This window comes from Variovorax sp. OV700, from assembly GCF_900099805.1.
In the GTDB taxonomy this organism is placed as follows: Bacteria; Pseudomonadota; Gammaproteobacteria; order Burkholderiales; family Burkholderiaceae_C; genus Variovorax.
Genome location: NZ_FNDR01000010.1, coordinates 111,620 through 169,290, shown reverse-complemented (window position 1 = coordinate 169,290; position 57,671 = coordinate 111,620). Strand labels below are relative to the sequence as shown.

General features: G+C 68.1%; 44 protein-coding genes (2 of these 44 running past the window's edge). 10 read left to right on the top strand and 34 right to left on the bottom strand.

The features are described 5' to 3' along the window. Positions 1–297, top strand: partial view of a type VI secretion system protein gene (locus BLR24_RS22325; RefSeq protein ID WP_093020926.1) — the final stretch only. It extends 822 nt beyond the left edge of the window; the window shows 297 of its 1,119 coding nt (coding positions 823–1,119); its start codon lies off the left edge, out of view; it ends in the stop codon at positions 295–297. Between the two features lie 14 nt (positions 298–311). Here the strand turns inward: BLR24_RS22325 and tssJ are convergent, their stop codons facing one another. Further along, entirely contained in the window at positions 312–824 is a 513-nt protein-coding gene (gene tssJ, locus BLR24_RS22320) for a type VI secretion system lipoprotein TssJ (RefSeq protein ID WP_093020924.1), read from the bottom strand. A 71-nt stretch (positions 825–895) separates the two neighbouring features. Here tssJ and tssA point away from each other — a divergent pair, with 71 nt between their 5' ends. The 5 genes from tssA to BLR24_RS22295 all read left to right on the top strand — a co-directional run bounded on the left by tssA (position 896) and on the right by BLR24_RS22295 (position 5,288). Continuing rightward, complete coding sequence (gene tssA / locus BLR24_RS22315; protein WP_093020922.1) at positions 896–1,930, top strand: type VI secretion system protein TssA; 1,035 nt, start codon at positions 896–898, stop codon at positions 1,928–1,930. Positions 1,931–1,997: 67 nt separating this feature from the next. Beyond that, the gene (gene tssB / locus BLR24_RS22310) at positions 1,998–2,513 is read left to right on the top strand and encodes a type VI secretion system contractile sheath small subunit (protein ID WP_093020920.1); all 516 of its coding nucleotides are present in this window, start codon (positions 1,998–2,000) and stop codon (positions 2,511–2,513) included. A 32-nt stretch (positions 2,514–2,545) separates the two neighbouring features. Next, positions 2,546–4,042: a type VI secretion system contractile sheath large subunit gene (tssC, locus tag BLR24_RS22305; RefSeq protein WP_093020918.1), complete on the top strand. Its 1,497-nt coding sequence runs from the start codon at positions 2,546–2,548 to the stop codon at positions 4,040–4,042. Between the two features lie 138 nt (positions 4,043–4,180). Then, the gene (locus tag BLR24_RS22300; protein WP_093020916.1) at positions 4,181–4,663 is read left to right on the top strand and encodes an Hcp family type VI secretion system effector; all 483 of its coding nucleotides are present in this window, start codon (positions 4,181–4,183) and stop codon (positions 4,661–4,663) included. A 64-nt stretch (positions 4,664–4,727) separates the two neighbouring features. After that, entirely contained in the window at positions 4,728–5,288 is a 561-nt protein-coding gene (locus BLR24_RS22295; protein ID WP_093020914.1) for a hypothetical protein, read from the top strand. Between the two features lie 44 nt (positions 5,289–5,332). On the opposite strand, the gene BLR24_RS22290 is transcribed toward BLR24_RS22295, so the two are convergent. The 32 genes from BLR24_RS22290 to phnD (BLR24_RS22135) form a co-directional block, all read right to left on the bottom strand. Then, positions 5,333–6,157 (bottom strand): PP2C family protein-serine/threonine phosphatase, encoded by an 825-nt coding sequence (locus BLR24_RS22290; RefSeq protein WP_093020912.1) that lies wholly within the window; start codon positions 6,155–6,157, stop codon positions 5,333–5,335. Between the two features lie 32 nt (positions 6,158–6,189). Next, complete coding sequence (gene tagH, locus BLR24_RS22285; RefSeq protein ID WP_093020910.1) at positions 6,190–7,941, bottom strand: type VI secretion system-associated FHA domain protein TagH; 1,752 nt, start codon at positions 7,939–7,941, stop codon at positions 6,190–6,192. A 113-nt stretch (positions 7,942–8,054) separates the two neighbouring features. Continuing rightward, on the bottom strand, positions 8,055–8,222 hold the full coding sequence (locus BLR24_RS30785; protein ID WP_175543330.1) for a hypothetical protein: 168 nt from the start codon (positions 8,220–8,222) through the stop codon (positions 8,055–8,057). 4 nt (positions 8,223–8,226) lie between these two features. After that, entirely contained in the window at positions 8,227–10,590 is a 2,364-nt protein-coding gene (locus tag BLR24_RS22280) for a TIGR02270 family protein (RefSeq protein ID WP_175543329.1), read from the bottom strand. A 16-nt stretch (positions 10,591–10,606) separates the two neighbouring features. After that, complete coding sequence (locus tag BLR24_RS22275) at positions 10,607–11,686, bottom strand: DUF2169 family type VI secretion system accessory protein (protein WP_093020906.1); 1,080 nt, start codon at positions 11,684–11,686, stop codon at positions 10,607–10,609. Between the two features lie 16 nt (positions 11,687–11,702). Continuing rightward, complete coding sequence (locus tag BLR24_RS22270; protein WP_093020904.1) at positions 11,703–12,197, bottom strand: hypothetical protein; 495 nt, start codon at positions 12,195–12,197, stop codon at positions 11,703–11,705. 41 nt (positions 12,198–12,238) lie between these two features. Continuing rightward, on the bottom strand, positions 12,239–12,721 hold the full coding sequence (locus BLR24_RS22265; RefSeq protein WP_139188788.1) for a hypothetical protein: 483 nt from the start codon (positions 12,719–12,721) through the stop codon (positions 12,239–12,241). 38 nt (positions 12,722–12,759) lie between these two features. After that, on the bottom strand, positions 12,760–13,521 hold the full coding sequence (locus BLR24_RS22260; protein ID WP_093020900.1) for a DUF4150 domain-containing protein: 762 nt from the start codon (positions 13,519–13,521) through the stop codon (positions 12,760–12,762). Positions 13,522–13,551: 30 nt separating this feature from the next. Next, the gene (locus tag BLR24_RS22255) at positions 13,552–14,019 is read right to left on the bottom strand and encodes a DUF6484 domain-containing protein (RefSeq protein ID WP_093020898.1); all 468 of its coding nucleotides are present in this window, start codon (positions 14,017–14,019) and stop codon (positions 13,552–13,554) included. Between the two features lie 10 nt (positions 14,020–14,029). After that, entirely contained in the window at positions 14,030–16,432 is a 2,403-nt protein-coding gene (locus tag BLR24_RS22250; RefSeq protein ID WP_093020896.1) for a type VI secretion system Vgr family protein, read from the bottom strand. Between the two features lie 64 nt (positions 16,433–16,496). Next, positions 16,497–16,892, bottom strand: coding sequence for a DUF4150 domain-containing protein (locus BLR24_RS22245; protein ID WP_093020894.1), 396 nt, complete (start codon positions 16,890–16,892; stop codon positions 16,497–16,499). 26 nt (positions 16,893–16,918) lie between these two features. Beyond that, positions 16,919–17,554, bottom strand: a complete 636-nt coding sequence (locus BLR24_RS22240) for a DUF3540 domain-containing protein (RefSeq protein WP_093020892.1) — start codon at positions 17,552–17,554, stop codon at positions 16,919–16,921. Between the two features lie 33 nt (positions 17,555–17,587). Further along, entirely contained in the window at positions 17,588–18,655 is a 1,068-nt protein-coding gene (locus BLR24_RS22235; RefSeq protein WP_093020890.1) for a pentapeptide repeat-containing protein, read from the bottom strand. 20 nt (positions 18,656–18,675) lie between these two features. After that, positions 18,676–21,315 (bottom strand): DUF2169 family type VI secretion system accessory protein, encoded by a 2,640-nt coding sequence (locus BLR24_RS22230; RefSeq protein WP_093020888.1) that lies wholly within the window; start codon positions 21,313–21,315, stop codon positions 18,676–18,678. A gap of 19 nt (positions 21,316–21,334) precedes the next feature. Further along, entirely contained in the window at positions 21,335–23,707 is a 2,373-nt protein-coding gene (locus BLR24_RS22225) for a type VI secretion system Vgr family protein (RefSeq protein WP_093020886.1), read from the bottom strand. Positions 23,708–23,730: 23 nt separating this feature from the next. Then, positions 23,731–26,457 carry a type VI secretion system ATPase TssH gene (gene tssH, locus BLR24_RS22220; protein WP_093020884.1) on the bottom strand — a complete coding sequence of 909 codons (2,727 nt, stop codon included), beginning with the start codon at positions 26,455–26,457 and terminating at the stop codon, positions 23,731–23,733. A gap of 40 nt (positions 26,458–26,497) precedes the next feature. Then, on the bottom strand, positions 26,498–27,571 hold the full coding sequence (tssG, locus tag BLR24_RS22215) for a type VI secretion system baseplate subunit TssG (protein WP_254787509.1): 1,074 nt from the start codon (positions 27,569–27,571) through the stop codon (positions 26,498–26,500). Beyond that, a complete protein-coding gene (tssF, locus tag BLR24_RS22210; RefSeq protein ID WP_093020880.1) occupies positions 27,547–29,439 on the bottom strand; it encodes a type VI secretion system baseplate subunit TssF in 1,893 nt (630 codons plus the stop codon). Before tssF ends, tssG begins: the two co-directional genes overlap by 25 nt. Positions 29,440–29,466: 27 nt before the next feature. Continuing rightward, complete coding sequence (gene tssE / locus BLR24_RS22205; protein WP_093020878.1) at positions 29,467–29,979, bottom strand: type VI secretion system baseplate subunit TssE; 513 nt, start codon at positions 29,977–29,979, stop codon at positions 29,467–29,469. Further along, complete coding sequence (locus tag BLR24_RS22200; protein ID WP_093020876.1) at positions 29,972–30,814, bottom strand: type VI secretion system accessory protein TagJ; 843 nt, start codon at positions 30,812–30,814, stop codon at positions 29,972–29,974. The genes tssE and BLR24_RS22200 overlap by 8 nt, the downstream gene beginning before the upstream one ends. Positions 30,815–30,836: 22 nt before the next feature. Further along, positions 30,837–31,394 (bottom strand): type VI secretion system tube protein Hcp, encoded by a 558-nt coding sequence (locus tag BLR24_RS22195; RefSeq protein ID WP_093020874.1) that lies wholly within the window; start codon positions 31,392–31,394, stop codon positions 30,837–30,839. Positions 31,395–31,419: 25 nt separating this feature from the next. After that, entirely contained in the window at positions 31,420–33,456 is a 2,037-nt protein-coding gene (locus tag BLR24_RS22190) for a caspase family protein (RefSeq protein ID WP_093020872.1), read from the bottom strand. A 125-nt stretch (positions 33,457–33,581) separates the two neighbouring features. Next, positions 33,582–34,721 carry a hypothetical protein gene (locus tag BLR24_RS22185; protein WP_093021073.1) on the bottom strand — a complete coding sequence of 380 codons (1,140 nt, stop codon included), beginning with the start codon at positions 34,719–34,721 and terminating at the stop codon, positions 33,582–33,584. A 28-nt stretch (positions 34,722–34,749) separates the two neighbouring features. Then, positions 34,750–35,499, bottom strand: coding sequence for a hypothetical protein (locus tag BLR24_RS22180; RefSeq protein ID WP_093020870.1), 750 nt, complete (start codon positions 35,497–35,499; stop codon positions 34,750–34,752). 33 nt (positions 35,500–35,532) lie between these two features. Continuing rightward, the gene (locus tag BLR24_RS22175; protein WP_093020868.1) at positions 35,533–37,134 is read right to left on the bottom strand and encodes a murein transglycosylase A; all 1,602 of its coding nucleotides are present in this window, start codon (positions 37,132–37,134) and stop codon (positions 35,533–35,535) included. 52 nt (positions 37,135–37,186) lie between these two features. After that, positions 37,187–39,106, bottom strand: coding sequence for a serine/threonine-protein kinase (locus tag BLR24_RS22170; RefSeq protein WP_093020866.1), 1,920 nt, complete (start codon positions 39,104–39,106; stop codon positions 37,187–37,189). Between the two features lie 631 nt (positions 39,107–39,737). Beyond that, positions 39,738–40,349, bottom strand: coding sequence for a type VI secretion system-associated protein TagF (gene tagF / locus BLR24_RS22160; RefSeq protein ID WP_254787507.1), 612 nt, complete (start codon positions 40,347–40,349; stop codon positions 39,738–39,740). After that, entirely contained in the window at positions 40,346–43,945 is a 3,600-nt protein-coding gene (tssM, locus tag BLR24_RS22155; protein WP_093020862.1) for a type VI secretion system membrane subunit TssM, read from the bottom strand. Before tssM ends, tagF begins: the two co-directional genes overlap by 4 nt. Then, positions 43,942–45,270 (bottom strand): DotU family type VI secretion system protein, encoded by a 1,329-nt coding sequence (locus BLR24_RS22150; protein ID WP_093020860.1) that lies wholly within the window; start codon positions 45,268–45,270, stop codon positions 43,942–43,944. The genes tssM and BLR24_RS22150 overlap by 4 nt, the downstream gene beginning before the upstream one ends. 32 nt (positions 45,271–45,302) lie before the next feature. Next, positions 45,303–46,634, bottom strand: a complete 1,332-nt coding sequence (gene tssK / locus BLR24_RS22145; RefSeq protein WP_093020858.1) for a type VI secretion system baseplate subunit TssK — start codon at positions 46,632–46,634, stop codon at positions 45,303–45,305. Between the two features lie 144 nt (positions 46,635–46,778). Next, positions 46,779–47,831, bottom strand: a complete 1,053-nt coding sequence (gene phnD, locus BLR24_RS22140; RefSeq protein ID WP_093021071.1) for a phosphate/phosphite/phosphonate ABC transporter substrate-binding protein — start codon at positions 47,829–47,831, stop codon at positions 46,779–46,781. 2 nt (positions 47,832–47,833) lie between these two features. Next, positions 47,834–48,835, bottom strand: coding sequence for a phosphate/phosphite/phosphonate ABC transporter substrate-binding protein (phnD, locus tag BLR24_RS22135; RefSeq protein WP_093020856.1), 1,002 nt, complete (start codon positions 48,833–48,835; stop codon positions 47,834–47,836). A gap of 260 nt (positions 48,836–49,095) precedes the next feature. Here phnD (BLR24_RS22135) and BLR24_RS22130 point away from each other — a divergent pair, with 260 nt between their 5' ends. From BLR24_RS22130 to BLR24_RS22115, 4 genes are all read left to right on the top strand, one after another. Continuing rightward, positions 49,096–50,985, top strand: a complete 1,890-nt coding sequence (locus BLR24_RS22130; RefSeq protein WP_093020854.1) for an ATP-binding response regulator — start codon at positions 49,096–49,098, stop codon at positions 50,983–50,985. Positions 50,986–51,157: 172 nt separating this feature from the next. Next, a complete protein-coding gene (locus BLR24_RS22125; RefSeq protein ID WP_175543326.1) occupies positions 51,158–52,216 on the top strand; it encodes an ABC transporter substrate-binding protein in 1,059 nt (352 codons plus the stop codon). Then, complete coding sequence (locus BLR24_RS22120) at positions 52,213–54,204, top strand: hybrid sensor histidine kinase/response regulator (protein ID WP_093020852.1); 1,992 nt, start codon at positions 52,213–52,215, stop codon at positions 54,202–54,204. The genes BLR24_RS22125 and BLR24_RS22120 overlap by 4 nt, the downstream gene beginning before the upstream one ends. Before the next feature lie 29 nt (positions 54,205–54,233). Then, positions 54,234–55,001 (top strand): hypothetical protein, encoded by a 768-nt coding sequence (locus BLR24_RS22115; RefSeq protein WP_093020850.1) that lies wholly within the window; start codon positions 54,234–54,236, stop codon positions 54,999–55,001. A gap of 3 nt (positions 55,002–55,004) precedes the next feature. Here the strand turns inward: BLR24_RS22115 and BLR24_RS22110 are convergent, their stop codons facing one another. Beyond that, positions 55,005–57,671, bottom strand: the 3' portion of a protein-coding gene (locus tag BLR24_RS22110; protein WP_093020848.1) for a beta strand repeat-containing protein. The gene runs 1,128 nt beyond the window's last position; only the last 2,667 of its 3,795 coding nucleotides appear in the window; its start codon lies off the right edge, out of view; it ends in the stop codon at positions 55,005–55,007.

The window sequence follows — 57,671 nt, the reverse complement described above, 5'->3', positions numbered from 1 at the left end:
CTGCGCATGGCATTGCTGCGCGAACAGCCGGGCGCTTCGGGCCGGCTTGCGATCCATGAATTCGTCGAGGCGATGCGGGCGCTGCAACCCGCGCTGCGCAAGGTGGCGGATGCCTTGTTCGAAAGCCATGGCCGGGGTTCGCGCGGGCTTCGGTGGCGCGGCCTCTACTTCACGGCCGCCGCATCAGGGGCCGCCGGCGGCGCGTTCGTGAACGATGTGTTCGCGCACTTCCTGCCGGCCGACCAGCCGCTCGTACGACCCGGCCGCCCTTCGAATGGAAGCGCGGCGCCGCCATGAAGCGCCTGACGAACCTACTTGCTTTCGACGCGGATCTGCCGGGCGCCGAAGGTCACCGTGAGCGTCTGCGGCTTGCCTGCTTCCACGGCGCGCACTTCGCGCCAGCGCGCACGGTCCAGGTCGCGGAATGCGGCCATCACGCCGATGGCCTTGGCATCGGCGGGCAGGGTGAGATCGAGCTTCTTGCTTTCGCCGGGGCGCAGCAGCATCTCTTCGCGCTGAACCAGCTCGGCGCCGAGCGTGGCCTGGTCTTTCTCGAACAGCGAGAAGAAGTCGGCGCCTTCGAACGGACCCGGCGACTTGAGCGCATAGACACGTACCGTCAGCGGCGAAGCGCGGCCGCGCGCATCGGGGTTGGCATCGGCTCCCGCAACCAGCGTGATCGACACCGGCGTGACCACGGGCTTGCTTGCGCAGCCGGCCATCAGGACGCCAGCCAACGCCAGGCCGCAACCCAGCGCCAGGCGCCGCGAAACCGCGGCAGGAGTGCGTCCATAGGACGAATGGTGTGTACCCAGCGTGCGCATGCTATTCCCTTCGTTGCATTGACCGGTTCCGACGCATCTTTGATTATCACCAGCCAACTCGAACAGGCAACATGCTGACCAACGAACTTGTCGAAGCCCTGCTCACGCCCATCGGCGAGGCATCGCCGTGCGGCGACGACCTGGAGTACGACGCAGCCTTTACCGCGCTGGCGGCGTCCTCGCAGGGCAAGCCCGAGCAACAGTTCGGCGACACCGTCATACCGGCGGTGGAGCCGGAGTGGCGCGATGTGGCCGAACAGTCCGACGCGATCCTGCGCCGGAGCAAGGACGTGCGCGCCGCGGTGCTGCTCTTGCGCGCTTCCACGCGGCTGCAGGGCGTGGCCGGCTTCATCGCGGGCCTTCAATTGCTGATCGGCCTGTTCGACCGCTTCTGGGACGGCATACATCCAACGCTCGATGCCGACGACGACAACGACCCCACGATGCGCCTCAACGCGCTGGCACCGCTGTGGGACGAGAACATGGTGCTGCGCGACCTGTACGACGCGCAGGTGGGCGTGGCGCCCGGTGTCGGCCCGATCCGCGTGCGCGACATCGCCATTGCAAGCAACGCGCTGAACGCCGTCGGCGGCGATCCGACCTATTCGATGTCGCAGATCCAGGGCGGCCTTGAAGCGATCCAGGCAGAGCGCCCCGAGCTTTTGCAGGCCGCCGTGAGCGTACCCGGCCTGGTGGAACGCCTGCAGGCGCTGCTGGTCGAGCGCACCGGCCGCGCCGACGCGGTCGACCTCGCCCCCCTGCGCAGCATCGGCCGCGTGCTGCAGCGGGCCTGCAGCCTTGCGAGCGGCGCCCCCGAAGAGGTGGACGCCGCCGGCGATGCCGGCAACGATGAAACGCAGGGCGCGGCTTCTTCTCCGCGCTCGGCCGCCGCGCGCGGCGAGATCCAGAACCGGCAGGACGCCGTGCAGATGCTCGACCGCGTGATCCGCTATCTCGAACAGGCCGAGCCCGGCAATCCGGCGCCGCTCCTGATCGAGCGCGCGAAGAAGCTCATCGGTGTGAGCTTCCTCGAGATCATGGCCAACCTCGCGCCCAACGCGATGGACACCATCGAGAACGTGACGGGCAAGCGCCCATCCGAATAAACCCACTTCATTCTTCGTTCCCTCGTTTTACCGGCCCGTCCCATTCACACCCGCAAGGAGCACTTCCATGGCCAAGAGCAGTCAGAAATTCATCGCCAGAAACCGGGCGCCCCGGGTACAGATCGAGTACGACGTCGAACTCTACGGCGCCGAGAAAAAGATCCAGCTGCCCTTCGTGATGGGGGTGCTTGCCGACCTGTCCGGCAAGCCGGTCGATCCGCTGGCGCCGGTGGCCGATCGCAAGTTTCTCGAGATCGACACCGACAACTTCGACTCGCGCATGAAGGCCATGAAGCCGCGCGCGGCGTTCTCGGTGCCCAACACCCTCACCGGCGATGGCGACCTGAAGGTCGACATCACCTTCGAGAACATGGAGGACTTCTCGCCCGCCGCGGTGGCGAAGAAGGTCGATGCGCTCAGCAAGCTGCTCGAGGCGCGTACCCAGCTGTCGAACCTGGTGACCTACATGGACGGCAAGGGCGGCGCTGAAGACCTGCTGGCCAAGGTGCTGGAAGACCCGGCACTGCTGGCCACCCTGGCCGCGAGCAAGAAACCCGAAGACGGCACCGCGCCCGCCGCCTGACCAATACCACCGGACCACCAGGAGAAAGCATCATGGCAGAAGCACTCGAGCAGCAGAGCGCACTCAAGGACGTCGCATACGCAGGGAGCGACTTTTCCTCGCTCCTGCAAAAGGAGTTCAAACCCCGCAGCGATGAGGCCAAGAGCGCCGTCGAGGCGGCCGTGCTCACGCTGGCGCAGCAGGCGCTGAGCAACAGCACGGTCATCGGCAAGGATGTGACCAAATCGATCCAGGCCATGATCGCGGCCATCGACAAGAAGCTCACCGACCAGGTCAATGCGATTCTTCACAACGAAGATTTCCAGAAGCTCGAAAGTGCCTGGCGCGGCCTGCACTACATGGTGAACAACACCGAGTCGGACGAGCACCTGAAGATCCGTGTGATGGACATCTCCAAGAAAGACCTGAGCAAGACGCTCAAGAAGTTCAAGGGAGCCGCCTGGGACCAGAGCCCACTGTTCAAGAAGGTCTACGAGCAGGAGTACGGCCAGTTCGGCGGCGAGCCTTTCGGCGCGCTGGTGGGCGACTACCACTTCGACCAGAGCCCGCCCGACGTCGAGCTGCTGGGCGAGATGGCCAAGATCGCGGCCTCCGCGCATGCGCCCTTCATCACCGGCGCGAGCTCCAACCTGATGCAGATGGAGTCGTGGCAGGAGCTCGCCAATCCGCGCGACCTGACCAAGATCTTCTCGACGCCCGAGTACGCCGGCTGGCGGTCGCTGCGTGAGTCGGACGATGCCAAGTACCTGGGCCTGTGCATGCCGCGCTTCCTGGCGCGCACGCCCTACGGCGCGAACACCAACCCGGTCGAAGAGTTCGATTTCGAGGAAGACACGGCCGGCGCCGACCACAGCAAATACGCGTGGGCCAATGCAGCCTACGCCATGGCCACCAACATCAACCGCTCGTACAAGCTCTACGGCTGGGGCTCGCGCATCCGCGGCATCGAGTCGGGCGGCGCGGTGGAGAACCTGCCGCTGCACACCTTCCCGAGCGACGACGGCGGCGTGGACCAGAAGTGCCCGACCGAGATCGCCATCAGCGACCGGCGCGAGGCCGAGCTCTCGAAGGCCGGCCTGCTCTCGCTCATCCACCGCAAGAACTCCGACTTCGCGGCCTTCATCGGCGCGCAGTCGCTGCACAAGCCGGCGGAGTACGACGACCCGGACGCCACGGCCAACGCCAACCTCGCGGCGCGCCTCCCCTACCTGTTTGCCTGCAACCGCTTTGCGCACTACCTGAAGTGCATCGTGCGCGACAAGGTCGGCAGCTTCAAGGAGCGCGACGACATGCAGCGCTGGCTCAACAAATGGATCATGAACTACGTCGACGGGGACCCGGTCAACTCGTCCGAGGAAACCAAGGCCCGCAAGCCGCTGGCCGCGGCCGAGGTGGTGGTGGAAGAGGTCGAGGGCAACCCCGGCTACTACACCTCGAAGTTCTTCCTGCGCCCGCACTACCAGCTCGAAGGCCTCACCGTCTCCCTGCGCCTGGTGTCCAAGCTGCCTTCCGCCAAGGGCGGCAAATAGCCGGCGGCATATGCCTTCGGTGGGCCTTTGAAAACCCGGCCCATCGCTCGTTCTCTCCATAGCTCCCGGGCAACAACGCACTCGCACCGCCCGGAAGCCCTGTCTTTTTCTGACTCACACAACTGAAAGGTAAGCATCATGGCTGCAGACATGTTTTTGAAGCTCGAAGGCGTCGACGGTGAATCCAAGGACGATTCGCACAAGAAAGAAATCGACGTTCTCGCCTGGAGCTGGGGCGCCAGCCAGTCCGGCACCGGCCACGTGGGCGGCGGTTCGGGCGCCGGCAAGGTGAGCGTGCAGGACCTCTCGGTCACCAAGTACGTCGACTCTGCATCGCACCTGCTCTTGCTCGACTGCTGCAACGGCCAGCACATCAAGAAGGGCACGCTGGTGGTCCGCAAGGCCGGCGCCACGCCGCTCGAATACATCAAGCTCACGATGGAAGACATCATCGTCAGCAACGTCCACACCGGCGGCAGCGGCGGCGAAGACCGCCTGACCGAAACCGTCACGCTGAACTTCTCGAAGTTCAAGTACGAGTACACGCCCCAGAAGTCCGACGGTTCCGGCGACGGCACCAAGGAAACCGGCTGGGACATCGCAGCCAACAAGAAGGTCTGAACGCGCGTCTCCGGCTGCCGCTCGCGGCCGGAGGCCGCTTCGACCTTCGATCCGGAGACACGCGATGGCAACACTCAACGCCAAGGCCCTGCAGTGGGCCAGCGGCCAGGTCGGAAAGCAGATCGGCGCGGGCGAATGCTGGGATCTGGCCAACAAGGCCTTGCTCCAGGCCGGTGCCGGCACCTCGTCGGACTTCGGCCCCATGGGCGATGACGACGACTACATCTGGGGTGACGAAGTGGCGCTGAAGGATGCGCTGCCCGGCGACATCCTGCAGTACCGCGACTACGAGATGACGACGACCACCACGACCGACGTCACCTTTTCCGACGACTCGGGCTGGTTGGACGAACCCTCCGTGACCGTCGGCCACCCGCACCACACCTCGATCCTCTCCAAGAACCCGGGCACTGGCGCCATCACGGTGCTGGAGCAGAACTACAAGGGCAACAAGGAGGCGGTGCGGTCGAGCACGATTCGCTGGAAGGGCAGCTCAACCTCGACCACCACCCGCAAGCAGATGAAGCGCCAAGACAACGGCAAGCTGGAAATGGCGCTCGTGGTGGTGACGGTGGACGTGACCGTGACAGGCACGCTGAAGGCCTACCGGCCCAAGAAGCCCTGAGTCCCTGAGACCAGCTGCCGACGGACAGGAGCGGTAATGAGCGCTTAGTCCGCTGGCTTTTCGGTGGGCTCCAGGCCCGCCGGCATCGTCACCTCCCCGCCCGTGGGCATCAGGCGCGTCGCGTCGCTGTCGTCAGCAATCACCCACAGCGTCAGCACCGTGTAGTTGTCGTGCCCGGGCTTGGCATGCGACTTGATCTGCGTGTCGAGCAGTTCGGTCCACTGGCTGGGCGTGCGTGAGGCATGAAGCGTGTCGACCAGCACTTCGTCGCCCAGGGGCTCCCAGACGCCGTCGCTGCACAGCAGCAGCACGTCGCCGGGCAACAGGCGCATGCGGTCCGACACCGTGATGTCGGGCGCTTCTTCCACCGAGCCGAGCGCCGACAGCAGCATGTTGCGCTGCGGATGCAGGCGCGCGCCCTCTTCGTCGAGCATGCCCCCGGCCACCATCTGCTGCACCAGGCTGTGGTCGGTGGTGCGCGCCACCACCGCGCCGCCGCGGAACAGGTAGGCCCGGCTGTCGCCGCTGTGCACCCAGGCGAGCACCTGCTGCTCCAGGTCGATGGCCGCGAACACGATGGTCGAGCGCATGCCCGCCAGCTTGCCGCCTTCGGCCTGCCGCGCGACCACGTCGAGGTTGGCCTGTTCGACCAGCGCACGCAGGCTGGCTTCGTCCAGGCTCGGCGCGGCCGAGAAGCCACCCAGCATGCTGGTGCGGGCCGTGGCAGCCGCCACGTCGCCGCCGCCATGGCCGCCCGCGCCGTCGGCCACCAGGCACGCGACATAGCGCTCGTCGTGCCAGTGGCCATGCACGTCTTCGTTGTAGTTGCGGCCGCCCTGCCGGGACAGCGTGACGATTTCGATTTCCAAGCGGAGTGCCTTTTGCTTCTGTGTCGGGGGGGTCAGTTGCCAGCGGGCGGCACGTCGGCCTTCAGGCGTGCCATCTGTTCTTCGTAGGCCTCCAGAAAGGCCTTGCCGAAGAGGTTGTGGAAGTCGTCTTCGGCCTCGCTCGCGATGCCGCCGTAGAGCGCTACGAACTGGTCCCAGAGCTTGGCCTTGCGGTTGGCGCTGAACAATGCATCGAGCGCCGACCTGGAAGCGATCTTCTTCTCGAGTTCTTCGGGCTCGAAGCGCGCGATTACGTGCGCCAGCGCCGCGCGCATGCCCACCATCACGCCGAACTGGTGGGCGCGCAGGTCGTTGAAGGCGTCGCGCATCGCGGCTTCGGGTGGCATGAAGCCGCGCACGCCCGGCCCGAGCAGGTGCGCGAGCGCCACCTCTACCGTGGGCGAGAACTTGAGCGGGTTGTTGGCCTGCGATGCAATCATGGTGACCTCGGCGCGCACCTCGCGCTTGAACTCCTGGCGCGTGAGCAGCAGCTGCAGCGTGCCCTCGGTCGCACTGCGAAGGATCGAGCCGATGCGCTCCATGAGGCCCGGCGTGAGCATCTCGGGCGGCTGGTGCGTGCTGGCAAGGCCGCGCAGGAAGGCGGCGAGCAGTTCGTCGTCGGATGCAATGCGCTGCGCTGCCGGCGCCGCAGCCTTGGCGACCGGCGCTGCCACGTGTTGCGGTTGCGGTTGCGGTTGCGGTTGTGGCCGCGGCGCGGGAGGCGCCGGTTGCGGCAACGGCTCGACCGGGTCGAGCAGCGAAACCTCCGGCCCGCTGATGCGGATCGGCTGACCCGTGATGTCGTCGAACTGCGGCAGCTCCGGCCTCGGCGTGGCGGGTGGTGGCGATGGCAGCGGTGCGGTGATCGCCTTCGGCGGCGTGAAGCCGAACTGGTCGATGGGCAGGTGGTCCGCGCGCGGCACCGGCGTGGCCGGCGCTGCGCGCTGCAATGCCGCCAGCGGATCGGCGTCCGAGGCCGTGTTGGGTTGCAGCAGCGGGTCGGCCAGCGGAGAAAGCGCGAGCGGATCGCCGCCAATGCCGCCTCCACCGCCCATGCCACCGAAAAGATCGTCGATGCCGGCGGCCTTCCCGCTCGCGGGCGGCGCGCCCAAGTCCGAAAAATCGTCGAGCGCACCGAAGTTCGTGCCCGGTGCCGATGATGACGATGGAGAAGAAGATGCGGGTCCGAGCAGATTGGCAAAGGGATCGATCTGCGCGGCCTGCGCGTTGCGCGAGCCGCTTTGCATCGGGTCGGGGAACAGCAGCGAATCGGCGGACGCGGCCGAAGCAGCGGCAGACGCCCGGGGCGACGCGGCGGGCCCCGACGGTGGCGGCGGAGGCGCAAGCCCCGCCAGCAGATCCGCAAAGGGGTCGTCGCTCGACACCGCCGCCGTGGATGCGGGGGCTGCTTTCATCACCGTGTTCGGCACCGCCAGCGAAGGAGGTGCAACGCCGGCCACCGCGCGCACGCGAAGCTCGAAGCTGCCCACCACGAGCTGCGTGCCATCGGTCAGAGGCGCTTCCTTGCCCGACCCCAGCGGCACGCCGTTGCACTGCATCGGATTGCTGCCCCGGTCGATGACGAAATACTGGCCGTCGCGGCACAACACCTGCGCATGCACGCGCGAGACCGTGCGGTCGGGATCGACCAGCACCAGCGTGTTGGTGTCCGCACGTCCGATGGTGCCCCCGTTGGGGCCGAAATCGGCGGCAATGGCCTGCCCCGCCGGGGCGCCTTGCCGGGTGATGACAGCAATATGGATCATGAATCGGCCCCCGAGGCTCTATGCCCTTCTACGCCCGAACACAGCCCGCGCTTGCACGGGCGAAAAAACTCAGAAGGAGTATTCATTCCGTGGAGCGGGTTGGCAATCTCGCCTTAAGAGGTATGCCATTGCAGCCAGGCGGCGATGGCAGTGAAGATGAGGGCGATGAGGAGCCAGGTGCGGACGGCGGGGTCGATGCGCCTGGCGTTGCGCGCCCAGCGCAGTGCGGCCGAGATGAGGAAGGCGAGAGCCAGCACGGCGAGGATGTAGCGGGCCCGCATGCGGTCAGGCCTCCAGGGCATCGAGCCAGCGCTGTTGCCGCCAGGCCGGGGCGGCGGCGGGGAACAGCGGCGTCCCCGGTTGCTGCAGGCACAGGTGCTGAGCCGCCGCCATGCGCTGGCGCTGGTAGCCGTGGCGCAACACGTGCACGCAGTGCACCGCTTGGGGCGGCTGACCCATGAAATAGCGGACGCTGGGCGTGAAGAGATGGTTGTTGGCCTGCCACCAGCGGGCAATGGCTTCCGCGTCGGGCCAGGGCAGGTCGGCGTCTTCGTCCTCGGCGACGTTGTCGTCGTCCGGGTCGTCTGTAAGCCCGGCGCTGCCGCGACCCGTCGATGCACCCGCGATCGAAGAGGCTTCCACGGAAAGCCCGGTGATCATGCGCAGCGCCTCGCCCGTGAGGCGGGCCGACGCCGGGTCGTCGAGCTGCCGTATCAGCCACGGCACGAGCTGCGCATCGCCTGCGGCCCCGCAAGCCTCGATGAGCCGGCGCAGCGCCGGGCGCCCCCGCGCGCCCTGTACGGCCTGCGTCATCTGCCCGAGCACGTGGCGCACACGCGGCAGGTCGGCCGCGCGCAGAAAGAGCGCCAGCGCCTCGGGCGCCTCGGCCGTGCCGCCCGCCGCGATCTCGGCGAGCACATCGAGGGCGGGATGGACCTCCCCCAGCAGCAACGCCGACGATGCCGCGCGAAAGCGCACCTGCGCACGCCCGTGCGTCAGGTTCTCGCGCACGCGGTCGATGCTGGCAGCCACGCCGACCTCGCCCGCCAGTTGCAGCGCACGCGCGCGAACGGCGTCGTCTTCATCGTCCAGCAGCGCCCACAGCAAGTCTCCGGGCGGCGTGCGGTGCAGGTGCAAGGCGGCAGCGGCAAGGTAGCGCGCGAGCGGCGAGCCCGCGACCGCCATCTTCACCACGAGCCCCTGCAGGGCCCTGCTGGACACCCAGCCGAACGCCCCCACCAGGCTCGTGTCGCAGACGCCGTCTTCCACCTCGACTTGCGAGGCGGCTGCCAGCACCTGCCGCACCTGTGTCGTGTCGCCCGATTCGACCGCCAGCACCGCGGGTGCGAAAAGCCCGCCGGGCCCTGCGTCCACAGTGCACGCGATGCAGGCATTCCAGCCCTCGGCGTCGGTGGTGCGCAGCAGCGCCATGTGCGCGTCGATGCGCTCGTCGAAACCGGCAAGCCGGCGCAGCGTGTCTCGCCCACCGACCAGCCGGGCGCGGTGCTGCACCAGCCAGGCGAGCTCATGCGGAAGGCGCTCGACCTGGCGCGCGACCACGGCGCGCGGCGCCGCCGCGGCTCTGCTCCAGCGAACGAAGGCCCGGAACGGCGGCGTCTGCGCGCCGTCGGCGGGACCGATCAGGCAGGCGCCGCGCATCTCGCCTTCGGACGACGATTCACACACCGCCATGGCGCCCGGCGCATAGCCCCAGTGCATGGCGTGCGCCCCGACGATCACCTGCAAGGGCAGCGTGGCGCACCCCACGTCGCCGGTGAACGCGGGCAGGTGGATGCACGGCAGGCCGTCGCGCCAGGCGCGGTACTGCCGCGCGAGCAGCGCCGTCGACTCCCACGCGCGGTACCGCTCGCCGTTGATGTCGGTGATGCGCCACCCGATCTGTTCCTCGGCCGCTCCAGCCCGGTCCAGTGCGGCACCGATCGCCCGCTGCAGCCCGCTGCCCACCGAATACCGGTCCGTGAGCAGGCTGTCGGCCTCCTGCGCCTGGGCCGCGCCCAGCAGGCATGCCATCGCGGGCTCCAAGAACGGCCCCGCGGCGCGCCCCGTCAGGAAGAAGGCAGCGGCCTCGCCGGGAATCAGTCCGAAGGGGTTGGACGCTTCGTGCAGTCGCCCGCTGTCGTGGAGCCGTTCCCGGTCGTCGTCGTTCAGCATCGAATCGACGCCGCCGATCAGCGCGGCATCGATTTCGTTGCGCGCGAGCAGCGCGTCGGCCAGCTCCATTGCGACCGCGGCCGACGCGTGGCCCTCCAGCAGCACGCGCGAGTGCGGCGAGGGCCGCAGACCCAGGCTGCGCATCGCCCGCGCGATAAAGGCATGGCCGGTCCCGTCCTGAGTGATCGCATGGTTGCGAAACGGCTCGGGCAACGCCACGAACAAGGCGCAGCGCGCCATGTCGCCGGCATAGGCTGCCATGCATTCGCGCACTGCGCGCAGCAGGAACTTGCGCAGCCACGCTGCCTGCGACTTCTTCAACTTTCCGGCCGCGGGCACGGGCGCCGCCAGCAGCGGATCGCCGGTGTTTGGCAATACCGCCTCGATGCCGCTCAGCCCGGCACGAATGGCCGCGCAGGTCTGCGCGGCGTCCATCCCGACGGCCGTGACGCACCCGGTGGCGTAGATCAGTTGCATGGCGGCATGCCCCGGTTCATTCGGCGAGCGCGGGTGCGTCGCGGCCGACATAGCGCTTGGCACGCCGCTGCGCACGCAGCCAGCCCGGCGACACATCGCCAATGACGATTTCGCGGACCAAGCCCAACCGGCGCAGGCCCGTCAGGCAGTGCCGCGCCAGCACGGACACGGTGCGCGCCTCTGCATCCACGTACATCGTGTCCACGCGCAGCCGGTGCTGTGCGACGCCGGTGGAATGCAGCACGGTCGCGCCGATGTCGGGGGCCGGCATGCGAAAGGCCCAGAAGCCGTCCGGCGTGAGGTTGGCCAGCTGCACTTCCGCGTCGGGCATCGCATGCGGCCATTGCTGGTCGAGCGGCGCACATTGGGCGAAGCGGGAGTCGAGATCGACTGGGGGCAGCGGCCAGCGCGATTCCGACCAGGCCTTGTCATAGGTACCGGCGTAGTTCAGGCGCGGCGTCCAGTTCGGCGCGATGGCGCCGAAGCCAGCAACCGGGAACGCGGTGTCTGCCGCCCCCATCTGCTGTCCGAACGGTCCGATGTTGGGCAGGTCGCTGGCGACCGTGGGGTCCGACGAACGCGCGCCGCGCCATCCCACGCCGACGGGGTTCTCCAGATGGCAGGCGCTCACCGCCCCCGCGTCGTCGCGCACACTGCCCCCGAAGGCGCGTTCGTAGCGCAGCGGCATGGTCGTAAAGGGCTGCGGCGACGACACCCGCGTGCCCGTGAGCCCGATGCGCTGCCTGTCGCCGGTGACGCTAAGCACCTTGCGCCACCCGCCCACGCGCATGCCCACGGCCATTTCGGTCACAGCTTCCCCATGCGGCGCATGGGCGGTGGCGTTCACGATGAAGTCGACGGCGGGCTTTGCCGCACACGCGGCGCTCGCGCGCAGCAGGGACGACCGGCCCGGCGCGCCGTCCGGCTCGTCGCCCAGAGGCGGCGGCAGCTGCGCGGGCAGGGGAAATGGTTCGCCCGCCTCATCGAAACCATAGGTCGCGCATACGAGGATGCAGAAGAACAGCTGCCCGTCCCGGTCCATCAGCAGCATGCACTGCTGCACAAACGGCGTGGTGTTGAAGATCGCTGGCGACATCCGCGGATACCGGTGTTCAGGTCCAACGGCCGTCACCGTCCAGTCCAACGGGCCAGTACGGCATGGCCGAGAGCAGTTCGGCGGTTTCCATGTCGCCTTCGTCGACCACCCATTGCAGGAGGAAGGACTCGGGCGCGACCGGTGGCGTCTCCCGGGCGTTGAGGTCGGCGCAGGCAAGCCAATACTTGCGGATGACCGCGACGGTGGTCGGATCCGATACAGGACCCGCCGGGAATTCGGCCCAGTTCGCGACCCGCGCCTCCTTGGCTGAACCGAACTCCTCCTCCAGCGACTGGGTGCGGTAGGCCCACCATTCGACCGCGTCGTCGAGCATCTTCTTCAGCTCCTTGCGGTACTTGGTGTAGAGCGCGCGGTGCGCGGCCGAAGCCTCGCTTCGCGCGGGCGAGACAGGAATGACGACCGCACCGCTCAGCGCCAGATCGCGCGGCGCGACGAGCAGCCTCGCGATCCCGTCGTTCATGCCATCCTCTGTCATGTACTTCGGCTTCATGAAAACTCCTTCATCCGGTGTGAATGGCGGGGCCGGATCCTTCAGATCCAGCGCTCCTTCTTGTCGAGGCCCAGGGGCGTGAAGACGAAGTCCGCCATGAACTCCGCCAGGTCCTCGACCCGGTTCGAAAGCATCTCGATCAGCAGCTCGCGCGGCTCGACCGGCGCCTCGAGCGCCTCGAGGTCGGCGTGTTCGTCCTCTTCACTGGTGTCGTCGCTGCCCCAATCGGATTCATCGGAGTCGTCGGAATCGTCCAGGTCGTCTTCGTCATCCTCCTCCGCCTCCTCCGCCGCGTCGTTGAGCCGCTGGCATTCCAGCGCGTATTTGCGAAAGACAGCAATCACGAACGGGTGCGACACCGGCCCGAGCGGCCAGCGCCTGTCGACGGCTTCCTGGGCCGCCTGCGCATCGGCGCCGGCTTGCGTCTCGCCCAGCAGGAGGGCTTGCCACCAGGCCTGCGCAATGGCCCTGGCTTGCCGTAGCTCGACGACATAGTCATCGAACAATTCCTTGTAGTCGCTCATCGGCATCTCCTTCTGTCTGGTTGATTGCAAATCGATCGCTACTTGATCTTCGCCAGGAAGGCATTCACGCGCGCCGTCCCGTGCCTTCTGGACACCGTGCCGCCCTGCTTGCCCGAGCACGGTCGGCAGTGGCCCTTGGACGTGGCCCCCGTCGATTTGGCCCAATCCTTGAACTTGGCCACGGCATTGCAGCCGCCCAGGTACCAGGCAACGATCAGCGGCGGCTGGTGGTCGGGCACCGTGGCGTTGCGCCACTTGCACTTCCAGCACTTCTTTCCCGCGATCTTCTTGCGCTGCTTGGCGTTCGGCTTGCCCTCCTTGGGGCGCTTGTATCGGTTCTTGCAGGGCTGGCTGCCATCCCAGCCATGGGAGGCGGCCACGCGCACCAGCGCGGCGGGCTCGATGATGCCCACCGGCGGCGTCGCGCAGTTCTGCCCCATGGGATCGCCATGGCGGCACACGCCCTTGCCCTCGACCTTGACGGTGTGCGACCAGTTGGAAAAAACCGCCTTGCCCTTGGTCTTGTGTGTCACCACGTTGCCGCCCTGCGTGCCCGCTTCGTTGCCGGTGCTGGTGCTGACCTCCGAGGCGTCTTCGAGCGCGGTCGGCTCGCCGTCGATCAGCACCGAGCGGCTTCCCTTGGACAGGTCGGACGCGCTGCATACGTTCACGTACGGCACGGGCAGCGGGCCGCCTGGCGGGGGCGGCGGCGTCAGGCACACGTCCCCGGGCGCAATGCCCTTGCCGCCGCTTCCCTTGTGGAAGAGGCCCATGCCTTCGGCGTAGACGGTCAGCGACATGGGAGCAACACCGGTGATCGGTCCGCGCGCTCAGTTGAGCTCGATGGACCCGCCCTTGAGTGAGTTCACCCCGGTAGCTCGGGTCTGCACGAAATGGCCGTTGATCAGTACCTTGCCCGCCCGCGTCAGCGTGATGCTCGAGTTTCCGCACTGGAGCACGATGCGCTCTCGCGCCGACAGAACGAGCCGATCGCCGTCCGCCTGCGCATGCATGGCATGGTCCTTTTCGCCTTGCGCGGCCAGCACGCGCCCCAGGATCAAGGGGCGGTGCGGATCGCCCTTTTCGAAGGCGACCACCACATCGCCGCCCACGTCTTCCTCGCCGAGGTGGACGGTGGTGCGCGCGCACAAAGGAGCTTCGTCCTCTTCCATACGCACCCAGAGCCCGGTGCCGGCCAGGGCGACGAGGCGCCCTACCCGCACGCCCAGCTGCATCGCGCCGGGCGTGTCGCCAGTGGCCGGCATCAGCCGCGCCAGTGCTTCGTCGCGTCCACTCATGTCGACTCCTTCAGTTGTGAGTGATCTTCGAGCCCTTGACGACCACGTTGCCCGAGGCCTTGACGTTCACCGCGCCGGATCCTTCGATCAGGATGTCCTTGCCCTTGATCGTGATGGAGCCGTCCTTCTTCATCACGATGCTCGCGCTGCCCGTGGTCAGCGAGATCTCGTCGCCGGCGTCGACCACGAACTTCTTGCCCACGCTGAACGAGTCGTCCTTGTCGATGCTGGCCGAACGGCCTGCACCCACCGTCATCGCCGCATCGCTGCCCACATTGATCGCGAGCTTGGCGCCGACCTTGATCGCCCGATTGGCGCCGATGGATTCGGTCTGATCGGCGCCGATGGTCACGTTCTGGTTGGCCCCCACGTTGATCGTCTGGCTCGCCCCCACCGTCACCGCCTGCATGGCGCCCACCGTGATCTCTTGCGCCGCGCCCACGGTGATGGTCTCGTTGATACCCACGCTGTGCGTGCGCTGCAGCGCCACCGTCGCAGTCTCGCTCGCGCCCACGGTGATCGAGCGGTTCTGTCCGATCGAAATCGTCTCGTTCAGGTCCACCGTCTCCGTGCGGTTCTGATGAATCGTGATGGTCTCGTTCTTGTCCACCGTTTCCGTGCGCTGTCCGTGCACGGTGATCGTCTCGTTGTTGTCCACCGTCTCGGTACGGTCGTGCTTGACGTGCGTGGTCTCGTCGTGGTCGATGGTCTTGGTGCGGTCATGGCCAACCCAGTGCGTTTCGTCGTTCTCGACCTCGATATCCTGGTTCTTCTCGGCATGCAGGTACACCTGCTCCGAACCCTTCTTGTCATCGAAGCGGAACTCGTTGCAATTCGACGCGCTGCCCTTGGGTGTCGAGCGCGTACGAAAGCCGCTCTGCGTGTGCGAGCCGAACGGAATGGGCTGGTCGTCGTTGTAGACGCGGCCCACGATGATCGGGCGGTCGGGGTCGCCGTTCAGAAAATCGACGATCACTTCCTGCCCGATGCGCGGAATGAAGTACCCGCCCCAACCCTTGCCCGCCCAAGGCTGCGACACGCGCACCCAGCAGGTGGATTTTTCGTCGCTCTTGTCGTAGCGGTCCCAATGAAAGTGCACCTTCACGCGGCCGAAGTCGTCAGCATGGATCTCTTCGCCGGCGGGTCCCACCACGATGGCCGACTGCGGCCCAGGCATGACGACGCGCGGCGTGAGGCGGGGCGGTCGAAACGGCACGTCGACGGGTATTGCGGTCAGCAGAAAGGCGCTGGTGCCCTGGGGGCTGGTGCGCAGCACCGGGGCATCGGCGATCAGCGCCTCCAGCGCGGGCAAGGCCTCTGCGTTAACCGCATCGTCGGCGAGCGCTTCGCGCAGCACCTGCTCCAGCGGCATCTCCGGCTTGTCATGAGAGATGCTCTCGTAGCCCGGATGGCTCGCCACGAAGGTGCATGCGGCAATGATGTAGTCGCCGTCCCGCGTGCCGCCGGGGTCGTCTTCGAAAGTGAAGCTGCGCCCCGCGGCCACGTCAGGCCAAGTGGTGAGCGCCCAGTGGCGTTGGCGCCGCGCTCCGATCTCCTCGCCGCGCAGCTTGCCTTTGTCGTCCGCATCGCCGCCCGAAAAGTAGCCACCGGCGAATTCGAAGGCCTCGAATTCGGCCAGTTCATGCTTGTCGGGTTCTCCGCCCGCGGCTTCGAGCTTCTTCTTGATCGCCTTGAAGTCGCTGTCGTGCGAGGCGTATTTTCCGGTGTCGAACTGGCGCGCGCTGACCCAGCGCGAGACCTCGTTGTGGCGCGCTTCGCTCGCGTCGCTGGCCACGTGGCGCAGGGTTCCTTCCACCGGCAGCTTGTCGTGCGCGATGTCGCTCGCGTCCGACAGGTGCATGGTGCCGGGTGCGTCGTGCGCGTCGAACCAGTAGTAGATGCCCTCGTCTTCCAGCAGCCTCGAGATGAACTGATAGTCGGTTTCCTGGTGCTGCACGCAATAGCGCCGCGGGTTGTGGGTGCCGATGACGTTGTCGGCCTTGGTCTTCTTGAAGCGCTTGATCGGGCTGTCTTCGAACACCGCATCGAGCACCTCGAGCACCTTCTTGTCCTGCAGGATGCGGGAGTTGCTGCGCTTGGTAAGCAGCCAGAACCACGAGCGCAGGCCGATGCGGTATTCGAAGTGGCGCCCCACATGACCCAGGCGCTCGAAGCGCACCGCATGGCCCTGGCAATGACGCTCGTGCAGGCCGCCATCGGCATCCTGGAAGCCGATAACCAGATCGAACGCGCGGCCGAGGATGTCCTTGGCATCGAGTGCCCGGTTCTTCGACAGCACGGTGAGTTCGTAGGTCGACGGGCGCGCCAGGGCCTCGTGGCCCACGATGCGCCAGAACATCAATTCGCCGTTGACCGGCGAATCGCTCTCGATACGAAACTCGTGATCAGCCATGGCGTGGAACTCATGCAGGTATTCGTGCCGTGGGGGGTGTGGGCGATCGTTCCAGGCCGTTCCGTCAGGCTGCCAGCAACAGGATCTTTGGTTGGCTCGGCACCAGCCTGCAACCGGGCGCATTGGTGCTGTTCTGCAACGACACGCTGGTCATGCGCGAAGCCGGCATGCCCTTGAGCAGCACCGTGAAGGCGCCCGTCAGGTGCCGGCTCGGCCCCATCACCATGCCGGACGCCACGCCGGTGGCCAGCCCGGCGTTGTCGCCGTTGGTCTGGGGAATGGTGGTGCCCAGGTTATGCGCAGGCGCGCCCACGAAAAGAATGGTCGGGCAGTTGGGCACAGCCATCGGTCCCATCGCGATGTTGGGATAGGGAATGGGCACCGGTCCGGCCGGGCTGGGTGTCAGGCAGACATCGGGGAACGCGGTGTCGGTCCCCATCAGTTGGCAATTGGCGAACATGGTGTACTCCGTGTCGGCTGTGGTGGTCAGCCCATGTGGATCTGCTCGCCGTCGAGCTTGACCAGGTTCGCCGCATTGGCCACCAGGTTGTCGGCGTGCAACTGCATCATCTGTTCGGCCCGGTAGTCGACCTGCGTGGCGCGCACCTGGTCCATGCCCGCCACCGTGCGCTGGCTCCATCGCGAGAACTGGCTGACGCGGTCGGCAAACGACTCCAGCAGGTCGGCGATGACCTTGACGCGGCCGAACGACCATGTCACTTCGCGCCCGATGCCGGTGACCTTGTCGATGGCGATGGCCGCAGCCCGGCCCTGCACCGCCAGTTGCTCGCCGGCGAGCGTGAGGTGGTCGGCCTTCAGGGTCATCGTGCCGTCGGCGCTTTCCAATACCGCGCCGGCCGGCAGCACGACCCGGCCGGCCGGGCCGGTGCTGCCGCGCTCGAGCACCGCGGTGACGTACATGCCCTGCGCGAAGTCGCCGCATAGCCAGACGACGTCGCCGGCTTCGGGCGCCAGCAGACAACTTGCGGCCGGCGACACGCTCAGTTCGCCCTGCGCGGTGACCACGCGGCAACGGCGCTCCGCGTCGACGGCAAGCACCGTTCCCACACCGTGCATCGGCGCGGCGCACAACTGCATCAGTTTCTTTTCAGGGCTGCCCATGTCGGCTCCTTGTCGTTCGTTGTGTCAATTCAGTCAGGAAGAAGAAGCAGCGACCGGCTGCGCCCGCCAGCCTTCGGCGGCCACGAGTTCCGGCTCGCTTTCGAGCGCACGCGCACGGTCGGAAAACTGCGCATCCGCGTCGATGACGGCATGCAGGTTGGCGCGGAACATCGTGGCGCCCCGCAGGTCGGCCCCGCTCAGGTCGGCGTGCGAGAAATCCGCATAGGTCAGTTCACAGTCGGTCAGCCGCGCCCCGGCCAGCAGCGCTCCGGCCCAGTTGGTCTGGTACAGGTCGGCCGCGACGAACTGCGCGCCCTGCGCCTTCGCCCCGACAAAGAGCGCCTGCGTCAGCACCGCCTGGTGGAACCGCGCGGCCGAGATGTCGGCCTCCATGAAGATGGCGTTCGGCGCCTGCGCCCCGTCGAAGTTGGCCCCGGTCAGTTTCGCGCCTTGGAAGTTCGCCTGCGCGATGCGAGCCTGCGAAAAATCACAGCCCGTCAGGTCCGCGTTCATGAACTGCACGTTCACCAGGCGCTGCCCGGCGAAGGACTTTCCCGCCAGGTTCGCCTTGATGAATACCACGGTGTCGAACGCGGCACCTCCGAACCTGGCCTTGCGCAGGTCGCATTCGAGCAGCACCGTGCGTTCGAGCTTCGCGCCCGAAAAATCGACGTCGCCCATCTGGCAGTCGGTGAAGATCACCTTGACCAGCAGGGCATCCTTCATGAGCAGCCGGTTCAATGCGCACCCGGTGAACACCGTGAAATCCAGCTGGGCTGCCCCCAGGGCAAGGCCGTCGATCTTGCATTGCGCGAAGGTCGCATTCCGCGCGGCAGCCCCCGTCATCACCACGTGCTCGAAGCCCGACTCGACGAAGGCGGTGTCGGCAAGGATGCAATCTTGCGCTCGCACCTTCGAGAAGCTGCATTGCCGGAACTGGCTCTGCGTGAGGTCGGCGCGGTGCATCGTCGTTCCCTCGAAGCGGCAGCCGTCGAACAGCGTGCCTGACAGGTCGGCATCATCCAGGTCCAGACCCGAAAGATCCTGTCCGATCACGGGCTCGGCCCGTTGGGCGCGACGCAGGAGTTCGGTTTTGTCCATGGGCCGGTCGCTCGTTCGCTTCAGGTCGCGGCCGTCGCCGGGCGATGGCGCGGGTAGGTGCGCATGCGCGTGGTCAGCGCCTCGTCGAAGCGGACATTGAAGCCGACCTTCACGCGGGCCAGGTCGGCACGAAACAGGTTGGCGCGGCGAAAGTCGGTTTCTTCCAGCGTCGCGTGCTGCAGCACGGCACCCCACAGGTTGGCCGCTCCCAGGTTGGCGTGCCGCATGTCGGCCCGCACGAAACGCGCTTCGCGCAGCTGTGCGCCGCGAAAGTCGGCGCGTTGCAGCTTGCATTCGCTGAAGTCGCTGCCGGTCAGCAGCGCGTTGCCGAACTTCGCGCCTGAGAGTTCAGCCCCGCGGAAGTTCATGTTGGGCAGCTGGGCCGCGCCGAAGTCCGCGCCCGTCAGCACGCAGCCCTGCGCAAAGCAGCCCGAGGCGATCTGCAGGCCCTTGAAGCTCGCGCCGGGCGCCACGATGCCGACGAAGCCGCACTTCTCGAACACCGCCTCGCTGACATCCACACCCGAAAGATCGCATTCGACAAAGGTGCATTGCCGGAAGTGCGCGCTCGTGAACCTGCAGCCACGCAGGTCGCGCTTGAAGAACACCAGCAGCGAATCACACATCGCGCCCGAGCAATCGACACTGCCCAGCTGCGCCTGGCCGAGCCGGATGCCGTCGAGCCGTGCGCCGCGCATGTCGACGTCGCTCAGGCACGCGTCGTCGAAGGTAGCGCCTCTGAGGTCGGCGCCCGCGAAGTTCACCTTCGAGAGGCGCGCACCGCCCAGGTTGGCGCGCTGCAGGTCGGCGCCGTCCAGTTGCGTCGATTGCAGCGTGGCATGCGCCAGCACGGCGTCGTGCAGGTCGGCGCCGCCAAGTTCGGTGCCCGTGAGGTTGGCGTGCTCCAGCAGCGCCTCGCCCAGTTGCGCGCCCTTCAGGTCGAGCCCGGCCAGGTTGGCACCACTCAGGTCCCAGCCCGCGAACGACAGGCCCTTGGCATGGTGGGCCCGCACGCGCACCCGCAAGGCCTCGGCGGCGTCATTCGGCAACGGGTCGACCGCCGGCTGCAGATGCGCTGCCATGCGATAGCCCGCCAGTTGCTGCGCGTCGCCGTCGGCCCATTGCGCCATGCGCTTGCTGTCGCCGAGCATGTCCTCGAACTCCGAGACGTCGCAGCCATGGGCCTTGCCATGCGCGATCTGCCGAGTGAACTCGCGCTTGAGGTCCTCGGCGAAAGGCTTGGGCGGGCCGCGCGTTTCAAGGCCTGCCATTTCTCGTTCGATCGGTGCGAAGTCGATCTTCTCGCGCGCAAAGATGCCTCGCATCTCCTCGACCGTGGCGGCCTTCTCCGCCGCCATCCGGGCGGGTGCCTTCTCGCCTTCGGCCGCCATCTCGGCCTGCAGACGGATCAGGTCGTCGATGGTGCGCACCTCCGGCGCGGGCGGTCCCTTGACCGGCGGTCCGTGTTCGTCTGCATCGAGCCCAAGCGCGACGACGTCGGCGCGGGCCTGCGCGCGATCGGCCTCGGCACGCTGCATCGACCGGTCCAGCGCGCGATTGGAAAAAGCCGCCGGATCGAAAAGCGGCACCACCAGGTCCGCCGGCATCAGGTCTTCCTCGCGCAGCGATTCCAGCACGCCGTTCTTGCGGTCCAGGCGCTTTTCTCGCACGGCCAGGTAGTGAAGCGCCGGGCGCGGCTGGTCCAGGCGTTCCACCGCAGCCATCAGATGCACGATGTCGGCTCCGTCGTCCTCGACCACCTCGTGCATGCCTTGCGAGATCAGGATGGCGCGCTCGGCATCCGGAAAGAACCAGGCAGTTCGCAGCTGCAGCCGCAGCTCCTTGAACTTGTCCTCACCGTCGATCCGGTGCGTGACGAAGGCGCGGGCCTTCAGGGCGGGCAAGCGGCCTTCGAGCTTGGCCGTGGCAGGATGCATGTTGCGAAACGAATAAGGCTCGTCGCCGACGAAGGGCGCCACCTGCTGCTGGTCGGCCGACGCGATGTTGAAGAAGCCCCAGTCGGTATCGCTGGCAATGCCCGGAAAGTCCTGTTTAAGCCAGGCGTCGTCGTAGGTGCCGCGCCGCGCCGCGCGTTGCGGCCACATCTGATCGATCGGCCCGAAGCCCACGGGCGCTGCGCGGTCGGTGGGTGCCGCTAGCGGCGCCCGCGGGTCCTCGATGTTCGGTAGCCAGTGCACGCGCCCGGCCGGCGTGTCGACGGGCGAGGCGCCCAGGCCCAGGGGGTTCTCGGCAAACTCCGCGCCGCCGTACGCATGGGCCCAGTCCAGCGGCATGGCGGCGAAGGCCTGCGGAGGCGAGGCGCGCGGCCCGTCCCAGTAGCGATGCCCCCGCACCAGCAGCGCCTTGCGCAAGCCGCCCACCTGGGCCTCGACCGCGCAACCGGTGCCGTCTCCGGCATCGAGCGGGTAGGCCGACCCGGACACCAGGTACTCCGAGCGTCCGCGCACGCAGCCCTCTTCCAGGATGCCCTTGGATTCCGGGCGCGTGGCCCAGAACTTCCACAGGTCCATCTCCTGGCGCAGCGGCCGCCCGCCGCCAAGTTCGATGAACATCAGCACCGACACGCCAAACCACTTCTTCCCGCGGAACTCGAAGTTGCGCGCGATCAGCGAGGCAGTGGTGGGCTTGAAAACCTTCATGGCGGGCAATGCGCGGCGGCTACAGAATGAGCTTGAGCGCGTCCATCTCGATGTTGGTCGCGCACGAAAGCGCGGCCATCGCGTCCATTTGCGCAACGCTCATTCCCTTGGAAAGAACGTCGGCACCCACGCGCTCGAACTTGAAACCGATCAGCGCATTCGACGAGCCCGTGGCTTCGATCTTCGCGGCGTTGGCTTCCATGGCGAGCACGTTGAAGTCGAGCTTGCTGGCATAGCCCTCCTTGATCGTTCCGCCCACCTGGCACAGCTGGAAGTCGACAATGTTGGTGCCGCCTGGCGCCACCAGCGTAAAGCCCGCCGGTGCGGTGATGGTGACGGGGCCGCCGGCATTGACAGACCATGCCGCGCCGATGTTCTGCGTGAGCCCGGCACCAATGCTCTGCGTCACCGCGGCACCCACGTTCTGCGTCACGCCGCCGCCCACGGTGTCGCTCCGGTTGCCGCCGATGGTGGTGGTTTCGTTGCCGCCGACGGTCAGCTCGCGGTTGGCGCCTATGGTCACGCTCTCGTTGGCGCCCACGGTCTCGGTGCGGTTCGCGCCGATGGTGATCTGCTCGTTGGAGCCGACATCCTCCGTCCGGTTGCTGCCGATGGTGATCTTCTCGTCGACATCGACCTTCTCCGTCCGGTTGTTCTTGATGTGACTGTTTTCGTCGTTGTCGATCGTCTTCTTGCGGTCATGACCGACCCAATGCGTTTCGTCGTTCTCGACCTCGATGTCCTGGTTTTTTTCCGCATGCAGGAAGACCTGCTCGGAGCCCTTCTTGTCGTCGAAGCGGAACTCGTTGAAATTGGCCACCCCGCCCTTGGGCGTGGAGCGGGTGCGAAAGCCGCTCTGCGTGTGCGAGTCGAAGGGAATGGGCTGGTCATCGTTGTAGACCCGGCCCACGATCAGCGGACGGTCGGGGTCGCCGTTGAGAAAATCGACGATCACCTCCTGCCCGATGCGCGGAATGAAATAGCCGCCCCATCCCTTGCCGGCCCAGGGCTGCGAAACGCGCACCCAACAGGTCGAGTTCTCGTCTCCGTCGTTGTAGCGGTCCCATTGAAAACGCACCTTCACACGCCCGAACTTATCGGCATGGATCTCCTCGCCCTCGGGACCCACCACGATCGCGATCTGCGGGCCGGGCATGGTCACGCGCGGCGTGAGACGAGGCGCGCGGTACGGGCGGTCCACGGGAATCACGGTCAGCAGGAAGGCGCTGGTGCCCGGCTGCGCGGTGTGCAGCGTGGGCGTGCCGGCGATCAGCTCTTCGAGCACTTGCAGGGTGTCGGCATTCACCGCGTCGTCGCGCAGCACCTCGGACAGCGCGGTGTAGATCGGCTGCTCGACGGCGCTGGCCGCCACGCTCTCGTAGCCGGGATGGCTGGCCATGAAGGTGCAGGCCGCGATGATGTAGTCGCCATCGCGCGCGCCATCCGGGTCGCCCTCGAACTTGAAGCTGCGGCCCGCGGCCACGTCGGGCCAGTTGGTCAGGGCCCAGTGGCGGTCACGGCGCGCGTTGAGTTCGTCGCCGCGCAGCTTGGCGCGGTTCTCGGCGTCGTCGCCGGTGAAGTAGCCGCCGGGAAACTCGAACATTTCGAGGCCGGCCAGTTCGTGGCCGCCGGGAACGTCGATCACCGCGCTCAGCTTTTTCTTGATGGCCTTGAAGTCGCTGTCGCGGGAATCGTGTTTGCCGGTGTGGAAATGGCGCGCGCTCACCCAGCGTGAGATCTCGTTGTAGCGCGCCTCGCTCGCATCGCTGCCCGCATGGCGCAGGGTGTCGGCCACGGACAACTTCTCGTGCGCCATGTCGCTCGCGTCCGACAGGTGCATGGTGCCGGGTGCATCGTGCGCGTCGAACCAATAGTAGATGCCTTCGTCTTCGAGCAGTCGGGAGATGAACTGGTAATCGCTTTCCTGGTGCTGCACGCAGTAGCGCCGCGGGTTGTGGGTGCCGATGACGTTGTCGGACTTGGTCTTCTTGAAGCGCTTGATCGGGCTGTCTTCGAACACCGCGTCGAGCACCTCGAGCACCTTCTTGTCCTGCAGGATGCGGGAGTTGCTGCGCTTGGTGAGCAGCCAGAACCAAGAGCGCAGCGTGATGCGGTACTCAAAATGCCGGCCCACGTGCCCCGCGCGCACAAAACGCACCGCGTGGCCTTGGCAATGCCGCTCGTGCTTGCCGCCATCCTTGTCCTGAAATTCGATGACCACGTCGAAGGCCCGGCCAAGGATGTCCTTGGCGTCGAGCGCCCGGTTCTTCGAGAGCACGGTGAGCTCGTAGGCGGAAGGACGCGCGAGCGCCTCGTGGCCCACGATGCGCCAGAACATCAGCTCCTTGTTGGCAGGTGAATCGCTCTCGATGCGGAACTCGTGGTCGGCCATTTCGGGGGTCTCTTGTTGAAGCTTCAATCGAAGGCGTAGGTGAAGTCGGCGTCTTTCACGTCGAGCGCCACGCGGCGGATCTCGCCGCCGGAAGCCAGGCGCTGCAGGTACTCGACAGAGATCGTCGGCAGCACGGTGTTGGTCAGGATCGCGTCGATCACGCGGCCACCCGACTCCGGGTCCTGGCAGCGCGCCACCACCTGCTCGACCACCGCCTCGCTGTACTCGAAGGGCACGCCATGGTTGGTCTCGACGCGCTTCTTGATGCGGCCCAGCTGCAGCCGCACGATCTTCTTCATCATCTCGGGCGACAGCGGGTAATAGGGAATGGTGACGATGCGGCCCAGCAATGCGGGCGGGAACACCTTCATCAGCGGCGCCTTCAATGCATCGGCCAGCGCGTTGGAATCGGGCAGCAGCTCGGGATCGCGGCACATGCTCATCACCAGCTCGCTGCCGGCATTGGTGGTGAGCAGGATGATCGTGTTCTTGAAGTCGATCATGCGGCCCTCGCCGTCTTCCATCCAGCCCTTGTCGAACACCTGGAAGAAGATCTCGTGCACGTCGGGGTGGGCTTTTTCCACCTCGTCGAGCAGCACCACGCTGTAGGGCCGGCGGCGCACCGCCTCGGTCAGGATGCCGCCCTCGCCGTAACCCACGTAGCCGGGCGGCGCGCCCTTGAGCGTGGAGACGGTGTGCGCCTCCTGGAACTCGCTCATGTTGATGGTGATGATGTTCTGCTCCCCGCCGTAGAGCGCCTCGGCCAGTGCCAGCGCGGTCTCGGTCTTGCCGACGCCCGAGGTGCCGCAGAGCATGAACACGCCGATGGGCTTTTGCGGGTTGTCGAGCCGCGCGCGCGAGGTCTGGATGCGGCGCGCAATCATTTCGAGGCCGTGCTTCTGGCCGATGACGCGCTGGTTGAGCGTGTCCGCCAGCTTGAGCACCGCCTCGACTTCGTTCTTCACCATGCGGCCGACGGGAATGCCAGTCCAATCCGCAACGACCGAGGCCACGGCCTGCTCGTCGACCGAAGGCAGGATGAGCGGCGACTCGCCCTGCACAGCATGGATCTTCGCCTGCAGCACATGCAGTTCTTCAAGCAGCGCGGCGCGGTCTTCGCTCCCTCCCCCGCTGGAGGGTTGGGGTGGGGGCACGTCGGCCTTCGCATTGCCCTCGGCGGAGGCGGTATCCACCGGCTTGCTTCCCGCACGCAATTTGCTGCGCAGCTCGAGCAGCCTGTCGACCAGCCCTTTCTCTTCCTGCCAGCGCGCATTGAGCGCATCGAGCTGCACCTTCGATTCGGCCAGCAGCGCCGTGACCTGCGCAGCGCGTTTGGTCACGTCGATGCCGATCGCCTCTTCGCGGCCGATGATCTCCTGCTCGACCGTGAGGCCTTCGATACGCCGCATGCAGTCTTCCACCTCGGGCGGCGTGGCATGCTGCGACACGGCCACGCGGGCGCATGCGGTGTCGAGCAGGCTCACGGCCTTGTCGGGCAGCTGGCGCGCGGGAATGTAGCGGTGCGACAGCTTCACGGCCGCCTCGATGGCCTCGTCGAGCAGCTGCACGCGGTGGTGCTTCTCGAGCACGCTGGCCACGCCGCGCAGCATGAGGATGGCCTTCACCTCGTCGGGTTCGGGCACCTGCACGACCTGGAAGCGCCGCGTGAGCGCCGGGTCCTTCTCGATGTACTTCTTGTATTCGGCCCAGGTGGTCGCGCCGATGGTGCGCAGGTTGCCGCGCGCCAGCGCGGGCTTCAGCAAGTTGGCCGCATCGCCGGTGCCGGCCGCGCCGCCGGCGCCGACCAGCGTGTGGATCTCGTCGATGAAAAGAATGATGGGCGTCGGCGAACTCTGCACTTCGTCGATCACCTGGCGCAGGCGCTGTTCGAACTCGCCCTTCATGCTTGCGCCCGCCTGCAACAGGCCGATGTCGAGCGTGAGCAGCTTCACGTCTTTCAGCTGCGGCGGCACGTCGCCGCGCGCGAGGCGCTGCGCGAAGCCTTCCACCACCGCGGTCTTGCCAACGCCCGCCTCGCCCGTCAAGAGCGGGTTGTTCTGGCGGCGCCGCATCAGGATGTCGACGATCTGGCGGATTTCCTCGTCCCGCCCGGTCACCGGATCCATCTCTCCCTTTTTCGCCTTCTCGGTCAGGTCGACAGCAAATTTCTTGAGGGCATCGCCCTTGCCCATGGCGGCAGGCGCCATGGCGCCGGAGTCTTCGCCCGGTGCACCGCTGCCCATGCCGGTGCCGTCCTGCGCGCGCATCTGGGATTCGGGCGAAGGATCGCAAATCTTCACGAAGTTGTCGGCCAGGTCCTCGACCTTCACCTTCTCGAACTGCTTCGACAAGCCGAAGAGCGGGTTGCGCAGGCTCTGCGTCTTCAGCATGCCGACCAGGATGTAGCCGGTGCGCACCTGCGCCTCGCCGAACTGCAGCGTGGCGTAGGTCCATGCGCGCTCGATGGCGTTCTCGATGTGCGGAGAAAAATCGCTGATGGCGGTGGCGCCGCGCGGCAGGCGGTCGAGCGCGGCCGTGATGTCCTTGGCGATGACCGACACGTCCAGGCCGTAGTGCTGGATCACGCGATGCAGGTCGGAGTCCTGCGCCTGCAGCAGCTGGGCGAACCAGTGCTCCAGCTCCACGTACGGATTACCGCGCATCTTGCAGAACACGGTGGCGCCTTCGATGGCCTTGTAGGCCAGCGAGTTGAGCTTGCCAAAAAGGGCGGTGCGGCTGATTTCACTCATGGAGGACTCCGTATCTCTTCAAGACGAATGGAAGCTGGGTTTATTGAAATGCGGCCGGCCGTCTATCTCTCGGCGTGGCCGGCTGGCTGCCGATGCGGACATCCGCTGCATCGCGCGAGCGCGGGCGCTGCCCGAGCCACGCGATCCATCCAAGACGCGGCGCGTTGCCCTTGGTTTGCCCGAGGCGCGTGGGCGGCACCTGGGCGCCTTGCAGCGCAAGCTGCGCGTCCCACTCGAGCTCGTCGCCGAGCAGCTGCTGCATCCAGCGCTGCAGCACGGGCTGCGCATCGCCGGTGGGAAGAAACATGCGGTACTGGTCGATCGAGAGCGGACCCACATGCAGCCGCACACGATGCTGCCGGTCCCATGCGCGCGTGCCGAGCATGGCGCCCATGCCCATGGAGCGCGACGCCTCGCCCTGGCCGAGGCGCGTCATTTCTCCGGCGGGCAGCGCCATCCAGTGCCCCACCCATCGCTCCAGCTTCACCGGCACGCCGAAGTAGCTGCACAGAACCGACTCGACACTCTCCGCGTTGTGCACGCGACGCGCCAGCCAGCCCGAGAAATGCAGCCGCGCATCGTCATGGATCTCGTCGCGTCCCGTGCGCCCGGGCATGCCCATGCCCACGAGCGCACCCACCTGCAGCCGAAAGCGGTCTTCGCCCGGACGGTCGAGCGCCACCGCCGGCCGCGACTGGGCCCAGGCACGGTAGAAATGCAGCGAGAAGCGATGCAGGAAGCTGTCGAGAAAAGCCAGCCACGTCGGATCACCATGATTCAGGCTGCGCTCGCGGATGAAGTCGCTCAGGTGGACCGGCAGCGGGCCATTGGGGCCCACGTAGCTGAAGAAATGCTGCCGCAGGCGCGGCGGTGAATTAGCTGTCGCAGGCTCGAAGCGGCTGAAGCTGGCCGGCGCGAACGACAGCGAGGGCTCCTGCCCCACGCGCACCGGCTCGGCGCTCGGCAGCAATGCGCGACCCCAGCGCGGCGTGGTGCCGGCCACCGATTCGAGCCGCCGCATCACCGCGAAGTAGTCGAAGGACCACGGCTCCGCCGACCAGGCGCGCAGCGCGCTGTCGACGCGGCCGGCTACAGAATCTGGCGTGTCCCGCACAGCGGCCTCCATCGCATGTTCTCGCCTTTGCCCGCCACGCGCAGCACGGTCTCGACGAAGTGGTTGACTTCCACATGGCGCGCGAGATAGCGCGACAGCACCGCGCCGAACAGGAAGACGCTGTGGCCGTGAAAGGCATCCTTGTCGACCTCGACCGTCACTTCGAGCCCGCGCCCGAACGCGATCGGTCCCTTGAGCGGCAGTCGGCGCGCAACCGGCTTGCTCTTCACCGACAAGAGGCCGCGCACCTGGCCCTGGCGCATCTCGTCGGCATGCACGGCGTAGAGCATCAGCGTTTCGCGCAGCGCGGCGGCGCCCTGCTCCGGCGTGCTGTCGGAGATGGATAGGTAGTTGAGCGCCAGGTGATCGAGCACGCGCCATCCGAGACCCTGGCTCACCACCGGCGACACCGGGCGCGACGGCCCGCGCACCATGCGCACGCGCTGCGCCGGAAACGAATCGATGCAGTCGAAGTCGTTCTCGCGGCCGAGCGGCATCAGGAGCGGCAGGTCGCGGTTGGTGCACAGCGCGGACACAGCCAGCTGCCTCAGCGCGGCCGAATAAGGCGCTTGCTGCGGATCGACGATCTGCATGTAGACCTCGGAGCCGATGTGGCTGCTGCGATGGCCTTCGGTGCGCTGCCGCACCGAGAGCATGCGCGGCTCGCGCGTGGTCGTGAAGTAGGCCGGGTGGCTGTGCCGCGTGCCGTGAAAGGCCGAATAGAAAGGCCGGAAGAGCTGCTCCGCCGCGGCGGCATCGGCACCGGGCGCGCCGTGGCCGACCACCTCGGTCACCGTGTGCACCTCGAAGTCTTGCGGCCGCGTGCGGTCAGGCACCAGGTGGAACTGGCTCACGCCTTCGGTCAGCGGCACGCGGTCGAGCCGCTTGTTGAACAGGTTGACGATGGGCACGCAGTGCAGCTGCACGTTGTCCGCGCCCACCAGCTTTTCGAGCGCCGCATCGCCGCGCGAGAACAGCAGCACCAGCTCGACGTCGGACACCGCCATGGTGGACAGCAACGCCTGCAGGCCCGAGATGCGAATGAACTGGAAGCGCTGCGGAAACGCGAAGTACTCCTGCAGCAGCCGGAAGCCCGAGAAGCCGGTGGCGGTGACAGGCAGCAGCGCCTCGTCGTCCTCGAAGCCCACGGCGCCGATGGCGCTCGCCGGCAGGCTCTGCGCCGCGCCCTGCAGCGCGCCGGTGGGCGACAACGGCCGCACCATCACGCCGATGGGCTGCCCCAGCGCACATTCGTGCAACTGCCACGCCACGTCTTCGGCGCCGCCCAGGTGCAGCACCAGGTCGTCAATGGCTATCTGGTTGAACTTGAGGCCTGCGGTAGCGTGCAAGCCGATGCGCAGTCCGCCGCGAATCGCACGTGACTGCGGATGCGTGCTGAGCGGCAGGTCCGGCGCATAGGTGAAGTACTGCGCGCGCTGCACCTCGATCGGCCAGAGCCGCAGCGCGCCCGCGGTGCGGAACTCGCAATGCGTGTTCTGCCCCACCGCCTGCCGTGCGCGCAGCCCGCTGCCGCGCGGCAGCGTGGGCCCGGTGGCCAGGTTGGCGTCATCGGGGTCATGCGCGAAAGACGCCACAGCCATGGCCGGCGTGGGCGCCAGGAAGTTGGGATAGACGATGTCGAGCAGGTGGCCCGTGAAGCGCGGGTATTCGGCATCGAGCTTGAGATTGACGCGTGCCGAAAGAAAGGCCGTGGCCTCGATCAGCCGCTCCACATACGGATCGGCGACCTCCTGGCCCTCGATGCCCAGGCGGTGCGCGATCTTGGGAAACGCGCGCGCGAACTCCGAGGAGCTCTCGCGAAAGTAGCGCAGCTCCTGCTCGTAGAGGTTCAGCAACCGGGGGTCCACGGCATCACTCCAGGAAAAGCCGCGGGCTCATGACCGCTGTGCCATGTCCACGATCTCGATGCGTCCTTCTTCGAGGTCGACGCGGCTTCGCATCAGGAATTCGAGCGGCACGGGCTGCGCCCACAGCATGCCGCGGATCTGCAGGCCAATGCTGTTGTGGGAGTCCAATGCTGAGCCTTCCATGACGAGTTCGACTTCGAGGGTGCGGGGCAGGATTCGTGGCTCGAACTGCAGGATTGCGTTCTTCAAAGCCTGTTCCATGCTGACACGCTGCACCGACGAGGTGAACTGGCCAGACAGCATAGGCAATCCGTAATTGATGACCGAGCGCGCAGCATTCGGGTACTGCCTGTCGTCCATTGCAAGGCCGTAGCCGGTGGCATTGAACAGCCAGCTCAGGTCGCGCAGCACGGCCTGGCGCAGCGCCTGCTTGGTCAGCGTGCGCTTGTCGTCGCTCTCGCGCTTTTCGTCGGGCGCATGGTCCACCAACCGGTCGAGCAGCGAGGGCTGAAGGCGCTCCTGGGCGGTGAGGTCAACCACGTTGGCCGCCTTGTTCCGACGCGCCCTCCTCCTCCACCTGCACCGCTGGGTTGAAGAGAATCTCGCGCACGTCCATCAGCGCGTATTCGCCTGCATCGCTGCCGAGCACGCGCTGGCCCAAGCCTGCCCACACCTCCGACCGCAGCTCGCGCCACTCGGTCTTGCGTGCGAGGAGCAGCTCGCCGTCCTGGCTCTTTTCGGTGCCTTCGTAGCGGGTGGGAATGAGCGCCAGCGTCTCGCCGCCGTTTTCGAGCAGCAGGTGCGCGGGCATCCAGACGCAGTCACGCAGGTCTTCGGGCGCTTCGATCTTGATGTGCGCGAGGCGCGCGTAGGGAATCCAGTAATACTTGCCGTTGACGAAGGCTTCGAGCACGGGACCCAGGCGCATGTCGGCGTCGGCCAGCCATTCGAAGGGCACGCCGTCGACGGTGCCGCCGATGGCGGGCGCGGCATCGAAGGCGCGCTGGCGCAGGTCTTCGGCCAGCTCGAGTTCGCCGCGGCCCTGCCGCAACAGCGATTCGATGAGAAGGGCCAGCCATTCGTCCGGCTGGCCGAAGATCATGGGCGTGCGCGTGCCCGCGAACACTTCGGCACGCAGGCCCTCGCATCGCACGGCCTCGCCGTAGACCTGCTTCATGGGCACGGCAAGCGCGTCGAGCTCTGCCGCCACGGTGAGCTGGTTGAGCGCACGCTCCCACTGGCCCAGCACGCAGAGCAATTGCGCCATGAAGACGCGCTGCTTGCTGTCGGAAGGCTTGGCGCGAACCTCGTCGCTCAATGCCTTGAGGGCAGCGACGGGGTCGGCGGACTTGATGAGTTCGGCAGAGGTGCTCATGGTGTTCTCCGTTTCGGCCGGCTCAGTTGCCGCTGAAGGTGCAGGTGCGCACCGCGCCGCGCGCACCGGTCTTCTGCTGCGGCGCCGAGCGGATTTCCAGCTTGGTGTAGTGGAAGAAGATGATGTCGCACGGCCGCTTGGGCGTGCCGCCCGTGACGATGGCGTGGCAGTCGACCCGTGCGCCTTCGAGCACGAACTCCAGGTGCGATTGCAGCTCCTTGGAGCTGTCGCCGCCAGCCTTGAAGACCGACACCGTCACCTTGAGGTCGCTTTCCTGGTTCTTCAGCAGGCTGGCGATGGAGGCCGTGGCGGCATCGCAGTCGCGGATGACGATGAACGAATAGCTGCGCAGCTTGCCCTTGGTCGAACCCGGCGGAATGACCACGTCGGACTTGTACGAGTAGCCGCCGATTTCCATGCGCTGCTTGCCGTCTTCATAGGTGCGCGCCGACTCGCCTTCGATCGGCGAGCCCTTGCTCTCGATCATCATCGAGAAGTCGTTGCCCGATTCGCCCGACAGGTAGTCGAGCAGGCGCAGGGCCTCGTCGGGGTCCAGTCTTCCATCGTAGGTCCAGCTCATGTCGATCTCCTGAGAACAAAAACAGTTACTTGGCGGGCGGCGCATCGCCCGCCCAATGCACCATGGCGGCAAAGGTCTGCCGGGCCTTCTCCTGGGACAGCTGGCCGCGCACCCGCACCTCGGGCGCGCCCACATCCACTGGCCCTGCCCCGAAGAGGCGCGGGCTGCTGTAGGGGCTGGCGGTGGACGCCAGCACCAGCAAGCGGCTGCCAGCTGCTTCGAACCAGGGCAGCTCGAAGCGCTTGGCGGCGGGCGCACCCTGCGTGCCGCGTTCGAAGCGGTTGGTCTCGCCCGGGTCGTCGGGGTAGACGGCGCGCAGGCTGCCTTGTGCGTCCACGCCCACCACCACCATGTCGATCGAATGGCCACTGGCATTGCGCACGCTGAGCGCCGCACGCTCGCCGCCGCGAAGCGGCAGCAGCGATGCGCCGGCCCGCTGCACCGGCTCGCTGCGCACCAGGCGATCGCCGCTCCAGATTTCGAGAACGGCTTCGAGCCCGTCGACCTGTGCACTGCTGCCATTGCCGAGTGCCGAGAGCTGGGTCCACCACTTCAGGCGGGCCAGCGCCTCGAGCCGGCGGCGCAGTGCCGCCGCGTCGGGCAATACCTGGGTCGTCGCCTCCGAGCCGCTCCTGAGTGCGGGCGAAAGCACTTCGATGCGATGGCCTGCCGCGCCGAGGTCGGTCCAGCGCACGTCGGCCGGGGCCTCGCCGGCCGCTGGGGCAGTGCCGACCGAAACGACCGAAGCCGGATAGTCCAGGTTCATGCGCGGCGGCAACAAGCCCTTGTCGCTGCGCACCCGCAGTGCGAGCGAGGGCGGCGGCGCCAGCGGCGCGGCGCTCCACGAAGCGGCTCCCGAGAGAGCGCGCAGCGCTGCAGGCACAGCCACGCGGGCGGAATCGATCTCGGCCTGGAGCAGCCGTGCCTGCGCGCTGCGAACGGTGCCGTCTTCCATCGTGGCCGCAAGCCGCACTTCCTGCTGCGGCTGCAGTCCGTCGATGAGGCCGGCTTGCAGCGTGAGGGTGTCGCCGCTGCGCTGCGCGCGCCACACCGGCCGCGTCGAGGCGGCCACGGCGCTGTTGGCGAACAGCTGCGCATCGAGATTGCCTTCGGCCACCGGCGAAGGCAGTTCGCGCGTGGGGAAGCGCTGCGCGAGCTCGTCGATGACCGGCGGATAGAAGGAGAGCACGCCGTCGAAAAGCTCGCGCCAGGTGGCGGGCCTGCGCTCGAGCGCCCCGACCACGGCCCAGGTGAGCAGACCCTGCGGCTGCGCACCGCGGCTCCTGCGCGGCAGGCGAAGCTCGGGCGTGATCTGGTGGCTCTCCGATGCGAAGAACGCCACATAGCGTGCCCGCGCCACCCTCTCCGAAGCAGGCGGCGCGGATGGCGCGGACGCCTCGCCCGCCGCCGTGGGTGCGGCGCCGCGCAGCTGCGCGGCGCGCAGGCCGCGCCAGCGCACTTCGTCGTCGGCCGGGCCTTCGGCCGTGGCGATTGCCCCGCCGGCATTGGCGCTGCGTGTCATCGAGGTGGCGGCGCAGGTGTCGAACACCGACCACACGAACACGTTGCGCGCGAGAAAGGCCTGCACCCAGGCGTCGAAGTCCACGTCGCGCACACCGCCGGCCAGCGCGGTGTCCACGCCCACCGCGCCGCGCACGTCGCGCGCCAGGAAGTTCTCGGCCAGGCCGTCGGGCTCCTGGTAGCGCTTGGTGCCGTCGCGCCAGCGTGCGCCATGGCCGGAGAAATACAGCAGCACGAAGTCGCCGCTTTTCGATTGCGCGAGCAAGCGGCCGAGCGCCTCGTGGATGGCGCGGGATTCGGGCAGCGCCGCGCCGCTGACGCCATCGGCCAGCACCGTGATGTCGGGCGCCGTGAAGCCTTGCTTCAGCAAGGCATCGCGCATCAGCATCACGTCGTTGCGAGGCGCTTGCAGCCAGAGCGACTGCGGTTGATTGACGAGCTCGGAAACGCCGACGAGCAAGGCGCGCTGGGCGGCGAAGACGTTGTTGCCGACGAGCAGCAGAGCCACGGACAACAGCAGCCGCAAGCAAAGCGATCGCATGGCTCCTTCCCCTCCCGGGGGAAGGCTGGGATGGGGGCAGGCAGAGCGCCCGATGGATACGCCGCTTGCCCCCACCCCTGCCCTCCCCCAGCGGGGGAGGGAGAAAGACAAGTGCGCCGTGAACGTCACGGGCGCTCCGTGGCCGGGCCGGCCGATTGCACCAGGGGCGAAGCCGCCAGCACCGCCTGGGCTTGCACCGGATCGGACACGCGCAGGCGCCACGCGCCCTGAATGCCGGGGGCGCCCACCACCTCGGCTGAGATCGACTGCAACAGCCGGCCGGCGTCGTCGATACGCACGCCGTCTTTCCAGCGCACGACCAGGTTCGCCGGCGCGGCCGCGGGCGCGGCCGGCACGGCGCGGAAGCGCACTTCCTCGTCTTCCGCAAGGCGTCCGCCGGGCAGGCCGACGTTCTGCACCACCACGACCAGCGCAAGCACCGCGAACGCGGGGCGCACCCAGCCTTCAGCGCCGAACCAGCGGCGGATGCTGCCCCACCAGCCGCCCTCGGGCCTGGGCTGCGGTGTTGCGCGCGGCGCAGTTGATGCCACCGATGCGCTGCTTGAACCCGGCTGCAATGCCGTGCCCAGCTGCGCCGCGGCATCGCGATAGATCGCCTGGTATTCGGCGCGCGGGTCCTCCTCGCCCAGCGGCGTGCCGCAGAGCACCGAGAAGACGCCGCCCACGGTGCGCAGTGCGATGCGCCCCGGTTCGGGCGCAATGGCGAGCGGCGCCTGCGCGGCCCATTCGTCGTGCACCGCGCGGATCGCGGCCAGCCGCGTGGCCGAGACCTCGCCGAGCACGCGTGCGCAAAGCTGCGGGCTGGGTTCGAGCGTGAGCACGTTCCAGGCCTGGATCAATCCGAAGGCGGGTTCGAAGGGCTCGTCGTCGGGTTCGAGCAGCACGTCGTACGCGCCGGCCCAGTCGGCCTCGCCCGCAGCCATCCAGCCCTGCCAGAGCTGGCCGTGGATGCAGCGGTCGAGCAGCACGCCGAGCAGGCGCCCTTCGACCACCACGCTGATGAGGCGGCCCGGCGCCCAGCGCGCATTGAAGGCGCGCTGGGCGACAGCCTCGCGGCGCCGGGCCAATTCGGACAAGGGGAGCACAAGGTCGAGCACCGCGCGCGGTGGCTCGGCTACGGCGCGGGCGGCGGTGCCCGGCATGGCCACGACAGCTTCGCGGCCGGAGGCGCCGGGTGCCGTGGGTACGGTGCCCTCGAACGCACTTCGGATCACGCTGAGGGGGGGCCAGAGGTCGGTGTGCATGGCGGTCTGTTCCTGAATGGCTATGTCTTCAGGCATAAGACGCTTCAGCACCGAGGATTTTGAAAACCTGCAGGATCGCCGCCATGTTCCCGGGCTCGATGGCAATGCCGAGCGTTTGCTGGATCCAGCCGCCCAGGCGGGTCCTGGCGTAATCGGCGGTCAGGCCCTCGCGCTTGTGCACGAGGCCCAGCCGGCCCGCACGGTAGTGATACGAAGCAATGGCATGGCGCGAGGCGATGCCCGACAGACCGCCATCGGCTTCCTTGCCGAAACCCTCGCACAGCAGGATGCGCTCGGGCTCGGGCAGCTCTGCGATGAAGGCACGCGCGGCCAGCTGCACCGCGCCCGCGCTCAGGCCGTGTTCGGCCAGGCAGCCATCGAGGTCTTCGTCCGCGCCCAGCGCGTCTTCGAGCTGTGCCTCGGTGACCTGGTCGCCGATCGAGAGCTTGCGGCGGAACGAGCTCGCGCGCGTGCAGTCGATCAGGTAGCGACGGAAGTAGGCGCACAAGGCAAAGGCGCTCGAAGGCGCGCTGTGGCCCGCGCGTTCTTCGGCCTCGTCAGGATCGGCATCGAGCCGCAACACCTTCACATAGATGAATTGCGCCACCAGTTCCTGCCGGCCTTCGCCCAGCACCTGGAGCTCGGGCGGATTGCAGGCCACGAGCGCATCGCCCACGATGCGGTACATGGTGCCCATGTCGTCCGGGGACAGCGTCTGCCGGCGCCGCCACATGCGGACAAGCGCAGTGCTTTCCGCGGACGAAAGGGTTTCTTGCATGGCGAAGCGAACAGGCGATCGGGAGCGATCGGACTAGTCGTCCACGCACACGCCCTCGGTCGGCACCAGGCATTGCGGCAGGCCGGCGCCCACCGGGCCGCCGCGCGTGCGGATGGCCGAGGACACCGCCGCCGAAGCCACGGCCAGGCCGCGCGGCAACAAGATCCAGAGCTGGCCGCGCTCCTTCATGCGGCGCGCATTGGTGGCGGCCTGCTGGCCGTTGCCGAAGAAATAGTCGGCCCGCACCGCGCCGCGAATCGCGCCGCCAGTGTCCTGCGCAATGGTCAGCCGCTGCATGGGCGCGCCGGTGCCGGGCGCACGCGTGGAGACGAACACCGGGTAGCCGAGCGGCGTGCTGCGCGGGTCCACCGCGATCGAACGGCCCGCCGAAAGCGGCACGCCGAACGCGCCCACCGGTCCGCCCGAAGGCGAAGGTGACTCCTTGAAGAACACATAGCTCGGGTCCTGGATGCCGGAGCCGATGACCGGGCCTGCCGCGCGCCGCCCGGGCACCACGACCGCACCGCTGGCAGTGGGCCGCGCCAGCGTGAAGCCGCGCGTACGGATGGTGCTGGTCGAGGTGCCGCCCACGTCGTCGTCCTCATCGCCGTCGTCGAGCTGCAACTCGATGGACGAGCCGCGCACCTTCACTGGCGTGCGCGGCTTGCCATTCGCGGCCTGCGCCAGCGTTGGGCGAAACGGCTGGCCGTTCTGCTCGGCATAGGCCACGCGAATGATGTCGCCATTGGCCAGCTTGATGCGGCCCGAACCCTGGATCTGCATTTCGTACAACGCGGTGGCGCTGCTCACGAAGGCCAGCACCTTGGCGTTGGGCGCGCCCTTGGTCTCGATCTCTTCGCGCGTGTAGTACGGCAGCAGCTGCTTGCCCTCGATGCGCAGGCGGACCTTGCGGTCGAGCGTGTCGCGCGTGAGTGCCGAGAGGTCGAGCGCATAGAGGCCCGGCGCGCCCATGTCGCGCGTGCTCAGGCCGGTCTGCACCACCACGTTGCGGCCTTCCACGCGCGCCGCCACGGTCCCGCTGCCGGCCGGCAGCTTGCGCACGTCGGCAAACAGCATGTCCTCGGGCTGGCCGTAGACGGGGTAAATGAATGGCGCCGCGTACTGCCGGCTGCCCGGGATCTCGGGCTCGAAGTAGCCGGTGACCACGCCATCCGGCTTGCGGTCGTCGTCGCGAATCTGGTAGGCCGAGAACTCCTGCTCGAAGAAGGCGCGAATGGCGGTGCTGTTCTTGCTGTCGACCCTGAGGGCGCGCGCACATACGTCTTTCCACTCGGCGCCGCGGCCGGTGAGCACCTTGCAGCTGCCGAGGAAAGCGGGCCAGCTTTCGGAGAAATCGTCGCGCGCCCAGCCGGGCACGGCATCGAAGCTGACCGAGGTGTAGGTGGCCAGCTGGGTCGAGAAGGTGCGCGCCTGGCCGGCCACGCTTGCGCCCGTGGAGGCCGGCCGCGACGCGCCGGCCGATGCCGCCGTGGTGTCGGGCGCCGCGGTGCCTGCGTTGGCATTGACGTTGGCATTGGCCGCCGGCGGCGTGTTCGCGCAGCCCGCGGCAAGCACCGCCGCGGCGGCGGCAACCCAGCGAAGGGCGGAAATGAAAATCGGCGACTGCGTGTACATGAAAGCCTCCTTGTCCGAAAGACGGCCCAGCGGGCCAACGCTCTACAGACGATTACTTCTCGACGATTTTGAAATTCGCGACGCCGTAGACGTCGTTGCATGGGGTGTTGGGCGCGCACGTGGGCTTGCCCAGCAAGGGCGTCGGCCCTGTGCCGCGGCTGGCTTCGAGCGCCGCCAGCACGGGCAGCGGAAACTGCGGAAACACGCCGTCGTTCTGCATGCCCGAGGCGCTGAAGTCGCGCTCGTGCTGGCTGACGAGCACCGCGAACTGGTTGGTGCCGGCCGGTCCGCCGGCATCCATCGGCCATGAGGCGCGCGGCAGCGACAGCGGGCTGTTCGCGGTGATCTTGTTGTACTTGTCGAGCAGGTTGGGGAACAGCAGGAACATCTCGCCGCCGCTCGACAGCAGGAACACGTAGACGAAACCCTCGCGCTTGCTTCGAACCTCGAAGGCGAGCTTGTCCTTGCCGATCGCCACCTCGGGCTTCTTCGGCGTGGCCGTGACGTCGAAGCCCGGAGCAGCGCCGGCCGCGAGCGACTGCAGCGATTCGAGCGGCGTGCGGGGGGTTGGCGGCGGTGGTGGTGGTGGCGGCGGCGGTGCCTGTGTCACGCGTGGCTCTGCTGGCGGCGGCGGTGTTGCAACCGCCACCTGCTTGCCGCCATCGCCCTCCCCGCCTGCGGTGCGGCCCTGGTACCACCACCAGCCACCACCCGCCGCGGCGGCAAGCACGGCCACCGAGGCGATGGCGGCCACGGCTTTGCCGTTCTTGCCGCCCGCACCCGAGCCCGCGCCCGGAGCGGGTGCGGGCGCAGGAGCCTTCCCACGGCCGATCGTCGTCGGCAGGTCGGCATTGCTGTTGTTGGTATTCCGCGCACCCGATCCGGGCGGCGTGGTCCGCTGCGTCGGTGCGATGCTGTGGCCCACCTCCAGATCGAGCGCGGCGCGGAACTCGGCCATCGACTGTGGCCGCGACTCGGGCCGTACGCCCAGACCCGCGTCGATGGCCTGCAGGAGCCGCAGGCTGTAGCGCTGGCGCAGGATCTCGTTGCCCGCCAGCGGCACATAGCTGTCGGACAACAGCCGCGCCACCGAAGGCGGCGGCGCGCGGCCGCAAACGGCCACGTGCATCACCGCCGCCAGTGCGTAGACGTCGGTCCATGCGCCCTGCGACATGTCGGGCATTTCGGCGTACTGCTCGATGGGCGCGTAGCCGGGCTTCAGGATGACGGTGATCGCCTGCGTCTTGTCGGTGATCACGCGGCGCGCGGCGCCGAAGTCGAGCACCACCGGCCGGCCGGAGCCTTCGAGCAGGATGATGTTGTCGGGCGCGATGTCGCGGTGGTAGCAGTTGGCGCTGTGCATCACCGCCAGCGCCTGCGTCACGCCGTCCATGATGCGGATCAGCCACGCCTCGTCCACGCCCGCCGGGATGGACACCAGCGCCTGGCGCAGCGTGTCGCCGCGGTAGAACGGCATCACCATGTACGTGGTGCCGCGCTCCTGCCAGAAACGGTAGACCTTCAGCAGCGAGGCATGGTCGAACTGCGCGAGCAGGCGGGCTTCGTTGATGAAGCTGCGCATGCCGAGGTCGAAGGTTTCCCTGTGTCGCTCAGACAGGGGGACCACTGTTCCGTCCTGCTGCCTCGTCGACAGCGAAGTCGGCAGGTATTCCTTGATGGCGACGACGCGCTCGAGGGTGTGGTCCCAGGCTTCGTAGACGACGCCGAAGCCGCCCTGGCCCACCACTCGGGTGATTTCGAATTCTGCGAGGCGGCTGCCTACGGGGAGGAGGCCGGCTTCGTTGGCTTCTGATGCTGGGCTAGTTACTGGTGCGTTGGAGAGGCTTGTCGGGTTGGCTGTGATGATGGTGGCTGAGGTGTCTTGTTCGTTGCCCGCGGGTTGCGGCTGTTGAGCTGGTCTTGACATGACCTGGGTGCGGTCGTCTTCGGGGGGCGTGTTTTCTTCGGTCATTGGCTGGCTCCCGTTTCAGCGCATACGGGTGCTTGCTTCCCGAGGCCGGGTGTCGCCCCGGCGGGCGACCTACTTTTCTTTGCTTCGCCAAAGAAACGTAGGCAAAAGAAAGGCGACCCCACTGTCTGCGACCCCTGCGCTGCGCTACGGGGCAACCTGCGGTGCTCGCGTTTCGCGGGGTCCGCAGAACTCGCTTCGCTCAAACAGCTGCGGCCCTGATCCGCGAAACCCTGCGCTCCTCGGCGCATACAGAGGGGCTTGGAAACCGAACGGGCCTTTGCTTCGCTCGGCCACCATGCCCCCGCGGCGCTACGCGCCGCGGGGGTTCGTATTGATTTGGCTGTTGGGTTTGGATTCGGCCGAGCGAAGCGATGGCCTGTCGGCTCCCACCCCTTCTGTATGCGCCGAGGAGCGCAGATGCAGGCGGGATCAGGGCCGCAGCTGTTTGAGCGAAGCGAGTTCTGCGGACCCCCGCCGGAATCGAGCACCGCAGGTTGCCCGCAGCGAAGCGGAGGGACGCAGACAGTAGGGTCGCCTTTTCTTTGCTTACTTTCTTTTGGCGAAGCAAAAGAAAGTGAGGCCGCCGCCGGGCGGATATCCCGGCCTCGGAATCTAAGAAAAAGCAAGGACCTCATTCCCCACCCCCAACAAACAAAGCCTCGAACTGCCCATCCACCGGCAACCCCGCAACAACCATTCGAACAGTCCCTTCAACGCCCGGATCGCCCATCCACAACGACCCCCCAGCCCCCGGCAAAGCCAGCGACTCCACCGCAGCAACATGCACATCACCGGGATCGGCAAACAACCGCTCGAGCACAGCATCGAACCGCATCGCATCGAGATCCGACTCAAGCCCTTCAAGCGCAGCCCGCATGCCAAGCGACCACCACCGCAACGCACCCTGCAGCGCATCCCCCCGCAGCACCTCTCCCGCAGAAGCATTCAGCTCGACAGCGATAGTGAACGGAAAGTACCGCCCTACCCCATCCACCGAAGGCATCAACACACCGATCCAAGCGCCCTCGCCAGCAACCTGAGGCCCCAAAGCAAAACACCAGATCGGCGCTTCGAGGTAATGCGAAGTCCAGTCGTCATGCCGGTCCTTCAACCGCGCCAACCCACGTTGCAGCCACTGGTCCCACACGGAACGAAACGAATCGGGCAAGCGCCGATGCGCAAAGTCCCCCATGCCCGGCAACTTGCCGAACCACCCCGGCAGCGCATCTAAAGAAGAAGTCACAACCCCTCCGGACAAGAGAACTCGCGCAGTTCCTTCAAGCGGATCGGATGTTGCACGCTGTTCGTCGTCACCTCGAAGCGCGTCTTGCGCGGGCCGACCTGAAAGGTGATGAAGAATTTTTCGGGCGCATCGCCGGCTTCAAGCTGGCCGTCGTCGAGCGCGCGGAACAGCGCCCACGGCCCATCGACCGCCGATCCCGAACTGCCCGTGGTCGACGGCGGGCTCACCTGGATGCGCACCTGGTTGCTGCCCTTCGGGCCGGGCCACTGCACGGCCATGGGCACCACGGGGCCGTGCGCGTATTTCACGAGCTGGCCGTCCACGTCCAGAATGAATTGCGTGATGCCCGCGTCCATCTCCACCGGCTTGAAGTCCAGCCGCATCGAAGGGCCTCGGCCGCCGCCGCGGAAGAAGATGTCCTTGATGCGCGCGGCACGCTCGAACTGCGCCAGCGCCTGCGTGGTGATGGCGCCGCGCTCGGCCACGGGCTTGTAGCGCCAAGGCTTGGTGCTGGTGTCGACCAGCGCGGCCAGCCGCTTCTGGAAGAAGTCGTCCATCAGGCCGCCGGCACCGAACATCTGGCCGAAGTCTTCGGGCAGCACGTCGCGCTTGCTGCTGCCCACGAAGGGGTAGCGGCCCGCGATGGCGCGGTTGCAGAACTCGGTCACGGGACGCAGGTCCTGGCTCAGGTTGCCGCGCTCGGCCACCTGGGCCTGCGCCGCGCCCGACTGGCTTAGGTTCTCGACCATCGTGCGCACCGGCTCAGGCAGGCGGCCGGCGTCGGACTTGAGCTTGCCGGCCACGTCGCCGGGCGGCGGCGAGGTGCGTCCCTTCACGGCCGTGTCGACGGCGTTGAGGTACACATACACCTCGTTGAAGAGCTTGAGCGCATCGTCGATGGGCGCGGGCTGGTTCGGCGCAACGGGCGTGACCAGGCGGCGCAGCGGCTCGAAGCGGTCGTCCACGATGCTCTCGATGCGCTTGCCGCTGGCCACGGCCTTGTTCGGGTCGCCGCCGAACAGGTCTTCCAGGCCCTTGCGGGTGTTGGCGACCGTGGCCGTGGCCTTGCTCACCACGTCCTTGGGCTGGTCGGCGGGAATGAGCGTGGTTTCCTTCACCACCGCGCGCAGGAAGTTTGCAAGCGGAGAACCCACGCCCGAGAGAATGCGCGCGGCCTCGATGTTCTTCTCGAGCCCGGTGGCGCGGATCAGCCGCACGTCGGCCAGCAGCGTCTCCCACACCTTGACGTACTCCGCCAGGTAGAGCCGCCGCACGCGGTCGGTCAGCGCGCCGAGGGCGGCTACGTCGCGCATGCGATCGGCGGCGCCGCGATCTTGCCCGAGCACCCATGGGTCTTCCTGCGCGAGCAGGCCGGTGAGCACCGTCACTTCGTTCTGGAAGCGCTTGTGGTAGCCGTCATAGGTGAACATGCCCGGCACGCCTTCGGTCAGCGGCTTGCCGCTGATGCGCTCGAACACCAGCGGCGCCGAGGGGCCCGCGGCGGTGGCGATGCTGAAGCCCGGAATGTCCTTGGTGGCGCGCTGGCGTTTCAGGCGGCTGAACACGCGCTGCTCCAGCGGATAGCTCGCGAGCACGGCGCGCACGCTGCGCACCAGGTTCTCGTCCATCTTGAGCGGCGAGCGCGGCGGCCCTTGGGCGATGAGCACGTCGAGCTGGTCTTCGAGCGCCTTGCGCTGGTCTTCGGGAATGCCGCGGTCCAGACTGCGCGCCCAGTCGAGCGTGATCCAGGCCTTGAGCGCCTCGGCATCGAAGTGCTCGGGCTGGTAGAGCATGAGATAGCTCTTGAGCGCCTCGTAGGTGTATTCGAGGTTGTCCTTCTGCGCGGTGCGCAGCTGGTCTTCGATGCGCTTGGCGATCTGCGGCAGAAAGGCGTCGTTGAGCGCGCGCTGGTGCGTGAGCATGGCGGCGGCGTCGAGCTTGTCGCCCTGGTAGAGGCCGAGCGTCATCGACAGCGGCTCGTCGCCCTGCCGGTTGTCGGGCGTCTTCCAGATGTCGCGCAGGCCCTGCAGCACCGGCGCCACCTCGACCAGGTTCTGTACCCGCGACGGCAGGGCGGCGAGGTTCTGGCGCGCGGGCTCGACACGCGCCTCGACCGACTTCAGGTAGTTGACGTTCTGCAGCGTGCTGTAGCCCCAACTCGCGAGCAGCGCGAGCGTGACCAGCGTCATGGCCGCCACGCCAGCCATGCGCAGGGCATGGCGCCGACGCTCGAGCTTCACGTTGGCACCGGCCAGGCGCTGCTCGGGAAACACCACCTCGCGCAGCAGCGCGGTGAGAAAGTAGCTGCGGCCGCTCGACTTCTGCGGCGCGAGCATGGCGCGCTCCAGGCCGAAGCTGCGCGCAAGGCTGCCCATCACGCGGTCGATCGGACTGCCCTCTTGCGTACCGCTGGTGAAGTACACGCCACGCACCCACGGCGGCTGCGCAAAGCGGGAGCCGGTGAACACCTGGTCGAGCAGGTCGGACAGCATCGAGCCGATGGAGCCGAACTGCGCCGGAAAGCCGAAGATCGCCGCGCGGCGCGTGCCATCGGTCTCGCGCTGCATGCGCGCAATGAGGCCGTCGTTGACGCGGTTGTGCAGCAGCGCGAACTCGCGGTTGAAGGCGGTGGATAGCCCCTTGTCGTCGGCTTGCACGTTCTCGTCGGCCGGTAGCGTGAAGCCGAACACCTGGGCGCGCTGCTCCTTGCCCAGATCGTCGAAGTAGTCGGTGAAGCCGTAGAGCAAGTCGCTCTTGGTGACGAGCACGTAGACCGGCAGCCGCGTGGTGAGCTTCGCATCGAGTTCGAGCAAGCGCGCGCGAATCGACGCGGCCAGCTGCGTGCGCTGCTCGGGGCCCTGGCTCAGCAGGTCGGCCACGCTCACGGTCAGGAACACACCGTTGAGCGGTCGGCGTGGGCGCGCCTTCTTGAGCAGGCCCAAAAAGCCTTCCCATGCGCTCTTGTCTTCCGACTGGTGGCTGTCCTGCGTGGTGTAGCGGCCGGCGGTGTCGATGAGCACGGCCTCGTCGGTGAACCACCAGTCGCAGTTGCGCGTGCCGCCCACGCCGCGGATCGCGCCGGGGCCGAACTTCTCCGCGAGCGGAAAAGAGAGGCCCGAGTTGACCAGCGCCGTGGTCTTGCCCGCGCCCGGGGCGCCGATGAACACGTACCACGGCAGGTCGTACAGGTAGCTGCCGCCGGAAATGGAGAGCCAGTCGCGCCAGCCCGGCTTCTTGCCGGCCGCATGCAGGCGCATCTGCTTGAGCGTGGCCACGGCTTCGCTGAAGCGCGTGTCCAGAATCTTCTGCTCGCCGTTGACCGGCGCGTCGGTCTTCGCGGCCGGCGCCTTCATGAGGCCGTCGGTCAGGTGCTGGCTCGCACGGCGCGCGCGCCACCGGCGATAGAGCGCGCGCAGCACCACGATGAGCACGATGGCGCCGATCAGCAGCGCGCGCACGAGCTCGCTTTCGAGCGGCGCCCACGCACCGATCTTCACCAGCGGGCCGATCCACCAGATCAGCAGTGCAACGATGACCAGCGCCAGGATGGTCAGCAGCACCGGACTGAACAGGAAGCCGAAGATTTTCTTGATCATTTCGTCACTCCCGCCGAAGCGGCCCTGTCCGGCTCGGACAGCAGCACGATGTCGACACGCCGGTTGCGCGCGCGGTTGGCCGGCGTGTCGTTGGCGGCCACAGGCTCCGCGTCGGCCTTGCCGTCGGAGCGCATGCGCGCCGGGTCGACCAGCGTGGTGAGCGCGCCCTTCACCGCGTCGGCACGCGCGGCCGACAGATGCCAGTTGGACGGATAGCGCAGCGAACGGATCGGCTGGTTGTCGGAGTGGCCGGTGATCAGCACCTCGCCTTTCACTTCGGCCAGTGCCTGGCCGATGCGGCGCAGCACCGGCAGCGATGCGGCCATCGGCTCGGCGCTGCCGGAGCCGAAGAAGGAATCGCCGCGCAGTCGCACCACGCTGCGGTCCGCCTCGTCGGTCACGGTGACGAGGCCCTGCTTGATCTCAGGCTCGAGAAAGCGCGCGAGCCGCGGCGTCTTGGCCGGTGCGGCGGGCGGCGCGATCTGGAGGTTGGGCACGCGCAGGCCCGACACGGCGGCATAGGTGGTGTCGGAGCGGTAGTTGAGCGTGAGCCTGAGGCCAAACCACGCCAGCGCAAGCAGCAGCGCGAAGCCGGCCGCGAACACCCACAGCGGCAGCGATTCGCGCAGCCGCACGGTTCCCGCGCCCTGCCCGCGCCAATGCGGCGAAAGATCCGCTTCGAGCGGCGGGCGGTCCTTGGCAATCAGGTCGGCCAGGCGCTGGCGCACCTGATCGAGCTGGGCGCGGCCGTTGTCGACCACGCGGTAGCGGCCTTCGAAACCGAGTGCGAGCACGCTGTAGATGAGTTCCAGCAGCTGGCGGTGCGTGGGCACGTCCTGCGCGAGCTTGGCGAGCAGCTGGAACACTTTTTCGCCGCCCCAGGTCTCGTTATGAAACTGCACCAGGAGGCTCTGCTTGTTCCAGCCGGCCTGCACGCCCCAGGGCGTGTTGGCCACGGCTTCGTCCAGTGCCGTACACAGCACGTAGCGCGCGGCCAGAACCGATTCGTTGCTCACACCGGCGCGGCGCGCGGCGGCGTCGAACTGGTTCACCGCGTCGGCGGTGGAGGCGCGCAGGGCCGGCACGTTGGGCGGCTGCACCAGGTTACGCAGCTTGCCGATCAGCACCAGCAGCTTGCCCGCGGCCGAGACCAGCGGGTTGAGCAGCCCGATCTCGCCGAGCTCGGCGGCGGGCGTCGGATCAACACCGCCGAAGAAAGGCGCAGGCGCGGCAGCGGGGGGCGGCGTGCCCGCCGGCGTGCGTGGCTTGGGCTTGATGACCGTGCGCTCCGACTCGAAGGCGGCGAAGGGGTCTGGTGTGGTCATGATGGTGTTCCGTTTCCGTCAGCCCGATGGGGCTAGGAACGAATGGCCCAGAACGCGAGGTCGAGGCCGGGAAAGTCGCCCGCGATGTGCATCGCGATGCCGCCCGATTGCTCCAGCTGGCGCCAGAGGTCGCTGTTGCGCGTTTCGAGCTCGAAGTAATTGGCGCCTGTATGGAAGGGGATCTGGCGCGGTGCCACCGGCATGGGCGTGAGCGTGACGCCCGGGAGCGCCAGGTTGACCAGGTCGCGGATGCGCTCGACCGGCCCGATCTTCACCTGCGTGGGGAAGCGCGCGCGCAGGGCTTCGCTCGGCATGTTGGCATTCACCGCGAGCACGAAGGTCGCCTTGCGCTGCAGCTCCACGTCGGTGACCATCGCCACGCGCACGCCGTGCTTGCGGTCGTGCAGGTCGATCCGGATGGCCGACTGCTCCAGCACCATCGAGAGGCTGCGCCGCAGGTCGTCCATCAGCGGACGAAAGCTCAGCGCCAGGTCGTCATGGATGTAGGGGCCGAAGCGCGTGACGCGGCGCGAATCGCGAAAGCTTGCAAGGTCGCCGGCGAGCCCGAGCGCATGCTCGAAGAAATGCTGCGGGTGCAGCATGGCGCTCTTGGCCAGGTGCGCAAAGATGGCTTCGTTGCGATTGACCGTTTGCAGCAGCATGAAGTCCGCGATCTCGGCCACACCGCCGGTGCCGCCCTGCGTCATGCGGCCGGCCAGCGCCTCGCCGCGCTGGCGCATGAGGCCCAGCAGTTCGTCGAGCCAGGCGCGGATCACGGCATGGCCCGCCACGTCGAGCAGCGGCGGCAGCATGGCGCGGTCGAGCTGCACCTGGTTGTCGACCCGACGCTCGAGCACGCGGGCCACGCCCAGGGTGGTCCAGGCGTCGGTCGCTTCGCTGGCGCGCATCAGGCGCGTATGAAGCTGGCCCAGCTGCAGCATGGCGGTGCGCTCGCCGGCGGTGTTGGAGTCGGGCACTTCAGACTCGAGCACGCGGTGGCGCACCAGCTCTTCGTACTCCTCGGCATCGGCCTCGCGGGCACCGGCGCGGCGCAGCGGCAGAGCCAACATTACAGCCTCGTCGCGCATGGTGGGCGGAATGTCGATGGGCTCGGGCAGCGGATCGACCGCCGGCATGTCGAACACCGTGCCGTCGCCGAAGATGCCCACCGCGCGCACCAGCGCGAGCTTGCCCAGCGTGAGCGCGGCCTGATCGATCTCGATCTCCGCGAAGCCCCACGCGTAGGGCGTGGTGGAACGCAACAGCACATGCCGCGCATGGTCGCCATGACGCTCGCTCTGCTGCAGGTGCTGGGGCTGCAGCAGCATCCCCTCGCTCCAGACCACTTTTGTTCGCCAACTCATCCGCACTCCGTCAAAGGCAAGGGCTGCCCGAAAGAAGCACGGAGTTTCCGGCGCAGAGGGCCGGCGGCAAATCCGCCTAACGGCCTAGGCGGAGGGATTTGGAGCTACGGCGAAGGGACTAGATGCGAGGCCTCGCGCGCCTGCTCAGCGCGTGGCGCCGGCCGCCGCACGCAATCTCTCGACCTGTTCCTTGTAAGCCTGCTCGATGCGTCGCAGGCGCTGCTCGCGCGCGGCCTCGTTGACCCAGGCGGCGGCCATGGCGCGCTGTTTGCCGAGCTGGTATTCGAGCATGGCCTCGGGCAGCAGGGCGCTGTCGTCGGCCGGGGCGTAGCCGTAGGCCGCGCGCAGCGTCTTCAGCACCTCGCGCTCGGCGTCTCCGCGCGGGCCCTTGCCCTGGCCATAGCCGACCAGGAAGGCTTGCAGCCGGGCCTGAAACTCGGGCGGATAGGCGCGCCGCACCACCATCTGCGCACCGGGCGGCGGCTCGGACTCCCAGACGATGTGAAGCCGCGCGGCCTCGACCGGGAACTGCTCCCTGAAGCGCTCGAAGTCGGTGGTGTTGTTGGTGGCCACGTCGGCGTCGCCGTTGGCCACGGCGAGCGCGGTGGCCTGGTGGTTGCCGACCACCTCGCCACGGAAACGCGTCTCCAGCTCGATGTTGCGCGGCAGGAAGAGCTGGCTCTGCGGAATGAGGAAGCCCGTCACCGAGCGGCTGTCGCCACGCGCGAGCCGCCAGCGCTCGGGTTCGGCCAGCACGGCTTCCAGGGTGTTGGGCACGCCGGTCTTGCGCGTCAGCAGCACCGCGCGGTGCATCGGCATGCCGGGGCGGCGCGCGATCTGGGCCACCACCTTCATGCGCTGCTGCATCACGGCGTCGAGCGCCATCTTGGCCGACAGAAAAGCCATGTCGATCTCGTCGCGCTTGATGGCGCGGTCGAGCTCTTCATAAGACGCCACCGAATAAGCGCTCACGGGCACGCCGATGGCCTGGCTCAAGTCGGACAGCAGCGGCATCCACAAGGCGCGCGATTCGACCGTGCCGCCCAGCGGCAGCACGCCGAAGCGGATCGACGCGACCGGCGCCGCCTTGTGAGCGCCGCCCACTGCGCCGCCCTGCGCCAGAGAAGCGGTGGCCGCGGCGGCCAGCACCAGCGCCACCGCAAACAGGCGGACGACGCGCGAAAACGCCATGGGCAACATCAGGGCGACAGATCCCGCAAGACGGTGACCTGCTCCGCGTAGCTGGTTTCGATGCGCTGCAGCCGCGCCTGGCGCGCCGCGTCGTTGACCCACTGCGCCGTCATGGCGTTTTGCCTGGCCAGCTGGTAGGCGAGCTTGGCGGCGGGCTGTAGCGAGCTGTTGTCCGCGGCCACGAAGCCGGCAAGGTCGTGCAACGACTTGAGCACCAGGCGCTCGCCGTCGCCGCGCGGGCCCTTGGCACGCCCATAGCCGACCAGGAAGGTCTGCACCCGGCTGCGCAGCTCGGGCGAATATTCGCGCCGCACGACGATCTGCGCATGCGGAATGAGCTCGGACTCCCACAGCACCTGCAGCCGCTGGGCCTCGGCCGGAAAGCGCAGCTTGAAGCGCTCGAAATCGGCCGTGTTGTTGGTGGCCACGTCGGCTTCGCTGTTGGCCACGGCCAGCGCCGTCGTCTGGTGGGTGCCCACGATCTCGCTCAGGAAGCGCGTCTCCATCGCGATGTGATTGGGCAGGAAGAACTGCAGCTGAGGCACGATGAAGCCCGACACCGACTGCCGTTCCCCGCGCGCGAGGCGCCAGCGTTCCGGCTCTGCGAGCAGGCTCTTCTTGGTGTTGAACGGCGGCGTCTTGCGGGTCAGCAGCAACGCGCGGTAGCCGGGCAGCCCGTCGTGCCGCACCACCTGCGCCACGACCTTCATGCGGCGCTGGGTGACGGCGTCCAGCGCCATCTTCCCGGACAGGAACGCCATGTCGACCTCGTCGCGCTGAATGGCCTGCTCGAGCGCTTCGTACGAGTTGACCGACAGCACGCTTACGGGCCGTGCAATGGCGCGGCTCAGCTCGGCCAGGAGGGGATCCCAGTCGCTGCGCGACTCGAAGGCGCCGCCGAGCGGCAGGATGCCGAAGCGCACCGGCGCATCAAGCTGCGGCGCGGGTTGGGCCGCCGCCATCAGGGGCAGCACGGCGAGCAGCGTCAGCAGGCCAGCGCCTCGGCGCACAACGGCAGCGGCACGCCAGAATCGCGCGCAACGGCGGGAGGCGCGAAACGCGTCAGGAGCGCCGGAAGCCTTCCGGACGCTGCGTAAGGAGGCCTGCATTTTTTGACACGGAGACATGGGGCCGCTGCGGACCAGCGGGTCTAACATCGGTGAAGCGACGCAATTAGATACCAAGTACGGGTTATTTTCGTGATGTTTTTCCCATATTTCGCTTGCGCGGCCAGCCCCTTAAGCTTGACAGCCATGCCTCTGATGCCCCCATGAACTGGAACTTCCACGTCCTGCGAGGGCTCGCCCGCCTCACGTTCGCGCAGCAGCTGATCCTGCTCGCGCTGGTGCCTGCCACCGCGGCCACGCTGGCGGCCATTGCCGTTCTGACGCGCCAGCACCTGGACAACCTGACCGAGCTGATGCGCGCCAATGCCCAGACGGTGGCGCTGCAGGTCGCCACGGCAGCGCAGGCCCCGCTGGTGCGCATGGACCGCCGCATCCTGCAGCGCACGGCCCAATCGGGTACCTACCAGCCGCACGTGCAGCAGGTGCAGATCTGGTCGGACGACGGTGAGATCGTGGCCAACTCCGAAACGGTCGACCGGGTTCGCGGCGAAGGCCTGCAGGTGGTGGTGCCGATCGTGAGCGAAGAGGGCAAGCAAAGCGGCAAGGTGATGGTCGAGATGAGCCTGGACGCCGTGCAGCACGCACGGCGCTCGGTGTGGCTCAACGTGGTGCTGGTGCTGGCCATCAGCCTGGTGGGCGTGGGGCTGGCGGGCTGGTGGGCGGCACGGCGTATCAGCGAGCCGATCCGCGCGCTGGGCAAGGCCGTCGATCGACTGGGCGCGGGCGAGGCCGCGAGCGTGGCCATCGAGGGCACCTCCGAAGTACGGCATCTGCAGCATGGCTTCAACCAGGCGGCGCGCGCGCTGGCCGAAAGCCACCGGCTGCTGCAAAGCCGCATCAGCGAGGCCACCGCCGAACTGGCGCGCAAGAACCAGCAGCTCGAAGTCGCGAGCCAGGCCAAGACCCGCCTCCTGGCCGCGGCCAGCCACGACCTGCGCCAGCCGCTGCACGCGCTCACGCTGTTCTCCGACGGACTGGCCAACGGCGAGACCGATCCGGTGCGCCTGCAGCGCATCGGCCACATCCGCGAATGCGTGGATTCGCTCGACCGGCTGTTCTCGGAACTGCTCAACCTCTCGCAGCTGGATGCCGGGGTGCTGCAGCCGCAGTGGGCCGACTTTCCGCTGGACCAGCTGTTCGACGAGATCAGCCGCAACTTCCGCCCCGTGGCCGAGCAGCAGGGGTTGCGGCTGGTAGCGCGCAAGACCGACCTCTGGGTACGCTGCGACTACGTGATGCTCTCGCGCATCCTCAACAACCTGGTGTCGAACTCGCTGCGCCACACCATCGAGGGCGGCGTGCTGATCGGCGCCCGGCGGCGCGGCCGGGGCGTTCGCATCGACGTGGTCGACACCGGCGTGGGCATCGCAGTGCAGCACCAGGCGCGGGTGTTCGAAGAGTTCTACCAGGTGGAAGGCACAGGCCGCCAGGCGGCCCGCGGGCAGCGCGGCATGGGCCTGGGTCTGGCCACGGTGCAGCGGCTGGCCGACCTGCTCAACACCCGCGTGGAGCTGACCTCCCGGCCGCACAAGGGCACCTGCGTGCGCGTGCTGGTGCGTTCGGCCCCGGCCGCGCTGCCGGCGCTCGATGCCGCGCCCACCGTCGGCGCCATCGAGGAGGAGGCCAGCCTCGAGCAGCTGCGCATCCTGGTGATCGACGACGAGCGCACGATCCTGGAAGGCCTTACCGTGGTCCTGACCAACTGGGGCGCCGAGGTCATGGCGGCGCAGACGCGCGCCGAGGCCCTCGCGTTGGCCGATGAATGGGACCAGCCGCCCGACGTGGTGGTGAGCGACCTGCTGCTGCAAGGCGGCGACAACGGGCTGGACGTGATCGCCGCGCTCGAGCGCCATCCGCGCGGCATCGGCCCCGGAACGGCACGGCTGCTGGTCACGGGCGAGACCAAGCCCGACCGGCTGCGCGAAGTGGCGAGCGCCGGAATCACGGTGCTCTACAAGCCGGTTTCGCCGCGCGTGCTGCGCCAGGCGATCCAGGCGCAACGTGCGGCTGCATTGCTGAACGCCGACGCCTGAGGCCCGTTCGCGGCGCCCTAGTCCGTCGGACATAGGCCAAGCAGCTGCCGCATTGTGAACTTCGTCACGCTGGCATGCGGTGGCGGGTGCCGACATAAGCCCTCCGCCTTATCGCGCGAAGCAGGGGGCTTCCGTACATTGGGTCCTACTGCCCTTGCTGCGGAAGCAGTCCATGTTTGTCGCCGTGAACCCATTCATCTCGCTTTTCCGGAAACGGCTGCGCTGCGGCGCCCTCGCCGCGCTGGCCATGGGCCTGGCGCTGCTCGGCGCCCACGCCCCGGCTGCCGCTCTCACGGTACTGATGGGCGACGAGGTCGCGGCGCACTCGGAGTTCGTTCAGTATCTTCGCGCGGGCCAGGAGGCCGGGTCCCGCTTCGACCTGGTGCGGCTTTCGCCGGGCGGCGGGGACACGCCGCAAGCCACGGAGACGGCCAGCACCGAACCCGAGCGCAGCGCCAGTGTCAACGCCGGGGTGCGCACGCGCAGCCTGCGCGCTCTGGCGTCGGACGCCAACCTCACGATGGCGGTCGGCATGCCGGCCGCGCGCGCCGCGCTCGAACGGCCGGGCCAGCAGCCGCTGGTGCTTGCCATGCTGAGCCGGCTCGACTACGAGAACCTGCGCGCCACCAGCCCCGCGCTGCGACGTGGCGACCGGCGCGTGGGCGTGCTGCTGCGCGACCCGGCCATGGCCGACCAGCTCGCGTTGGTGGGCGCGGTGCTGCCGCAGAAGCAGCGCATCGGCGTGGTCGCCACGCCCGAATCGGAGCCGCTGGTGCGCGAGCTGCAGCGCGCCGCGCAGGGCGGCAGCCCGCCGTGGGACGTGCAGGTCGAATACGCACCCGACGCCAGGTCGCTGGCCGCATCGCTGCGTGCGGTGGTGCCACGCAGCGATGCGCTGATGGTGCTGCCCGACCTGATCGGCGACAGCCAGGCCGCCACGCTCTCGGTGCTGCGCGCGGGCGCGGAGGCGGGCCTGCCGGTGTTCGGCGCCAGCGAAGGGCTGGTGCGCTCGGGCGGGCTTGCCGCGGCGGTGTCGACGCCCGCGCAGCTGGCGCAGCAGGCCCGGCTGCTCGGGCAGAAGCTCGCAAGCAGCAGCGGCGGCGGCGCAAGTCCGCTGGTGGAGTCGGCCACGCCCGCCGCCGTGCGCATCAACACCACCGTGGCGCGCGGACTCGGACTGCGCTTGCCGGAGGAGCGGGAACTGGCCGAGCGGCTCACCGTCACGCGATGAGCGACAAGCTGCCGCCCGAAGGCACGCGCGCCGACATCACCTCGCCGCCGCCCCAGCCCGCGCCCAAGCTGATGGTGCGCGGCAACCTGCAGCGCGACCTGTTCCGGCTCGGCGTGGTGCCGTGCGCCGCGGTGGCGCTCGCGCTCACCGGCTGGTTCACCCACAGCCGCCTGCAAACGCTCGAGGCGGCCTTCGACGCCGAAGGCCAGGCCGTGGCGCGCCAGGTGGCGGCCATGTCCGACCTGAGCCTCTATGCAGGCGACCTGCCGGCGCTGCAGAACGTGGCCAACGCCGCGCTGCGCGGCGGGCAGGTGATGCGGGTCGAGATCAGCAACAGCGCCGGTGTCTTCGTGACGGCCGGGCCCAAGGCGTCGTCGCTCGCGCAGTTGCGCATGTTCACCTCGCCCGTGACGCTGCGCGAAGCCTCGCGCGCCAGCGCCTTCGCGCCCGCGGGCTCCACCGCGGCGGGCGAAACGCCCATCGGCCTGGTGCAGACCTTTCGCGACACGACCGCCTATGCGCGCGAGCGCAGCCGCTCGCTCATGGCGGGCATCGGCATTGCGCTGGTCGCCCTGCTCGCGGCCTGGGCCTCAGTGCGCCACATGGCGCGCACCGTGGCACGGCCGCTGCGCCGCGTGTCGCGCACGGTGGCCGCACTGGAGGCCGGGCATTTCGAGGCACGCTGCGACGTGGTCGAGGGCGATTCGCACCACGCGCCGCCCGCAGCCGGCAGGGGCGACTCGCACGAACTCGCGGTGCTCGCGCGCGACATCGACCGGCTGGCCGAGCGGCTGCAGAGCAACCGCCGCATCAGCGAGGAGCGCGTGCGCGAAGCCACGGCCGTGGCGCTGCAGCGCATGGCGGAGGCCGAGCAGGCGGCACTGTCGCGTGCTCGGTTCCTGGCCGCGGCCAGCCACGATCTGCGCCAGCCGCTGCATGCCATGGGCCTTTTCATCGATGGCCTGCTGCCGGGCGCCAGCCCCGCGCAGCGCCCCGCCGTGCTGCGCCTGCAGGAGAGCACCGAGTTCATGGGCGTGCTGCTCGACGACCTGTTGGAGATCTCGCGCCTTGATGCCCAGGTGCTGACCCCCACGATCACCAAGGTGCCGCTGGCCGCGCTGTTCGACCAGCTCGACGCGCAGCATGCGGCCACCGCGTCGGAAACCCGCGTGCGGCTGCGCTGGAGCGACCACGGCCTTGCGGTGCGCAGCGATGCGGCGCTGCTGCAGCGCATCGTCGGCAACCTGGTGGCCAATGCGCTGCGCCATGCCCCTTCGGGCGGCACCGTGCTGGTGGCCGCGCGACGCAGCCGCAAGGACGGCGACAACGTCCGCATCGAGGTGCGCGACAACGGCGTGGGCATTGCGCCCATCCACCAGGGCCGGATCTTCGAGGAGTTCTACCAGGTGGCCAACACCGAGCGTGACCGGCGCCGCGGCTTCGGGCTGGGCCTGGCCATCTGCGCGCGCATTGCCGCGCTGCTTGGCACCCGCATCACGGTTCGATCGGCCCTGCAAGCGGGCAGCACCTTTGCGCTCACCGTGCCCGCCGCCCGTGCCGACGAGGCCACGACGCCCGAGCCCGCGCCCGTGGCGCTCACGCCCCTGGCGGGCCTGCACTGCATGGTGATCGACGATGACCCGGTCATCCTCGATGGCAGCCGTGCCCTGCTGGAGCAATGGGGCTGCGAGGTCGAGTGCGTGTCCACGGGCGCCGAGGCCATCGCGCGGCTGGGCACGGGCGACCTGCATTTCGATGCCGTGCTGTGCGACTTGCAACTGGCCGGCGACGACGACGGCATGGACGTGATCACCGCCGCCAAGCGGCTGCAGCCGGATGCGCTCGCGGTGCTCGTCTCCGGCGCCACCGGCCCCGAGGTGCTGCAGCGCCTGCGCCATGGCGGCGTGACGCTGTTGACGAAGCCGGTCGCACCGGCCAAGCTGCGCGCACTGCTCACCACGCGGCGGCATGCGGCCGCACCGGCCTGAATGCCGCACCTACCGGATCATCACCGCCGATGCTCGACCTTGCCGCACTGAAAGACATCCGGCCCTTCGTCGCCACGCCGAGCTACAGCGGCGCGCTGGCCTCGATCTACGTGCGCAGCCTGCTCGGCCTCGTGAACCTCGCCTGGACCCACGGCTTTTCGATGCAGACTCGCTTCCTCGATGGCGACAGCCTGATTCCGCGCGCACGCAACCGGCTGGTCGCCGAGTTCATGGCCGACACGCGCTGGACGCATCTGTTCTGGATCGATGCGGACATCGGCTTTGAGCCCGATGCCGCGCTGCGGCTGTTGCTGTCAGGCCGCGACGTGGTGGCCGGTGTCTATCCGCTCAAGGAAGACGGCTGGCCCGCCGGCGGCCTGCGCGAGGCGTTGCCCGCGGGCAGCACGCGTGCCGACTTCGAGGCGCGGCACGCGCGCTTTCCGGCCAACGCATGGACCGGCGCGCGCGCAATCGATGACGACGGTTTCGTCGAGGTGCTCGATGCGCCCACTGGATTCATGCTGATCGCGCGCTCGGTGTTCGAGCGCCTGGCCGAAGCCCGGCCCGACCTGCGCTACACGCCCGAGCCGTCGCGCGATGCCGCGGCGCAGGCGTGGCCGCACTACCGCTTCTTCGACCTGCTGGCCGAGCCCGGCAATGGCCGCTACCTGAGCGAGGACTATGCGTTCTGCCGTCGCTGGCAGGCGCTGGGCGGCAAGGTCCACATCGATGCGCAGTCCGATCTGGCGCACCAGGGCCTGCGCACCTACACGGGCCGCTTCGGCGCCGCGGGCTAGCCCCTAGAAATCGGCACAGCCGTTGCGCTTCTCGGAGTCGACGCAACTCGTGAGATTGGGCCGCGAGCGCACGCGCGACCATTCACGCGCCAGCACGTCGTTGCCCTGCGAGACGCGGTCGCCTTCCAGCGGGCCCGTCGCGAAGCAGATCGGCGGCGGACCCATGTTGCGGTCGTACAGCCAGGTGGTCGGCAGTTCGCGGATCACGTCGACCTGCGGAATCTGCGGAAAGCCACCGACCGTGAGCGTCCCCGGCACCACGTTCACCAGATAGCCCTCGGCCGAGGTGAAGCTGCCGTTGATCGCATACGCGCCAGGCGGGCTCGACCGCGTGGCCGTGGTCCCCACTGCACCGTTGAAGCCGGCGCCGCGGTCGCCGAGGATCAGGCCCGTGATGCTCCAGGTGAAGAGCGGATTGTTCAGGCCGGCCTGCCGGGACGCATTGCCGATCACGACGGTCGCGGTCGGCCGCTGCGCATAGATGAAGTGGTTGTCGCCCGGCGACACGGTCACGCCGCACAGGCCCAGGTAGGCGCAGTTGTAGAGATTCGGCAGCAGGCCCGAGCCGGCGATGCCGCCACGCGTTTCGCCAATCCAGGTGTCGGCCCACACGCGCCAGGTTGCGCCGCCCAGGCTGGCACCGCCCACGTTCTGGAAGCGCGCCGCAGCAACCAGGTCGGTGCCGGAAGTGCTGCTCACCGCCGTGCCGAGTTGCAGGTCGCCGCTCAGCGTGCGCACGAACACCGTGTCCGCGGCCATCGAGCCGGCCGACACCACTTGCGGCGCGTTGCCAGCGGCGTCGTAGCCGATGACCGACACGGGGCCGATGCGCAGCTCGTCCACATCCTGGTAGCGGAACGCGCCTGCCGCCCCGCCGCCCAGCGTGTTCGCGCTCACGTTGTTGGCCGCCCGGTCGAGCAGCACGCTGCCGCCGGTCGAAAGGGCCAGCAGCGTGCCGGCCGTGATCGGCGCGGCCGCGGTCTGCGTGATGTTGCCGGCCGACACCAGGCCCACGCGCGGCGCCGTGATGGGGGCCTGCAGGGCAATGTTGCCGCCGCCCCCGTTCTGCAGCGTGAGACCGGAGGCCAGGGCGAGCGGCCCGACGACGTTGATGTCCGCCGCATGCGCATTGCTGCCGGCCACGACGGCGTTACCGGCCGAGATGCGGGAGAACTCGTCGGCAGAGACGGCGAAGCCCGTGTTGGCCGTGCCGCCGAGCGTGATCGGCGTCGCAACCTGGTCGAAGGCCGTGCCGTCGGCAGCCACGCCGCCGGGACGAAGGTTGACGACGTTGCCCGCACTCACGGCGCCGTCGATGACCAGCGCATCGGTGCTGCCGGCGTTGCTTGCGCGCAGCACGACATTGCCGCCGGCCGAAGAAACGGAAACGCCCGCGAGCACCGTTGGGAACACGCCCGGCACGGGCGCCACGGGTCCGAGCCGCACGCCGGCGCCGCCGCCCTCCGCCTGGCCCGTGATCTCGATGCTGCCGCTGCCGGTCGTGGCGATCCGCGAACCGTTGCGCAGCAGCACCCCGTCGCCCCCCGTGCCTGGATCGCCTGCAGTGGCTTGGCGCAGGCCGCGCACCGCGATGTTGCCGTCGACCGAGCGCAGCACCGAATCGTTCAGCACCACGCCATGGCCCGGGTTCTCGCTGCTGTTGCCTGTGAAGTTGCCGATGCCGCGCAGCGTGATGTTGCCGCTCGTGGTCGAGATGTCGGTCTGCCGGTTCGGCGAACCGGTGACCGAGAAGCGTGAGGCGAGCCGCACGCCACTGGTGTTGGCGCCGATGCCGGTGATGTCGACGTTGCCGGTCGAGGTGGCGATCTGCACGCCGCTGATGTTGACCGCCGCGTCCGTGAAGCCGCCGCCCGAGGGCCCGCTGGTATTGCCGAAGATCGTCACGGAGCCGCCCGCGCCGGCATCGGTGCGGCCGACGCGCGTGTCGATGACGTTGCCGTTGAGGCTCACGCTCGGGCCCGACCCCGCGGCCGACCAGGCGCCGTTCATCACGACATTGCCGCCGTTGGTGTAGATGTCGCCGCTGTAGCTCACCTGTCCGCCGCCGGTCGCGGCGCCGGCGCCGTTGACGTCGGTGTTGAACACCACATCGAGCGGCCCGCCGGCGCCTGAGGACTCGATCACCACGTTGGCGTCGCCGCGCACGCTGCGGTGAGCATCGAGCTGGAAGGTCAACGGACCGTTCGCGGTGTTGTAGTTGATGCGCACGCCGTTGAACATCCGGATGTCGCCATCCGTCGGCGAACCCGCGCCCGCGGCGCCGGTCGTGATGCGCACGCTAGTGCCGCCGTTGAGGGCCGCGTTGATGTCGCCGTCCTGGATCGTGCTGGCCGCGAGCGGATCGAAAGGGTTGGCCGGCAACGTGCCGGCTGCGGCGCCGGGGACGATGTCGACATTGAAGGGGTCGATCAGCCAGGTGCCCGCGGTGCCAGCAGGCGCGGCGGCGTCCACACGCAGCCCGTCGATGCTGAAGCCGCCGCCGAGCCCATCGTCGGGCGCGGCGAAACCACCGGATGTTTCGATGAAGCCGCCGTTGCCGCCGCTCGCGCCGCCGCGGGCCGAGATGCTGCCGTAGGCCCGCAGGGTGCGCTCGGCCAGCACGCGAACGTCACCGCCGTTGCCCGATGCAACGGCGTCCGCGCGCAGGAT

What these genes read in the sequence shown, in the direction of transcription:
- tssJ (WP_093020924.1), bottom strand. Translation starts at nt 824, where the DNA reads ATGCGCACGCTGGGTACACACCATTCGTCCTATGGACGCACTCCTGCC.
- tssA (WP_093020922.1), top strand. Translation starts at nt 896, where the DNA reads ATGCTGACCAACGAACTTGTCGAAGCCCTGCTCACGCCCATCGGCGAG.
- tssB (WP_093020920.1), top strand. Translation starts at nt 1,998, where the DNA reads ATGGCCAAGAGCAGTCAGAAATTCATCGCCAGAAACCGGGCGCCCCGG.
- tssC (WP_093020918.1), top strand. Translation starts at nt 2,546, where the DNA reads ATGGCAGAAGCACTCGAGCAGCAGAGCGCACTCAAGGACGTCGCATAC.
- BLR24_RS22300 (WP_093020916.1), top strand. Translation starts at nt 4,181, where the DNA reads ATGGCTGCAGACATGTTTTTGAAGCTCGAAGGCGTCGACGGTGAATCC.
- BLR24_RS22295 (WP_093020914.1), top strand. Translation starts at nt 4,728, where the DNA reads ATGGCAACACTCAACGCCAAGGCCCTGCAGTGGGCCAGCGGCCAGGTC.
- tagH (WP_093020910.1), bottom strand. Translation starts at nt 7,941, where the DNA reads ATGATCCATATTGCTGTCATCACCCGGCAAGGCGCCCCGGCGGGGCAG.
- BLR24_RS30785 (WP_175543330.1), bottom strand. Translation starts at nt 8,222, where the DNA reads ATGCGGGCCCGCTACATCCTCGCCGTGCTGGCTCTCGCCTTCCTCATC.
- BLR24_RS22280 (WP_175543329.1), bottom strand. Translation starts at nt 10,590, where the DNA reads ATGCAACTGATCTACGCCACCGGGTGCGTCACGGCCGTCGGGATGGAC.
- BLR24_RS22275 (WP_093020906.1), bottom strand. Translation starts at nt 11,686, where the DNA reads ATGTCGCCAGCGATCTTCAACACCACGCCGTTTGTGCAGCAGTGCATG.
- BLR24_RS22270 (WP_093020904.1), bottom strand. Translation starts at nt 12,197, where the DNA reads ATGAAGCCGAAGTACATGACAGAGGATGGCATGAACGACGGGATCGCG.
- BLR24_RS22265 (WP_139188788.1), bottom strand. Translation starts at nt 12,721, where the DNA reads ATGAGCGACTACAAGGAATTGTTCGATGACTATGTCGTCGAGCTACGG.
- BLR24_RS22260 (WP_093020900.1), bottom strand. Translation starts at nt 13,521, where the DNA reads ATGTCGCTGACCGTCTACGCCGAAGGCATGGGCCTCTTCCACAAGGGA.
- BLR24_RS22255 (WP_093020898.1), bottom strand. Translation starts at nt 14,019, where the DNA reads ATGAGTGGACGCGACGAAGCACTGGCGCGGCTGATGCCGGCCACTGGC.
- BLR24_RS22250 (WP_093020896.1), bottom strand. Translation starts at nt 16,432, where the DNA reads ATGGCTGATCACGAGTTTCGTATCGAGAGCGATTCGCCGGTCAACGGC.
- BLR24_RS22245 (WP_093020894.1), bottom strand. Translation starts at nt 16,892, where the DNA reads ATGTTCGCCAATTGCCAACTGATGGGGACCGACACCGCGTTCCCCGAT.
- BLR24_RS22240 (WP_093020892.1), bottom strand. Translation starts at nt 17,554, where the DNA reads ATGGGCAGCCCTGAAAAGAAACTGATGCAGTTGTGCGCCGCGCCGATG.
- BLR24_RS22235 (WP_093020890.1), bottom strand. Translation starts at nt 18,655, where the DNA reads ATGGACAAAACCGAACTCCTGCGTCGCGCCCAACGGGCCGAGCCCGTG.
- BLR24_RS22230 (WP_093020888.1), bottom strand. Translation starts at nt 21,315, where the DNA reads ATGAAGGTTTTCAAGCCCACCACTGCCTCGCTGATCGCGCGCAACTTC.
- BLR24_RS22225 (WP_093020886.1), bottom strand. Translation starts at nt 23,707, where the DNA reads ATGGCCGACCACGAGTTCCGCATCGAGAGCGATTCACCTGCCAACAAG.
- tssH (WP_093020884.1), bottom strand. Translation starts at nt 26,457, where the DNA reads ATGAGTGAAATCAGCCGCACCGCCCTTTTTGGCAAGCTCAACTCGCTG.
- BLR24_RS22200 (WP_093020876.1), bottom strand. Translation starts at nt 30,814, where the DNA reads ATGAGCACCTCTGCCGAACTCATCAAGTCCGCCGACCCCGTCGCTGCC.
- BLR24_RS22195 (WP_093020874.1), bottom strand. Translation starts at nt 31,394, where the DNA reads ATGAGCTGGACCTACGATGGAAGACTGGACCCCGACGAGGCCCTGCGC.
- BLR24_RS22190 (WP_093020872.1), bottom strand. Translation starts at nt 33,456, where the DNA reads ATGCGATCGCTTTGCTTGCGGCTGCTGTTGTCCGTGGCTCTGCTGCTC.
- BLR24_RS22185 (WP_093021073.1), bottom strand. Translation starts at nt 34,721, where the DNA reads ATGCACACCGACCTCTGGCCCCCCCTCAGCGTGATCCGAAGTGCGTTC.
- BLR24_RS22180 (WP_093020870.1), bottom strand. Translation starts at nt 35,499, where the DNA reads ATGCAAGAAACCCTTTCGTCCGCGGAAAGCACTGCGCTTGTCCGCATG.
- BLR24_RS22175 (WP_093020868.1), bottom strand. Translation starts at nt 37,134, where the DNA reads ATGTACACGCAGTCGCCGATTTTCATTTCCGCCCTTCGCTGGGTTGCC.
- BLR24_RS22170 (WP_093020866.1), bottom strand. Translation starts at nt 39,106, where the DNA reads ATGACCGAAGAAAACACGCCCCCCGAAGACGACCGCACCCAGGTCATG.
- tssM (WP_093020862.1), bottom strand. Translation starts at nt 43,945, where the DNA reads ATGATCAAGAAAATCTTCGGCTTCCTGTTCAGTCCGGTGCTGCTGACC.
- BLR24_RS22150 (WP_093020860.1), bottom strand. Translation starts at nt 45,270, where the DNA reads ATGACCACACCAGACCCCTTCGCCGCCTTCGAGTCGGAGCGCACGGTC.
- tssK (WP_093020858.1), bottom strand. Translation starts at nt 46,634, where the DNA reads ATGAGTTGGCGAACAAAAGTGGTCTGGAGCGAGGGGATGCTGCTGCAG.
- BLR24_RS22130 (WP_093020854.1), top strand. Translation starts at nt 49,096, where the DNA reads ATGAACTGGAACTTCCACGTCCTGCGAGGGCTCGCCCGCCTCACGTTC.
- BLR24_RS22125 (WP_175543326.1), top strand. Translation starts at nt 51,158, where the DNA reads ATGTTTGTCGCCGTGAACCCATTCATCTCGCTTTTCCGGAAACGGCTG.
- BLR24_RS22120 (WP_093020852.1), top strand. Translation starts at nt 52,213, where the DNA reads ATGAGCGACAAGCTGCCGCCCGAAGGCACGCGCGCCGACATCACCTCG.
- BLR24_RS22115 (WP_093020850.1), top strand. Translation starts at nt 54,234, where the DNA reads ATGCTCGACCTTGCCGCACTGAAAGACATCCGGCCCTTCGTCGCCACG.